Consider the following 50372-nt stretch of genomic DNA (forward strand, 5'->3'; position numbering starts at 1 on the left):
GGCAGTTACGGTAGAGGGTCGTCGAAACATGTTTCTGAAATTCAACATATGTTCCCGGCAAAAATTCAGCTGTGAACATTGTAGAGGAGAGATGTATCCGGCATATTATAAAGGCATACATGGACAAGAATACAAAAAATACAAATTATCGGATTTTCTCTAACGAAGATAGAAAAAAGGACTGGGACGCACTTTGCCCGGTTTTTCTAACAATCAAGCCGTTATATGACCGTTCAAGAGCTGTCGGGTTGTGTCGCGGATCAAGCCGGGCAGCACGCCGAACGAATACGGTTTATAGACGCGTTCGGTCCATTTATGCCCGTCATGGCCATAGACGCCCATGTTGATCGACGGGATATCTAATGATTGGATGGTCTCGAATGGAACCGGGTAGAGCCGCTCCCATTCGGGCATATTTTGCAGCAGCGCATTGAGCTCGCTCTTGGTTTCGTGCAGTGATAAAAAGCTGCCATCCGCCAGATAGGGGAAGAATTTTTTGACGGCAAATGATTCCCCTGTTTTAGCTTCGTGTTGGTGCAGGACCGCTTCAAGTGCCGCCTTAATTTGCCTGTGGCCGGGATCGGAATCCTTCAAGTAGTTGTGCGGCAAAAATGGCGGTGCGAAGAATAGGATGACACGTGCCCGCTTATCGGGATCGAGCTCCTGCAATGCGCCCGTTATACGAAAACTTAACGTCCGTGTGTCGGCATCGGGGTTATCCGCGATGGCTTGCTCGATCACGGACCGGGTGTCAATGCCGCGCTCATGCAGTTCCTCAACGTAGGCGTCATATGTGGTGACATCGATATTCCAGGATAAATCACGTTGCGGCAGGCCGGTTGTGTCTAAAAACGCTTCAAATTGGTCCTTCAAGTATGTCTCAGCTTCACGGCAGGCCTGCTGGGTTTCCTGCACCAATTGGGTCATCACATCGGCCGGTGTGGCTTCGTACAGGAAATAGTTGAAATAGAGATGACTCCCCGGTGCGGTTTGGACATTGTAAAATGGTTTGGTATCCCGCTGATATAAACAGCTTGGCGGGAGGATCAGTTCGCCGGGTACATGTTCTGTCAGCCGGTAGTTGTTATGCAGGCGTTCGGTCAGTTTTGCCGCGATAAAATTGGGGTCAATCCCAGCCAATGTATCGCCGACATGGACTTCCCGGCCGTATATATGGAAGGCAGGCAGCAATTTACCGGCTGTTCCGGTGTAAATATATTTGGTCTCATCCCCGTCAAACATCGGCGTGATGAAGTCATTGTTAATCGCGGCAACATAATCCAGGTTTTTCTCGTCCTGCAGGCGCTTCAGTTCATGCAGCGCACCGGTCATGCCATGGTGTTCGCTTTCTTCATCACCATTGATGACCAGCAGCAGGTTGCCTTCCAGCTCCTCTCTGTTTTCCGAGAAATGAAGCACATTGGATATATGGACGGCGGCACCGCTTTTCATGTCCAAAGCCCCGCGCCCGAACAGCCAGTCACCCGACTGTGCCTCAGCCTGAACGCGAGGGGCGGCATCATACGTGCTGAAAAAGTTGTTTAGGGCATCCGGAGAAAAAGCTTTGTCTTTGATGCGCCCATAATCGTCGACCCCGACTGTGTCAATATGCGCGTGATAAAGCACGGTATTTGCCGCATCCGCATTTCCCGCGACAAACGCAAACACGTTTTGCCGTCCAAGAGGGTCATCCGGTAATGTCTGCAGCCATAAGTGATCCGGGTGTTCTTGAAAATACGGGAATTCAGCCAGGATATGGCGGATGTTCCCGATGATGTCTACTTCCCCTGTGGTGCCATTGACACTTGCTTGCTGGACCAACCCTCGTGTCAGCGCCTCAATACGCTCCGGTTCAGGTAAAGAATGCATGTGCTTTTTCATAACGGTCACCTCCAAACATTACATCGATTCTTTTCGTTGTTGAGTGTGTGGCTGAAAATAATCATCCGTTACCGCTCGGATCTGTTTGCTTAGGAAAACGAGTGCGATCATGTTCGGCACAATCACCATCGCCAGTATCAAATCCAAGAATTGCCAGATGAACTGCAGACCGCCGACAGATCCGATCAGGATGGCAATAGTGTAGATACATTTCATCACGTTTGAAATGCGGGTGCCGAACAGGAATTCCGCTTGTTTGTCACCGTAATACACAAGCACCATGATCGTTGAAATGACAAATAACATTAAGACAATGGAAATGATGGCGCCCGCAGCTGTTTCACCAAACACGGTTGAAAATGCATGGGTCACCATGTTTGCGGCATCATCTGATGTGACATCCTGCCATGCGCCCGATGTGATGACGACAAGGGCCGTTGTCGTACAGACGACCAGTGTATCCACGAATACCTCGAATACACCCCAAAACCCTTGCTTGGCCGGGTGATTGTTCTGGGCGGCTGAATGAACAATCGGAGCCGTTCCCATGCCCGCTTCGTTCGAGTACAGGCCGCGTGCCAATCCCCAGCGAATGGCAGCCGCCACACCGGCACCCGCAAACCCGCCGGCAGCTGAAATCGGTGTGATGGCATGCTGAAAAATTAAGAGCACCGCATTCGGAATATCAGCTACATTATAGGCCAAAACAATCACAGCACCAATGAGATAAATCATCACCATAAACGGGATCAATTTTTCCGTGACCCTTCCAATGACTTTGACACCGCCAAAGATGACAATGGCAACAACCACCATCACCATAAGTCCTGTCAGCATCGGGCTGATGCCGAATGAGCCTTCGATGGATGTGGCAATTGAGTTCGCCTGAACCATGGTGCTCGCAGCAACCTCGATCATCAGCGCGAACGCAAAAAAGGAAGCTGTTTTCTTCCAGCCGAGTCCTTTTCGGATATAATACATCGGTCCGCCCACATACTCACCTTGTGTGTTCTTCTCGCGGTATTTAAGGCCCAGCACCACTTCTGAATATTTCGTCGCCATTCCGATTAAGGCAACGATCCACATCCAAAAGACAGCACCCGGGCCGCCGAGTGCAATCGCTACCGGAACCCCTACGATATTGGCTGCGCCCATTGTGGATGCGAGCGCAGAGGCTGTTGCTTGAAAAGGGGTCACTGTACCGGGAGCATGGTTTTTGGATAACATTTTGCCGAATGTATGCTTCAGGATATGCGGCAAGTGACGGAATTGGAAAAAACCGAGCTGTACCGTTAAAAAAATGCCCCCTCCCATCAGCAGAATAATCATTGGCAGTCCCCAGACAATCTCGGTCAACCTGCTGATGAACGCATTAAGGCTTTCCATGCATAAATCCTCCCAGATATTTATGTAGCGCTTTCATGATTGATGTCAAATAATTACCACGATGCGGAATATATTTCTCATGGTGATAATATATAAAGTTTAAAATGATACGCTTAGTTTGTCAAGATGATTTGATGCCGGGTTTCGGGTGCTTGACGGGGAAATTTACTTTGTCTTGAAAATTTAGTAAAATTGCTTCAGGAGGCATCGGCATGATTCAATCGATTGAACGCGCTATGCAGATTATCGACGTGCTGGCAGCGGACGGGCAAAAAGACACATGGTCAGTTGCCGACTTGTCCGAGCAGACCGGACTGCCGGCCAGCACCATTTACCGAATTATCGAGACATTGACAGCCTATCATCTTGTTGAGCAAGTGCCGGGGAAACGAGCGTATATGCTGGGCAGCAAATGGCTGGAATACGGCATGAAGCTGTTTGACAAACTGGATGTGCGTAATCTCGCAAGGCCGGCATTGGAACAGCTGGCCCGTGATGTGAAGGAAACCGTCTACCTCGATATTCCAAAAGGGCATGAATCCATCATCATCGACCGGGTCGACAGTCCCCGCAATGTGCGCATTGTCGATCCAATCGGCGAACGCATCCCGCTACACATCGGCGCGGCCAACCGCACGATGCTGGCACACATGCATGACAGCCAAATGGAGCAGATTTTCAGCGACTTGTCTCTTGATGAAAACGAAACGGCTGCTGTGAAACAGGCGGCACGAGAGACAAGGCGAAGCGGGTATGCCATCAGCTTTGGTGAAAAAACAAAAGGAACCGTTTCAGTCGGCGCGCCTGTGCTCGGGTATGGCCAAAAAATTCACGGAGCTATCAGTGCGGAGTTTCTGGAATATGATGTGACCGAGGCGCATATCAATTTTATTATTGAGCACGTGAAACAAGCCGCCCATCGTATTTCGGAGCAGCTTGGGCGTGTGTAGAGGCTTGAGCAGGAGCGCATCCAGTGGGTTGCGGGAAGGGGCACAGCTTGAGCGGCGGCGCTTCGAACTTGAGCGAGAGCGGCAGTAACTCGTGCGAGAGGTGCTCGAACTTGAGCGAGAGCGCCGTGAACTCGTGCGAGAGGCGCTGGAACTTGAGCGAGAGCGGCTGCAACTCGTGCGAGAAGTGCTCGAACTTGAGCGAGAACGCCATGAACTCGTGCGGGAAGTGCTCGAACTTGAGCGGGAGCGGCTGAAACTCGTGCGGGAAGGCGCCGAACTTGAGCGAGAGCGCCGCGAACTCGTGCGAGAAGTGCCGGAACTTGAGCGAGAGCGGCAGTAACTCGTGCGAGAGGTGCTCGAACTTGAGCGAGAGCGCCGTGAACTCGTGCGAGAGGCGCTGGAACTTGAGCGAGAGCGCCGTGAACTCGTGCGAGAACCGCTGCAACTCGCGCGGGAAGTGCTGGAACTTGAGCGGCACCGCTCTGAACGCGAGCGAGAACACCTCCAACCCGAGCGGAAATAGACGCAACACAAGGATTGTCCGCCCCGTATGGCATTGCTTTGAAGGATGTTGATTTTCGGCCTAGGCCGAAAATCGTCTATTTGAATTTTTAATGAAAAGAGGCGAATACAATATAACATGCTGACACTTAATGAAATAAATGATGCTTACAGAGAGATAAAGGACGTGGTTCACAGGACGCCTATGCTGACGTCTCGGAGTTTGTCGAAGAAGTGTGCGAATCATATCTATTTAAAAAGTGAACATGTGCAAGTGGCCGGAGCTTTCAAAATTCGTGGTGCGACCAATAAAGTAAAAGCGGCTGCCAAAGAAGGGGCAACGCATGTTATAACGGCATCTTCCGGCAACCATGGCCAGGCAGTTGCATACATCGCCGGCAAGCTGGGGCTGAAGGCGACGATAGTTGTGCCGGAAAATGTCGTGACGAGTAAGGCAGCGGCGATTCATGATTATGGAGCGGATATTATCCACTGTGGCACGACATCGACGGAGCGTCTGAAGAAGGCGAAGGAACTGACGACCGATGAGGAACCTGTATTCATACCGCCATACGATGATCCGCTCGTGATGGCCGGGCAGGGTACCGTGGGTCTTGAGATCCTCGAACAAATTCCGGATGTCGATGCTGTTTATGTCCCGATTGGCGGCGGCGGATTGATTTCCGGTATAGCCACGGCCATCAAAGCGTCGAATCCGGAGATCAAGGTGATTGGCGTGGAGCCTGAGCGGGGCAACGATACATATCTTTCAAAACAACGCGGTGACATAACGGCTATTGAACACGCTGACACAATAGCTGATGGGCTCAGAGCATCACAGCCGGGTGATCTGACATTTCCGGTTATCCAAAAGGACGTTGACGATATCGTACTTGTAAGCGATGATGCTATTCAGGCGGCATTGATTTTTGTGCTGGAGCGGATGAAGCAGCTTATTGAACCCTCTGCTGCCGTGACCGTGGCAGCAGCCATGGCAAACAAGGCAGACATGCGGGAGAAAAATATTTGCTGCGTGATTTCAGGTGGTAATATGGCACTGGATAAATTAGCTGAAATGGTTACAGAAGATGCTTAACTACAGGATCACTGACGCTCGCAACGGTTATGATATAACGATTGAAAATCATGTTATTTCCCGGGAAATAATGTCGAATTGAATCGTTTGATTTTCAAATAATGCCAGTTGGAGTCCGAGAGGCGGGGCGTAAGCAGCATTTGATTGGGTGACGTGTAGTGAAAGGGGAATAGTTTCGGCAATCGCCGAAGATGCCAATTTGAAAGGTGGTGTTTAATGTTGTGCTGAAAGGCGGCATTCGTGCGACAATGCCGTCAAATCGCGCGGTGGCCCGGAAATTTCGCGCAGCGTTCATCTCATAATCGCTCGACAACTACTACATTTCGTGCGATATCCATCTCAAATCGCGCGAGACTCCTACACTATCGCGGAAGGACGACCAACATTCACGCGACACCGCCACGATATCGCGTAATGGAAGCCCGACATGATTAAAATAACTCCCGCGCCCTACCATTGATGCGGCGTCACATAATATAATCCCAACACAATAAAGGAGTGAGAAGTTATGCATTTAACAACAATTAAACATAAAGGGATAGAACAGGCGGCGGTCATTATGGAGAATGGCGTTTTCCCGATTCAGGCCTTGAACGATGCCTACCTTAAACAATGGCCGACTGACGTGATAACAATGCTCGAATCGGATCAGCTGGAAAAATTCGATATTTGGCTGGACGATTTGGGTGAACCGGGCAAAGCACGCGTTACGATTTCGCCGCTTCAGGATGTGGAATATGCGCCGCTTTACCGGTATCCGTCCAAAATTTGGGGGATTGACCTGAATTACGCGGATCAGGCGTCTGACTTAAGCGAAATCGCTCCGGATACAGAACCGGCAAGCTTTATGAAGCCCGATACTACAATTATCGGGCCGGGCGATACGATTCAAATCCCCCATCAATCAAAATGGACGACAGCCGGAGCTGAACTTGGCATCGTGATTGGTGAGGTGTGCAGAGACGTTACTGAAAAGCAGGCGGAAAACGCGATTGCCGGCTATACAACCGTGATAGATATGACAGCGGAGGATATTTTGCAAAAAAATCCACGCTATCTAACAAGGTCGAAAAGTTTTGACACATTTCTCAGCATTGGTCCTCATCTTGTCACACCTGATGAGATTGACAATGTTGACACGTTGACGGTCTCCACCGTGATCAATGATCGTCTGCACCGCAAAAATAGCGTCTCCAATATGACGTTCAGACCCCGAGAGCTCGTGTCGTTTCATTCCAAAATGATGACACTGAAGCCCGGCGATATCATATCAACCGGTACACCCGGTGCCGTCGTGATTCGTGATGGGGACGTTGTAGCGTGTCATATCGATGAGTTTGAACCACTCGTGAATCCGGTGCGCGACTTGAAAAGATAGATTAGGAGGATTTTCGGCAGCTGCCGAAAATCTACTATTTTTGCAGGATTAGCTGGAATTCAAGCAGTGACAAGCGCCGAATCGGGCGGGTAGGAATGGGATAAACTTAATCGAGAACGCCGCGAACTCGTGCGAGAGCGTCGCGAACTCGTACGGGAACGCCGCGAACTCGTGCGAGAGCGTCGTGAACTCGTGCGGGAACGCCTCGAACTCGTGCGAGAACGCCGCGAACTCGTGCGAGAGCGTCGCGAACTCGTGCGAGAGCGTAGCGAACTTGAGCGAGAGCACCGCGAACTCGTGCGAGAGCACCGCGAACTCGTGCGAGAGCACCGCGAACTCGTACGGGAACGCCGCGAACTCGTGCGAGAGCCGTCGCCATTCCCGCCTCATTCACAGCTAACGCTGGCATGTCTTCCGAAAATGTATTAGTCTGATAGAAACGAACAAGGGGAGATGTTCCATGAAAGCTGGTATTATTGGCTGCGGCGCGATTGCGAAGTTTTTGCATGCACCGGAGTATCAGGCGAATCCATGCATTGATACGATTGTTTTTTATGACCGGAATCCCGAGCGGGCGGCTATGTTGGCGGACCTGTTCGATGGCAATACGGTCAGTACGGTAGAGGAATTGCTAACCGATCCTGCCGTTAATATGATTAGCGATTGTTCCTCAAACGAGAACCACCACATATTTACAACGAAGGCGTTACAGCACGGTAAGCATGTGTTGTGCGAGAAACCGATTGCTGTCACTGTGGAGCAGGCGAATGAGATGATCGCAGCGCAAAAAGCGTCCGGTAAAAAGTTGATGGTCAATCATAATCAGCGGTTTTTCCGGGCGCATCAGCAGGCTAAGAAGATTCTCGAGCGTCATGAACTCGGGAAAGTACTGACGTTTCGGACGACTTTTGGCCATGCCGGACCGGAACATTGGGGCACCAATAAAACCAGCTCGACCTGGTTTTTTAAAAAAGACCGCTCCGGACTTGGGGTTGCAGGCGATTTAGGTGTCCATAAATTAGATTTGCTGCATTATTTGCTGGATGATGAAGTGGAACAAGTAAGTGCGTTTACCGATACATTGGATAAAACCGATGAAAACGGGCAACCGATTGGCGTGTGTGACAATGCGGTCGCCAGTCTGAAAACGCGCAAAGGCCGCTTGGGGACTGCTTCTTTTTCCTGGACCTACTATGGCGAAAAGGATGACAGCACTGTTATTTATTGCGAGCATGGTGCGATTAAAATCTATCATCACCCCGACTATCAAATTCAGGTGCTAACAGCTGATCAGGAAACCATCAATTATGAGCTGCAAGAAGGGCAAACAGATCAGCAGGCCGACTCCGGTGTGATCGATGCTTTTATCGACTGTATTCGGCTGGATAAAATGCCGCCTGTAACGGGCGAAGAGGCGCTCACGGCCGTGAAAGCAGTCTTCGCTATCCTTGAAGCAGCTGAGACCGAACGGGTGGTTACACTAACGTGACAGACGCGCCAGCGTGATTTTTAATAACGTCAGAAAGTATAAATCATGGATGACCTTATAAAAAACTCGGCATTCGCTATAAGACGATGCGAATGCCGAGTTTTTCTAAATTAAGCGGATACATGGCTTATGCTGCAGCAGCTAAAAGCAACGCGGGGTGTGTCCGCCCTAAATCCAAAGCTTTTACCACCAAAGTATGATAGAATAATAGTTGCAAAATACTATGAAACGAGGCCATCACATGACGCAAAAATTAATCTTTTTTGATATAGACGGGACATTGCTGGATGATGAGAAGCAGCTGCCGGCATCGACCAAGCAGGCGGTCAGCGATCTGCAGGCGGCCGGGCATTTTGTCGCAATTGCAACGGGCCGCGCGCCGTTTGCCTTTAGGCCGCTGCTTGACGAGTTGAATATTCATACGTACGTCAGTATCAATGGGCAGTATGTCGTGCACAACAATAAAACGATTTATAAAAATCCGCTCAAGCCGGATCATCTTGCGGCGCTGGAGAAATATGCGACAGAGCGCAATCATCCGCTCGTTCATCTCAATCATGATGACTGGTATACGAATACACGCAACCACCCGCACGTTAAAGAAGCGACGGATTCATTGAAACTTGATAGAGAAGTCACGTATCGTCCGGATTTTTACCGGAACGGCGAGGTGTACCAGACGCTGTTATTCTGCACAGAAGAAGACGAGACAGCATATGATCAAACGTTTGATCAACTTGATTTTGTCCGGTGGCACCCGTATTCTGTGGATGTTATGCCGGCCGGCGGTTCGAAAGCGGCGGGCATCGGCAAGCTGATACAGCAGCTGGAGATCCCTGCATCCGATGTCTATGCATTCGGCGACGGCCTGAATGATATTCCAATGCTCAAAACGGTCCAAAACAGCATTGCGATGGGCAACGCCGCAGATGTCGTGAAACAAGCGGCCGGTCGTGTGACAAAGGATGTGCATGATGATGGAATCTGGCATGGGCTGCGCATGGCCGGACTGCTGGCGTGACCGGGCGGGCTATGGGTGGCACTGCCTGATGACCAGTGTTATGTCGCGGAGCGCTCAAATGAATATGTATGAAAAAAGAGGGCCTCATTCATCGACAATGAGATGCCCTCTTTTTGTAACGTCAGAAAGTATAAATTACGGATGACCTTATAAAAAGCTTCGGCATTCGCTATAAGACGAGGCGAATGTAGTTAATCATATTGAAAAGGCATGTTTTATACTACCAACCGGTTGCGCTTTTGCTTTATAATGATGATAGAAAATCCACCGAACTAAGGAGCTGATCACATGAAAGCGTATCAAATTAGGATTGAATTAACCGGTTCGGACCCATTGATCTGGCGGCGGGTTGTCATGCCGGCGGATGCAACCTTTAACAGGCTGCATGACGTGATCCAGACGGTGACCAATTTCCAAGGCGGCTACCCGCACACTTATCACCTGTTTGAATTCGATTTACCTGATGACGCTATCATCGTTACCAATGATGAAGAGGCATATCAGGAGCATCAGCATTTTAAGAAAAACCGGGAAGCTATCAAGGCCAAAATGCGTGATGTGCCGCCGGAGTTTGCATCGATTCAGGAGGCACGGCTGCAGGAGTTGGAAAAGACAGTGCGCAAGCCGGCAGGGATCAAGATTGATACGTACTTGGAGAAATATGGCCAACTCAGCTATATTTATGATTATGGTGATTATTGGCAGTTTCTGGTGACGCTGAAGGCCGTTAAGGACGATTACCATTATGGCTATCCGACGCTTATAGATGGTGCCGGAACAGCGCCGCCGGAAGATGTAGGCGGCCTCCCCGGATATGATGAATTTTTGCGGATTTATCATGATGAGAACCATCCGGACCATGAGCATATGAAAGCATGGGCCAAGGAGCAGATGTTCAGGGAATATGATCCGGAATTCATTAATGAAGAGCTCAAGTCCATTATGTATAAAAAGACAGAGTGGGATCAGATCACATGACGGTGTTGCCGGCGTTTTAAGGCGGTCAAAAGCGAGATGAATGCCTTTAAAGGAGTGATTGACATGACACAGCAAACAGAACGGCTGGCGGAAGCCGATATTCGGGCGATTTTGCGGGCGGCCGATGAACTCATCGCAACCGGCGGACGGACGCTTCTTGCCAAAATCCTAAAGGGGTCGCGTGAGAAAAAGCTGCTGCAGCTGGAGTTGGACCATTGTCCGGTCTATGGTTATTTTAAAGGGACAAAACTTGATGATGTCCTGGTCAAAATCGACTGGATGCTCGATTATGAATTGCTGGATATTCAGTACAGCGGCAAATTACCGATGATTATTTTCACCGAACGCGGATGGGAGATCGAACGTGATCAGAGGGCTGATGAATTTCTGCAAGAATGGAACGACTGGCTGGCAGCCGGGAAGCAAGATCCGGACATGCATTATTTAAAAGACCGCAATCGCGGCATGATCTTGTTATTGCTTGATAAAATAAAAGAAACCGGTAACCCGAAATATATCCCCTATTTACAGGAATGGGAAAAAATTGATTACAGGAAAGTGCGGGCTGCGATTCGGGAAACCATCCAGGCACTCGAATCGGATGAGCCCGCCAATCTGCAGGCCGCCCGCGAACGAAGCGCGTCTATTCAGGAAGCGCTGAAAGGTCTGGAGCCACGGGATGTTTGGCTGAAATGCTGGGTATGTGGTGAACGCTTTTTATTTACAGCCGGCGAACAGCACTTTTTTAAGCAAAAAGGATTTGTGGACCCAAAACGATGCCCGTCGTGTCGGGGAAAACGGGATGATGATATTTGGCTGGAATGATGGAGAGCGATGCGGGTGAATTCCTGTAGGCTTGACCGGCTGGAGCAGAGGGGAGGTTTTCGGCAGCAGCCGAAAACCTTCCTTATTGGTATGGTGGATTTTTGGCTTGTGCCAAAAATCTTCAATGATATGCTTTGGAACGGGGGAGAGTCTCGTCAACTTGAGCGGGGAGCGGGCTTGGATTTGTGCGGGAGCGGGCGAAACTTGAGCGAGAGGGGTTCCAACTCGTGCGAGAAGCGCCCGAACTTGAGCGAGAGCGCCCCGAACTCGTGCGAGAACGCTTCGAACTTGAGCGGGAGCGGCGCCAACTCGTGCGGGAAGTACTCGAACTTGAGCGAGAGCGGCCTCAACTCGTGCGGGAAGTGCTCGAACTTGAGCGACAGCCGCTCGAACTTGAGCGAGAGCACCCCCAACTCGTGCGAGAAGCACCCGAACTTGAGCGAGAACGCTCTCGACTCGTGCGAAAACGCTTTTAATGGTGAGATTTTTAACCTCAAACATCTCCAAATTTAATCGACCAGCCCCTCACACCGGATAAGAGCGGGCTTAATACTTTGTCTAAAAATAGGTATAAAGTATCGTTTCACGTATAGGAAAATAGTACTTTTGTCCTCTTAGTAAAAATTTCTAATTAATTTACAATAATAGGTAACTAAGAAAAACGACTTATTTTATGTAGTGGGGTGAAATGTTTGGCAAACGCTGTCTTCCATCTTGATTCGCAAATTTCCGGCGTACAGTGGACAATCAATTCCATTAATGCTCAGTTGCAGCAGAAACAGGAGAATTTGATCAGGTTGAAAAAAGCACTCTCACAGTTGCTGGATTGCAGTGATGAATTCCACTACCATAAGCGCGTTTGTCTTGAACCATCACTGTCTCAAAATACGTGGAGCGGGAATATGGCAAATGATTTTGATGGTTTCAAACAAAGAGCGTTACAGGGGAGCTATCAATCTATTGAAACGCAAGATTTGCAGACTGTTATTTCCAGAGTGGAAACAGAAATCGAGCAAATCAAACAGGAGATACTTTCTCTGGAACATAATCGATCATCCCAGCAAGTCAGGCTGAGTGATTTACATGATCAAAGACGAAAGGAGCTGCTGAATAATGAGTGACGAAATCAAATTGAAAGATTCACCCGTCCAACAATCTCTGAATGAATTAAAAAATACAGTCGAGGCGATGGAGACCGCTTTTTCCAAGCACACCCTAGGGGACAATTCCATGGACGTGGCGGATAAACTCCAGCAGATGAAACAGCAGCTGGAGAATATCAACGTGTCCTATCAAGCAGTACTTCGGGAAAATACGGAATCGGCAAATCATGTGATTGAAAGCCTGAAGGAAACGGATGAAACGGTAGCCTCTTCTTTCCAAGTATTGAAATAAGGGTATGGCTACCGGAAAGGGGTGAGGCGTCATAAAAGTTTTAGATGTGCAGCAGTTACATAATGACATCGACCAAACGACCTCAGATTTAACCAGGCTGAAGGAGCAGATCAAAAAAATCCAGACAAAGCTAAATGGGTTTGTTGCAATGGACGACGCTTTTAAAGGAAAGGCGGCAACCTCCATCCGGGCTTTTTACCAGGAAAGCCATATGCCATTCCTCGCATTTATGGAAGGGTTCATCACGGATTTTCAGGATGCCTTAGCCAAAATCAAACATTCACTTGCGTCATTGGAGCCTGATGAACAGGGCTATATCCGCGAATCCTTTTTGCAGGAAGACGTCAAACAGGGATTGAAAAAAGCGGAAAATGTTACAATGAGTTTAACAGACGAGGCAAACCATGTGATTTCTTCTATCAGGGATATTGTGCCATTGCCTTCTGTGGATGACGGTGATTTTCTCGATCAGTCACAGCGGGCACGAAAAAAGACAGAACGCACATTGGAAAAACTATACACATTTGATTCTGAAAGCTCCGGGGCGCTTGATAAATCGCAAAATGATCTGGATTTAATGCAAACTTACATCAATAAACTTGGCGGCATGGTTTCCAGTGGGCACATCAGCATTGGGAATTATTCCGTTCAGCAGCTATCCCAGCATGATTTCCACCAAGCACTGATTTCCGGCGTGCGGGACAAAGCGGGTAGCAATATGTTATCTCTGGATGTGCTTATAGGATCCGGAGCCGCAAACCTTTTGTCGCGGTTCATTCCGTATTCGGGTACTTGGGCGAACATGCTGGCAGAGAAGTTTGAGATGAGGACTGCTGAGTACAGCTTCCGCGCATTAAACGTTGTGACAGCCTCTGTAGGCAGCAATATCAGTGAACAGGAATTTGCGACTGTAAAAGGACAGGTCGTGAAGAGTGAAAAAGTGTCCGATTATAAGAATGAATGGTATGGCAACTACCACACGCTGATGGATGGCCGGATTCTGCGGGAATATATGGATCACGAGGGTAATGTGCATTACAAATTCGTTTCGGATATTCCGGAGAGTCGGTTGGAGCCGGTGGAAGAGGAAAATGGATTTATTAATAAGGTAAAAAGCTTCGGTGAAGGAGCTGCAAATGTTGCCAAATCAACAGCTGACTTTCTGTTTTTGGATGATATTAATACGTTAACAGAATCGGAAAGTTCTACCGTCGCTAAGGTCATTGCGGGAACGTCTCTTTTTCCAGCAGGTAAGTTATTGAAACTCAGAAAAGCGGATGATTTATTTAAGGTAAATAGTAAAGGTGAAATACCGGCGAAGAAGGCTGAAGTTAATAAAATTGGCCATAAGAAACGTGGAAGATCTGGTAAACAAAAGAAACTTAAAGAAATATCAAAAGATGACAAAGTCTCCACCTCATTAAAAGGTGAAATTAAGCGAGATATAAATGAAATAGCGTTAGGAAAGAGAAAAAATATTAGGGTACCTAAAGGGTATCAATTAGCACATCGTCGAGGATATGAAGCTAGATGGGGATATGGATATGAGCATAGTGACTTACAAATAATAAAAAGTCATAGGACTCAACATAAACATGACGGATATGGAAAAAAACTAAAATAAAGGAGGTAAATCTATTGAAAAATGAAGAGATTAAAGCAGTAAGCAACTTGCCTGCTCCAAAAAGATATGAATACTTTATAAAAAAAGTTGCTGACTTTGAGGAAGTTTGGGGGTTGTTTGAAGATGGTTGGGCAATCTCTGAAGATGAAAACGGAAGTCCCCTATTTCCTTTTTGGCCAAAAAAAGAATTTGCTAATTTATGTGCAATTCATGAATGGAATGGTTATCGACCTAAAAAGATAGATCTTGAAGAGTTTATAGAGGAATGGTTACCTGGTATGGATGCAGATGGTATTAGGCCTTCTATATTTTGGAATAATACAGATTCAGCTGTTTTAGAAACCCACACTTTAAAATTGGATCTAGAAGAAGAACTAAATAATTATTGACTTCAAAACCTTGATCAGCAATTAGCTGGCCAAGGTTTTATTTTTAATATTACAAATTCTCTTAAAAACCAGGAAAATAACATCGTTTTAAAAGACTGCAGAAGTATTAAAAAATTGGATTAGATATATGGAGCGGCCTTGAAGAAAGAGGTCAAAAAGCAACCGATTCATGGTATGATTTTGGTAACTACTTGACGCTTGGCGCATTTGACTTGGCGAAAAATACGTATAGCGGCTTACAGTATAATGCCGAAAATATGCTGAACTCCCCATCTGATTTTGCCAACTGGCTGACTATGGGTGGCGTTGATATGGTAAATGGCGCCGTCAATCCGGATGAGGCTTTTTCAAAAGCGCACTGGAAGTCAAGTTTCGGTTTATTTTTAACAGGAGCAGGCGCGAAAGGTGTCAGTGTTCCCAAAAGTGCAGGGATACCTAAAACCCATTCGAGAGTAACATCGCCTGGTCAAAAGGGCACCGTACCTGCAACCGAAGCAACCTCGGCGAGTCCGAAGCTCCCCACCCTAATGAATATAAGCGAATGGTACCGCGTGAATGTTCCCGACATCGGCCTTGTGCAGGACGGTATGGGTGGTTATCATTTTGCGGTGAAGAAGGGTGATGGAAGAAGTAGTCGGGTTGATAGTAATTCTAATAGGGGTACAGCAAATAGTAATAAAGTAGAGGTTTCTTATGGAAAGCATATTCAAAGAAATAATAACAAAAAAGTTTTGCAACCAAGTGTAAAATATAAAACTAAAGAAGGGTATTCTTATGAAACGGATGAATTTGGTCGTATTGATGATGTAGAAGCGGAATTACAAATAGGGTCAGGATCGAGAAATCAATATGCACAAAGTAATGTTGGGGAACCGGACAGAATCCGAGGTAATTATCCGGATAGAGATGATGGTGGCCATTTAATTGCAAACCAATTTAACGGATCAGGTGATATCGATAATTTAGTGGCTATGAACTCTCAAATAAATCAATCCGGTGGTAAATGGCATCAATTGGAACAAGAATGGGCATCAGCATTAGAAAAAAATGAAAACGTAAAAGTAAAAATAAAACCTCAATATACTTCGAATTCTACCAGACCTGAGCGTTTTATAGTTGAGTATTCAATTGATAACGGAAGAGCTAAGAAGGTTACAATACAAAATCAAGCAGGAGGTTAGAAAATTATGGAGAAACAGATGGAGCAAATGTATCCGATTATAGCAGAGCATATTATAAGTATGATACCTGACGGAAAATGGCATGAAATTTATTTGTATGCTGAAATATTGGATGATGCTAGAGAAGTGTTCTTTTATTTCAATACGTCTGAGAATGAGGATTTTATTTACTCTCATGATATTCCAGAACAATTTAATGTGAGTGAAACAAGCTATGATGAATTGTTATTGGAATTACAAGCAAAATTTAGTGATTTAAGACAAATATTTATTAACAACGATCAAGAGGCATGGACAAATTTAACTTTAGTACTGAAGTATCCCGGTAAGATAAATATTAATTATAATTATGAAGATGTAATAAACTCTGGTGTAACTCCGACTCAAAGGCAAATGATTTTTGAATATCAACATTTCGGTTTACTACCTAAAAATGAGAAAAATAGACAGATTGTACAAAAATATGTGGATAATAGTGATTAAAGAAAAGAATTGTTAATGAACATTCCTATGCAAATAGATAGGTTTTATATGTAAATAACTATGGTGTATATGATATTGATTTATATTAACCAATATGGAAGAGCGAGTTACCCATAATCGAAAATTAGTTAGTATATAAAAATGGAGGTGAGCAAAGTGGATGTAATAGTCGCGCTTTTACCACTTGTGTTTTGGGCAGTTATTATAGGACTAATTACTTATTTCATCGTTAAAAAGGTTAAAAAGTCTAATGCCAGGCGAGATGCTAAAATTGAAGAGTTAGAAAAGCAAGTAAACAAGGATGAATGATTAATTCGCATTCTCAGCATGATGTCTATCAGGAACTGGTTTCCTGGGTACGGAAAAACCTCACTACCTGCCAAGTATAACAATGGGCCGATGAAGCCCCGATACACCACATTGTCAACGCGAACGATGGATCTGTGAGAGGCGTAGTCACTAATGGCCACGCCTACTCGTCTTTTCGGGGAATGTTGTATTTGGGAGGCGACACTATATGAAAGATGTTGGTTTTCGGCGGCTGCCGAAAACCTTCCTTTCTGTTTTTTGTCTTGTGCCAAAATATCTCAATAAAATGGATGGATCGGGCAGGAGTATTCAACTTGAGCGAGAGGAGGCTCAACTCGTGCGAGAGGGGCCCGAACTTGAGCGAGAAGCGCCCAAACTTGAGCGAGAGGAGGCTCAACTCGTGCGAGAAGCGCTCGAACTTGAGCGGGAGCAGCCGCAACTCGTGCGGGAAGCGCTCGAACTTGAGCGAGAGGGGCCTGAACTCGTGCGAGAGGGGCCCGAACTTGAGCGAGAAGCGCTCGAACTTGAGCGAGAGGTGCCTTAACTCGTGCGACAGCCGCCCCAACTTGAGCGAGAGGGGCCGCAACTCGTGCGAGAACGTCCCGAACTTGAGCGAGAGGTGCCGCAACTCGTGCGACAGCCGCCATGACACGGGCGGCCGTACCAAAACAAAACACCCTCCGCATCACGCCATGGTGAAAAAGCTCCCCTCCCCCAAAACCCCACTATTAAATCATGTCAGCATCTCTTATGACAAATTCGCATTAAGATTAGATTGAATACGTTGCCATTGCGCTGTAGGCTAAAAGTAGGATTAATTCTGCCTTAACGAGCGGCGCAGATTTCTACATGTTTTCATGAAACTCGAGAAAGATAAGTGGGGATCAGCGGCTCGTAAAGGTGTGATTTTGTTCAACTGCCATTCAGGAGAACAGCATCTCACTGAATGAATTTTTACTTATAAAGGATATTATTTGAAAGGAGAAAATTATTATGGCTAAAAAGGGTCTTCGTACGAAGGTTCAGCGCTTTGGCGGATTTTTGAGCGGTATGATTATGCCGAATATCGGCGCTTTTATTGCTTGGGGGATCATTACTGCGTTGTTTATCCCGGATGGCTGGATACCAAATGAGCAGCTGGCGACATTGGTTGATCCGATGATTAATTATCTCTTGCCGCTTTTGATTGGTTATACAGGTGGAACGTTGGTACATGATAAGCGCGGTGGTGTCGTTGGTGCGATTTCCACGATGGGTGTAATTGTCGGTGCTGATATCCCGATGTTCTTAGGCGCCATGGTCATGGGGCCATTGGGCGGTTATCTTATGAAAAAAGTGGATGACGTGTTCCAGGACAAGGTTCGCTCCGGATTTGAAATGCTTTATAACAATTTTTCAGCGGGCATCCTGGGGGCCATTATTGCAGGGATTGCGGTTCGGCTGATCGGTCCGGTCGTTGAGGGTCTGAATAATGTGCTGGCGGCTGGTGTTGAAGCGATAATTAATGCCGGATTGCTGCCGCTTGCCAACATCATCATTGAACCGGCGAAAATTTTATTCTTGAATAACGCGATTAACCACGGGATTCTAAGTCCTATCGGGGTGGAGCAGGCGTCTGAAGCCGGAAAATCTATTCTCTTCCTGCTTGAAGCGAACCCCGGGCCTGGGCTGGGTCTTCTGCTCGCATTTGCTATTTTAGGCAAAGGTACATCGAAAAGTTCAGCGCCCGGTGCGGCAATCATTCAATTTTTGGGTGGCATTCATGAAATTTATTTTCCGTATGTCCTGATGAAGCCGTCATTGCTACTGGCTGTGATCGGCGGGGGCGTAAGCGGTGTGTTCACCTTGTCAATTTTTGATGTCGGTCTGGTGGCACCAGCATCTCCGGGAAGTATTTTTGCTGTACTAGCCATGACGCCGCAGGGCAGTTACTTTGGCGTAGTGGCAGGTGTTATTGTTGGAGCGGTTGTTTCGTTCCTAATCGCGGCGTTTATCTTAAAAACGAGCAAGGCATCTGATGAGGATTTGACCGAGGCAACTGGTAAAATGGAAGAAATGAAAGGCAAAGAGAGTTCGGTAGCGGGTTCTTTGAAACAGGATGAAGCGGGAGAAACGGCCGAAAGCGGTCAATCTAACGAAAGCGGTCAATCATCCGCAGATAGCCAGTCAGCCGAATCGTCGGATGCGAAACCGGCCGGCGGCGATGTCGACAAAATTATTTTCGCCTGCGATGCCGGCATGGGATCCAGTGCGATGGGCGCATCGTTGTTGAAAAACAAATTCAAGAAAGCGGACATTGCGAATATCGATGTGAGCAACACGGCGATCAAAGCGATCCCGGATGATGCGGATATTGTCATTACGCATAAAGATTTAACCAATCAAGCGCGGGAAAAATTGCCGAGCGCCGAGCATATATCGGTGGAAAACTTCTTGAACAGCCCAAAATATGATGAACTGACTGAGCGTCTGAAACAATAATAGCCATACAGGGGATTTTTGGCTTTTGCCAAAAATCTTCAATAAAATGGTTTTGACCCGCGAGTGCTTCATATTGAGTCGTGTGGGAACGCCTTGAACTTGAGCGAGAAGCGCCGCAACTCGTGCGAGAGGGCCTTGAACTTGAGCGAGAGCAGCCTCAACTCGTGCGGGAACGCCTTGAACTTGAGCGAGAAGCGCCCCAACTCGTGCGAGAAGTGCCTCAACTCGTGCGGGAGGGCCTCGAACTTGAGCGAGAGCAGCCCCAACTCGTGCGAGAAGTGCCTCAACTTGTGCGAGAGGGCCTTGAACTTGAGCGAGAAGCGGCGCAACTCGTGCGAGAAGGCCTTGAACTTGAGCGAGAAGCACCCCAACTTGTGCGAGAGGGCCTCGAACTTGAGCGAGAAGCACCGCAACTCGTGCGAGAGGGCCTCGAACTCGTGCGAGAAGCGCCGCAACTCGTGCGAGAAGGCCTCGAACTTGAGCGAGAGCAGCCTCAACTCGTGCGAGAACGGCTCGAACTCGTGCGAGAGCAGCCTCGAACTCGTGCGAGAGCCCTGCGAACTTGTGCGAGGCGGTCAGTGCGTTGTATGCTAAGTCCAAGATTGATTTTACCTTTGCGAGGGGGATGAACCGTTTGTATCTGTCGGGTCGCGAGCGGAAAACGCTTGAGTATTTATTAAAAGCTCAGGAAGCCGTTACGATAAAGACGATCGCTGCAAAGCTTGATGTGAGTGAGCGCACGGTTCACAGGGATTTAAGCACTATTGAGCGCATGTTGTCTGATTATCATTTGGCTTTAAATAAGCAATCGGGTGTGGGTCTCCGGATTTCCGGTGTAGAGGCTGACAAGCAGCAGCTGATGTCGGACATCGCGGGGACATCGTGGTCTGAGTTTACCCCTGAGGAGCGGCAGACGATTGTGCTATCAACGCTTTTGGAGACGGATGAGCCAGTCAAATTGTTCACCCTTGCAGCAAATTTGCGTGTTACCACTGCAACGGTCAGCCATGATTTGGATCAATTGGAAAAAGAGCTTAGCGACTATAAGCTCCAGCTGATCAGGCGAAGGGGCTATGGTGTCAGGATTGAAGGCAAGGAAGCTGATAAGCGTGCAGCCATCAGCAGCCTGATTTCCGAGCATGTCGATACGTCGGAAATGGTGTCATTTTTAAAACAACAAGCTCAGGCGCCCATGAAAAATGCCATATCCGACCGGCTTTTGGGGCTGGTGAATCCCGGCAAATTAAACATCATTGAACAACGCGTGGCACAGGCGCGGAATGAGCTGCGCTATGATTTGGCAGACAGTGCGTATATTGGACTGGTTGTTCACCTGGCGTTAGCGCTGGAGCGGCTGCAAAAAGGCGATACCATTGAATTTGATCACGCTTATCTGCGCGACATGAGCGAAACGAGTGAGTATGCCATCGCCAAAAGGCTGATCCATGACCTTGAAGATGATCTCGAGATGACCATTCCGCATGATGAAATTGGCTATATCACCATGCATTTGATGGGGGCCAAACGACGTGTGGATCAGCATTATGTGATCGAGGATGCGCGTCTTGATGTGGCTTATCAGGCAAAAGAGATCATTGGGTATGTGAGCGATCGTCTGGGCAAAGATTTGAATGATAATGTCACGTTATTGCATGATCTTGTGGCGCATTTGGAGCCGTCCATTTACAGGCTGCAAAAAAGGCTAACGATCAGTAATCCGTTGCTGGACGAGATCATGCGTGATTATCAGGATTTGTTTACGATCATCCAAGAGGCTGTGAACGACGTGTTTCCGGCGCTCGATTTTCCCGATGATGAAATTGCCTTTCTGGTGCTGCATTTTGCGGCTATCCTGCTGCATGATGAAACGGACGTTGATATGCGGGCACTTGTTATCTGTTCAAGCGGCATTGGAACTGCGAAAATGCTGGCTAATAAACTGAAGCAGCAGATCCCCGAGATTAAACAGGTTGCAAATAAGTCCATGTTTGATTTGGATGCGATCGCGGAACAGGACTATGATATCATCGTGTCGACCATACCGCTGAATGAAGCGGCACATGACTATATTCTGACGTCGCCGATGCTAACCAAACCGGAAGCCGATCAGGTAAAGCGGGCAATCCGAAAGCGCAAAGCGGCGGTGCTCCAAAAACCGAATACGCAGGCAAAATCGCGGGGCGCAGCGTCGGACAGCAAGCAGAAATTGGAAGTGACGCAAACTTATACAGCGGCCATCCTTGATGTACTGAACGCACTTGAGGTCAAGCGCATGGCAAAGGAAGCATCCATGGAAAATTTGCTGGTGAGTGCATGCGCACAATTGGCGGAAACGGGTGTCATACGCCATCCGGAAGCTGTTAAGCAGGTATTAGTCGACAGGCAGGATAAGAGCGGACTTGGCATTCCCGGGTCGCACCTTGCACTCTTTCACACACGTTCAGAAGATGTGACACAGCCAAGTTTTACCGTTTGTGCGCTAGATTCGCCGTTGACCGTCAAAAGCATGGACGCATCCGTTATGGAAATGAACACATTACTGCTGATGCTGGCGCCAATGGATGCGGATCCGGAAGTGCTGGAGACACTCAGTTATCTCAGCAGTCTTATGATAGAAGAGGAAAGTATACAAATTCTCGAATCCGGCGAAAGAGACCGGATTGAGGCTTATCTCTCGAGCCGATTTTTTAAATGGCTAACTGAAAATATTATGTAAGGAGTGCATGACACAATGGCAAACGATGTTTTAACCAAAGACAATATCCGCTTGAATCAATCATTGAACAGCAAAGAGGAGGCGGTCCGGTATACCGGCGGGATTCTCGCTGACAATGGCTATGTGCAGGATGCCTATATTGACAAAATGCTCGAGCGCGAGAACGTGACTTCCACATTTATGGGAAACTATGTGGCCATCCCGCACGGCACAGAAGACGCACGAGATCTCGTTCAGGAAACGGGCCTTTCTGTCGTGACTGTGCCTGATGGCGTTGATTTTGACGGTAACACGGTCAAAGTATTGATCGGCATCGCCGGTAAAGAGGATGAACATCTGGAAATTTTATCAAAAATCGCGATTGTCTGTGCTGAGGAAGAAAACATTCAAACAATCGTTGAGGCGACATCAGAGGAAGACATCATCAATCTGTTCGATGAGGTGAACTAAATGCAGGCTGTACATTTTGGTGCCGGCAATATCGGCCGGGGCTTCATCGGCGCATTGCTATACCAGGCGGGCTACCACACCACATTTGTCGATGTGAACGATGCCGTTATCCGCGAATTGAATGACCGCGGGCAGTACGATGTCGTGCTGGCTGCCGAACATAGTGAGACATTAACCGTCAAAAACGTGTCCGGCATCAACAGCGTCACCAATCCGGATGATGTCGTGGCTGCTATTGCAGGCGCCGATGTCATCACCACAGCGGTGGGGCCGAATATTTTACCGGCGATTTCAGAACTGATTGCCAAAGGCTTGCGCGAACGGCTGGAAACCAGCGAGCAGCCGCTGAACATCATGGCATGTGAAAATATGGTCGGCGGCAGTACCGTATTGCGGGAAAATGTGTTGGGCCATTTATCAGAAAGTGACCAGAAGGCATGTGCTGATCTGTTCGGCTTCCCTGACGCGGCGGTGGACCGCATCGTCCCCAATCAGACAAATGCCGATATGCTGCAAGTGTCTGTTGAGCCATACTATGAATGGGTCGTCGAACAAACCGCTATCAAAGGTGTCAAACCATCGATTGATGGCATAACGTATGTGGATGACTTGAAACCGTATATCGAGCGGAAACTGTTCACCGTCAACACCGGCCATGCGGTAACGGCTTATATCGGCCACTCAATGGGATATGCCACGATCTATGAGGCGATGCAGGATGAAGCGATACAAGCAACCATTGAAGGTGCCTTGCAGGAATCGGGCGAGGCGCTTATTCGGACATATGGGTTTGACCGGGAAGCGCACCAGGACTATATTGAAAAAATCATCAAACGCTTTATGAACCCGCATATTTCCGATGAAGTCACTCGCGTCGGCCGCGGCCCGATCCGCAAACTCGGCCCCGGTGATCGCCTAATCCGCCCGGCAAGCCTCTATATCGACTTGACCGGGGAAGCACCGGTGTATTTGGCTAAAACCATTGCGACTGCGTTGTCGTATCGGAATGAAGACGACGAAGAAGCCGTTAAACTACAGGAAATGGTTGCCGAGCAAGGCTATGAAAAGGCGCTCCAATCCATATCCGGCCTGGAAGCAGGACATCCGTTGATAGATGCGGTCATGAACGAAATAGAACCATGATGGGGATTTTCGGCTGTTGCCGAAAATCTTTTCTTTTTTGGGGAGGGAGGCGGAGCGTTTGGCGCGATGGAGGCTGGTTTTCGGCGATAGCGGTGTGGACTTGAGCGGGGGCGCCTTAACTCGTGCGAGAGCGCCTCGAACTCGTGCGAGAAGGCCTCGAACTCGTGCGAGAGCGCCTCAAACTTGAGCGAGAGCGGCCTCAACTCGTGCGAGAGCGCCTCAAACTTGAGCGAGAGCCGCCTCAACTCGTGCGAGAACGCCTCGAACTTGAGCGAGAGCCGCCTTAACTCGTGCGAGAGCGCCTCGAACTTGAGCGAGAGCCGCCTCAACTCGTGCGAGAGCGTCTCGAACTTGAGCGAGAGCCGCCTCAACTCGTGCGAGAGCGTCTCGAACTCGTGCGGGAAGTGCCTCAACTCGTGCGAGAGTGCCTTGAACTCGTGCGAGAACCGCCCGAACTCGTGCGGGAAGTGCCTCAACTCGTGCGAGAGCGCCACGAACTCGTGCGAGAACGCCTTGAACTTGAGCGGGAACAGCTTCAACTCGTGCGAGAACCGCCTCAACTCGTGCGAGAACGCCTCGAACTCGTGCGAGAACGCCTCGAACTCGTGCGAGAGCGCCTCAAACTTGAGCGAGAGCGGCCTCAACTCGTGCGAGAAGATCTTGAACTTATAACACGCGAAAGCTTCCGGCCCAAAAGCAGCAATATAATTTACTAGAAAATTTATTTGCTAATTATTCTCTCGATAAAAAATAGATAATATTTTGTTAAAGTATTGACTTTTCTCTCTTTTCAATATAGAATTTAAACAATTAAAATAAAACTTAAGTTTCATAAAGAAAAACTACGGGAGGTGGAGTGGCTATAGAATACCAAATCAAAAGCGTAGTAAAGACTTTTCAAATATTGGAAGCGCTATCAAATGAATCTATGTATCCGGCGGAATTAGCAAAGGAATTGGACATCAATAAAAGTACAATTCATCGATTCTTAGTTACGCTGAAAGATCTTGGTTATATTGATGTGTCTCAAGATAATTTGATACGTCTCTCGCAATCATTTATTAAACTAGGAACTCGCGCACAAGAGCAATATCAAATTCATGTTGTAGCCCAACCGTATATGAAAAGTTTGGCAAAAAAATTTAAAGAAAGTGCATTTCTAGCCACTTTTGACGGGAGTAATGTTCAATATATAGACAGCGTGGAAAGTTCGCATGCGGTAAGAACAGTTTTTGATCCTGGAAAGAAAGCACCAGCTTATGCAGTAGCCTCGGGAAAATTATTTCTGTCAAATTTAAAGGAAAAAGAATTGGAAGAATATTTACAAGGGCAACAATTAATAGCTCATACAGAAAATACAATAAGTGACGCTGAACATTTAAAGCAAGAATTACAAGAGATTAGGAAAAAAGGTGTCTCATTTGATAATGAAGAATATGAAGTTGGGCTTAAAGGCTTCGCCTGTCCGATCAAAGATAACACTGGGAAGATGGTAGCCGCTTTATGTATTGCTGGTATATCTTCTCGAATAACAAGTAAGCAAAAAGTCAGCGACATAATAAAAAGCATGGTTGAGGATTCTTCAAAGATTTCTGTACAAATGGGCTATCAAAAATTACACAATAAAGCTAAATAGGAGGAAAAAAATGAGGAGATGTCTAGTTGTTTTTTTGTTTGTGTTGGTTTTGGCTTCATTGTCAGCCTGTGGGGGTTCTAGTAGTAATGAGACAAACGCTGAAGGAGAAACATATGAGTTAGATATGTCTGTAACTGTTGGAGAGTCATCAACTTGGTTTAAGGCAGCCGAAAAACTTGCTGAAGATGTGAATGACAAATCAAATGGAAGAATTAGTATAAACGTGTATCCTAATGAACAATTATCGGGAGGGGATTCGGCAACTGCAGTGTCCCAAGTTGCAAATGGGACCCAGGATATGTCCTACAATTCCACCATAATTTATTCAGTTATGGATGAACGTTTTGGTGTGTTGAGTGCTCCATTTCTTTTCCCGGATTTAGATACTGCATTTTCATTACTTGAAGGTGAAGGTGGAGAAATGATCAATGATATTTTGAGAGAAAAAGGCGTAGAACCGCTTGGATTTGGATTGAATGGTTTTCGTCAAGTTACAACCAGTAATAAGCCGATTAAAACTCCTCAAGATCTAGAAGGTTTGAAGATGAGAGTGCCTGGAATTGAAATGTATACGGATTTGTGGAGAGAGTTTGGAGCTAACCCAACTACTATGACATTCTCGGAGGTTTTTTCCTCTTTACAACAAGGTACTATTGATGGCCAAGAAAATCCAGTAGAGGTTATTCATTCGGCTCAATTAAACGAGGTACAAAATTATATGACAATATGGGATTACTCATTTGACCCCTTAGTGTTAGGGATTAATAAAGAGCTGTTTGACTCCATGAGTGAAAAAGATCAGCAAATTATGAAGGAAGCGGCTGCTGCAGCAAATAAATATCAAATTGAAGAAACACGAAAAAGAGAGGAAAAGCAAATTGAAGAATTAAAAGAAAGTGGTATGGAAGTTTATGAGCTTAGTCAAGAAGAGAAAGAACCCTTCAAAGAGGCAATGCAGCCCATTTATGATCAATATAAAAGTGTCTGGGGAGAAGATCTGCTCAATGCTTTTCAACAGTAAATTATTAATGGTCAGTTAGAAGTTAACTGACCATCCTTCATAATTTTTTCTTAGGGGGAGTATTATGAGCAATTTTTTATTGTATGTTGAATACACTATTTTGGCTTTGAGCTTATCCATAATGTCTTTGATTACTTTTGCAAATGTAATATCAAGGTTCATTTTTAATTTTTCAATTTCGTTTACGGAAGAAGTTACTATTAACTTATTTGTGCTTTTAACCTTTGTTGGAGCTTCTCTTGGGATCTATAAACGGGCCCATTTAGGATTTAGTTTAATCTACGAGAAGTTTAATGGAATCAATCGAATAATATTAACTTTGTTTATAGGCAGTCTGATCACCCTTTTCTTTGTCGCAACTGGTTACTATGGCTTTGAAATCGTCCAATCGCAAATGGAAAGAGGTCAAACCACTCCAGCTCTAGGTTGGCCACAATGGATATTTACATTGAGTCTACCAATTGGATGTGTTTTTTGTATTATTCGCTCGATTGAAGTAACAATTAATGATGTTAGAAATATTAGGCATAAAAACGCGAGTGTGAATAGCTCATGACAGAAATATTAATGTTTGTATTGTTCTTTGGCTTAGTGTTACTTAATGTACCTATTGCTTTCTCAATAGGGTTAACTGGTTTAGTTCTTCTCTTTTTAGGAAGGGGACTTGGAGCGATAGAATTAATACCCAGCATTATATATGCCAGCATTTCATCCTTTACATTGCTGGCCATTCCTTTCTTTATATTAGCAGGGGTGATTATGGAATATGCCGGGATATCGAAAAGACTTATCGACTTCGCCAATGTATGTGTTTCCCACCGAAAGAACGGTATAGCTATCGTAACGGTTATGGCTGCTTTGTTTTTTGCGGCTATTTCCGGATCTGGGCCTGCGACAGTAGCAGCTACTGGGGGGATATTAATACCAGCCCTTGTGAAGAATGGCTTTCCTAAACCTCAAGCTGCAGGATTAGTTGCAAGTTCAGGTTCTATAGGTATTATTATTCCACCTAGTATTGCCTTTATAGTATACGCTGTAGTAGCAAGTGATACAATTCCTGTTACAATTAGCAGGATGTTTATAGCCGGTATCATTCCTGGCTTGCTTTTTGCTATAGCTTTAGTAATTGCATCTTATTTTGTCATTAGTAAAAAAACGAAGAGTGAAAAGAATGCTGCTTCAACAATTGAAGAAGGGGTGGAAGAAAAGAATAAAGCAAAAAAGCCTTCTTTTAAAGAAGTAATAAAAGCTTTTTATCAAGCTTTATGGGGTATTTTGATCCCTGTAATTATTATAGGGGGTATATATGGTGGTGTTTTCACACCTACAGAAGCCGCTGTTGTCGCTGTGTTTTACTCGTTATTTGTTGGATTAGCAGTATACCGGGATATGGGACTGAAAGATCTTCCCAAAATTTTTATTGATGCAAGTCTACAAACAGCTGTAATAATGATCATTGTGGGCGCTGCTTCTGTTCTTGCTTATGTCGTCACTACTGAAAATATGGCTCAAAATATTTCAAATGCAATGCTGTCTATTTCGGATAATAAAATTATCATTTTATTAATTGTAACATTAATATTACTCATTATAGGTTGTTTCATTGATGCTATTTCTGCATTATATCTACTTGTACCAATATTATTACCTATTATGCTTGAGGTTGGAGTTGATCCTACAACCTTTGGAGTGTTAATAACTGTGAGTTTAGCTATAGGGTTGATTACTCCGCCTGTTGGTCTTAATTTATTTGTAGCATCAGGGATATCAAATCAATCATTAAAAGATGTTTCTATTGGTGTTTTACCATTTTTAATTGCTTCAATCATTGTTTTATTATTTATTGCATTTGTTCCATCATTGTCCAATTGGCTTCCAAATGTAATGAATATGTAGGTGAAAAAAGTAATTATGAAGGCTTTTTGAAGATTGGAGGAAGGATAAAGTATGAGACTGGAAAATAAAGTTTCAATCGTTACAGGTTCTTCTCGTGGAATTGGTGCAGCTACTGCAGTAGCACTTGCAAAGGAAGGATCTCAAATTGTTCTTGTTGATTTATTAGATTGTGAAGAAACTGCTGAAAGAATTAAAACAGAGAATCCAAAAACTGAAGTGATTATTTATAAAATTAATATTAGGGAGAGAGAGCAAGTTGAAAAAGTCGTAAACGAAACAGTAGCTCACTTTGGAAATCTGGATATTATCATAAATAATGCAGGTACATGTTCCAGACTAAGTTTGGAGCACATGAGTGATGAAATGTGGTTTAGGGATATTAATACAAATTTAAGAGGTGCATTTTTATTTACACAGGCTGCAATTTACCCCCATATGAAAAATCAAGGATCAGGAAAGATCATTAACATAAGCTCTATTTCCGGTATAATGGGAGGCCCAATTTCTGGAGAAAAAGAGTCATCTGGTGAAAGCGGACGTTCAGGTCCTGCCTATGCTGCATCTAAAGGTGGGATCATTGCCTTAACAAAATGGGTAGCGAAAGAAGTTGGGGAATTAGGGATTAACTGTAATAGTATTGCTCCGGGGCCAGTGGAGACTGAAATTACAAAAGGAATGAATTATAAGTTAAATCAGGCTATCCAGAGGATGGGAACGCCACAAGATATTGCAGAAGCAGCGGTTTATTTAGCGTCCCCTGGGGCAGATTATGTTACGGGTGAAGTTTTAAAGGTATGTGGAGGTTCTGCAATTGGGTGAATTATTGAAGGAGGCAAAGGTAATGCGTCAGAGTCACTCTTTCAAAAGTGAAAGTTTTACTATATACGGTTCTCTCTCACAAGGAGTTGACCTAATGGAAGGAATCTTGGAAGAATGCAGAAAACATAATGTGACATCTGGAATGGTTACAAGTATCGGCTCGCTTCAGAAAGCAGGTTATGTGTTATTTAAGTCAGATAACGGTCGACCTAACGGTTATGGAAATGAAATTACTGTGGATAACCCTGTGGAGCTTGTAAATTGTACGGGATTTGTTTGCGAAGATGAAAGTGGCGATTTAGACCTTCATCTCCATGGCATGGTAGTAGAAGAAAGTGGAAAGATTAGTGCTGGACATTTTTTAAAGGGAATGAATCCCACTCTTATTACGGTGGAGTTCTCAATTTCATGTGGTTACGATATTCATGCAAATCGTACATTTAATGAAAATTTGGGGTTTCGCGTAATAGACTTTTCAAAATGAAATAAGGAGGATTTTTAGTGGAAACGCTTGGAAAATTAGCTAAAAAGTCACTTAAACAATATAAAAATCAGCCCGCTGTTAAGGACACAAAAGGTACACTGACTTATGATCAATTAAGAAAAAATGCCTGCAGACTGGCTCATGCTCTACTAGAAGAAGGCTTGCAAAAGGGTGACCGAGTCGCTATTTTAATGTCGAATCGTCGTGAACATGTTGAATTTGATATAGCAGTTGCTCTAACAGGACTTATTAAAGTACCGATTAATTACAGATTACATCCAAAAGAATTGGAATACATTATAAACAATTCACAGGCTTCGATTTTATTTGCTGAAACTGAATTAATAGATTCAGTACAAGTGCCTATCAAAAAAATTGATATGGATTTAGATTATTCGTTTTATACAAAAGGAAAAAGTGACGAATTTCCAAATATAGATGTCAACGGCGATGACTTATATGCCCTTATGTACACATCTGGAACTACTGGCAATCCTAAAGGCGCTATGCTAACACATAAAAATATGATTTCAAGTGCAATATCCCTAAATATGGCATGTGAAATTTCTTATGGAGACATCATTGGTCATGTAGCACCTCTGACACATGGCAGTAACTTCTTATCGCAATGTTCCTTGTTTTACGGATTAAAGCAAGTAATATTTAACAAATTTAGTCCTGAAGAATCTTTAGAGGATATTGAAAAGGAAAAAATATCAGTTATATTCCTAGTTCCCACCTTAGTTAATCTCATGATACATTCTAAAAACTTTGACCCAGAAAAATTAAAAAACATTAAATCTATTAATATGGCTGGTTCCCCGATTGCCGTAGACAAAGTTAATAAAGCTCTCGAATTAATTGGTCCAAAATTTGCAGAAACTTATGGGCTAGTAGAGGCTCCAATGACTATTACAATGATGCCAAAACATGAATTGAAAAACCGACCTAATTCCTGTGGAGCTGCAGGTCCTTTTGTGGAGCTAATGATAGTTGATGAAAATGGAGAGGAAGTTCCAAACGGCGAGATAGGAGAAGTAATATGTAAAGGATCATTGGTAATGAAAGGTTATTGGAAAAATGAAGAGGCGACTAATGATTCGTTTGAAAATGGTTGGTTTTATACAGGAGATTTAGGATGGAAAGACGAAGACGGCTATTTACGACTTGTTGACCGAGCTAAAGATACCATTATCACAGGGGGGCTTAACGTATATCCGCGTGAAGTTGAAGAAGTCCTGAATCAACACTCATTGGTTAAAGAAACCTGTGTATTTGGAGTGCCTGACGAAAAATGGGGAGAGTCTATATGCGCGCATGTAGTTTTAAGTGATCCTTCTCAAAGTGTAAGTAAAGAGCAATTAATTGACTTATGTAAAGAGAATATGGCTAGTTATAAAAAGCCTAAATTTATAGAGATAGTGGAAGAACTCCCTAAAAGTAGTTATGGCAAAATTCTTCGCAAAACGTTGAGAGAAAAATATCAGGTTCAGGGGTGAAATCATGACCAATGTATCAGTGGTGGGAAGAGGCATAACGAAATTTGGCAAGAAGAAAGACTCCATCAAATCAATGTTGATTGATGCGTGTAAAGATGCTCTTGTGGAGGCTGATCGTCCCAGAGTGGATGCTGTGTTTGTCGGTAATTTTGCTTCCGGATCTCTTGCTAATCAAGAAATACTTGGTTCTATTGTAACTAACGAGCTTGGGTTAGGAAATGTTCCGTCAATAAAAATGGAAGGAGCATGTGCCTCAGGCGGGCTTGCTTTTCGACAAGCTTATCAACTGGTGAAAGCAGGTGAATATGATAATGTGCTAGTTGCCGGTGCAGAAAAAATGACGGGATTTGATACGGAAACAGTGACTAAAGCTATTAATCATGCTATGGATAATGAATCTAATGAAAGTGCTTCTGGACTGACCTTTCCCGGCTTTTTTGGCGTATTAGCCAATAGATATATACACGAATATGGAGCTAAAAAAGAACATTTAGCAATGGTGGCGCTAAAAAACCGAGAATATGCCATAAATAATCCAATCGCCCAGTTTACAACGCCAGTTGAATTGGAAGAGATCCTTAATGCAAAACCTATAACTGATCCGTTAGGCTTATTTGACTGCTCACCGATTTCGGATGGAGCTGCAGCGGTGATGATTCAAAGAGGAGCTAATGGTGTTGAGATATTGTCTTCAGGGCAAGCATCCGGGACACCACTAATGCAGGAAGTCGATGATCTTCTCCATATGTCTGCTACCTACTCTTCAGGGAAACGTGCATATGAGGCTGCAGGAATTGGACCGGAAGATGTCGATGTGGTTGAAGTCCATGACTGTTTTTCAATGACAGAAATAATTGCAATTGAAGAATTAGGTTTTTTTGAGAAAGGCAAGGGTTGGGAAGCCTTGGAGAATGGGCTGACAAAACATGGAGGACTTGTACCAGTCAACACGAGTGGAGGACTCTTATCCAAAGGACATCCTATTGGAGCAACAGGAATAGCTCAAATTATACAAATCGTTGATCAGCTTAATGGTAGTGCAGCAAACCAAGTTGAAAATCCTAAAATAGGATTGGCACAAAATCTTGGAGGAACGGGAGCATATTCGACGGTTCATCTACTCCGTAGGAAAGGAGCTTAATTTTGAACATTACAGCGAAATACTGTAAAAATTGTGATCAAATTTTACATGCCGATAAAAACCATTGTGCCTCCTGCTATTCGAAGGAATTAAAGACAAAGGAACTGAACGGGAGTGGAGAAGTATATTCGTATACTAAGATCCATGCTGCTCCCAAAGATTATGCAGATATTGCACCATATTATATTGTCTTAGTTGACCTGAATGAAGGACTGAGAATCACCGGAAGATATACAGGTCAGAGTGTAGAAATAGATCAAAAGGTCCAGGTTGAGGCAGTGAACAAAAACGCTTATATTTTCAAACCAGTTGAAGAATGAATAGAACGAAGGTGAAGAACCAAACGGCTGACCAAAAGATTACTAATTGGTGACTTTGGGTCGGCCCATTTTAATTTTGGATATATAAAGCTTACAAAGCGGAATCAGCCGCCAGAAAATTCATAGAAAGTTAAGAGGTGTTGTTATTGGAAAATATTGATACGGTATTAGGAGCATTTCTGGCAGAACAGCATAATCGGCTGAAGCAAAAGTCTTACCGGGATTATGAAGATGTGATTCATTTTTTTCAGGATTATCTGAATCAATATGCGCCTAACCGTTTGAATGAAGACGAATGGAAAAAATGGGAAGCGCAATTTCATGAGGACGAGGATTGTTATACTAAAATGTTCAGCCCGGAAAAGCTATCATCCGGCAGTTTTGATGAATTTCTGGATTACTTTATGATCCGCAAAGTAATGAGCAGCGTATCATTTATGAAAGCAGCTGTAAAAGTCATGAAGAAATTAAATAAATGGCTATTCGAAAACGGTTATATCAACCAGTCCACGTACCATAATGTACTGGAGTACTTTGATGAAGCTAAAGATCTCCCCGACGTTGAGAAATTGGCTGATTTGTTTCTTGACTATGCTGAAAAAACACCGGATAAACCATTTGAAGAAATTCTGGAAGGTTATTTTTCTATCAAGTCCATCGAACGTGGGCAACTTTGGTTGGATGAAGCAATCGGCAGCAAGCGAGATATCGGCCCTTTACGCGTATCCACTCAAATCTCAAACTTATGCAAAAAGGGATGGGACATCAATGTGGCAATCGGCAAATACCAGGGAGAATGGTACATTTTAGAAAGTGGTAACGTCTACCGTTAGTGCGGAAGTTCCAACAAATGAAGGGGAGGTATGATGGCGGGAACGCCCTTAACTCGTGCGAGAGCAGCCCGAACTTGAGCGAGAACGGCCTCAACTCGTGCCAGAGCCGCCCGAACTTGAGCGAGAAGCGCCGCAACTCGTGCGAGAGCAGCTCAAACTTGAGCGAGAGCCGCCGCAACTCGTGCGAGAAGCGCCCGAACTTGAGCGAGAGTCGTTTGAACTTGAGCGAGAAGCGCCACAACTCGTGCGACAGCGCCCCGAACTTGAGCGAGGGCCGCCGCAACTCGTGCGAGAGTGCCCCGAACTTGAGCGAGAAGCGCTCGAACTCGTGCAAGAGCTGCCTCAACTTGTGCGAGAGCACCCCAAAAGCTATTAACAGTGTTATCTGGCATACGGAGGCAAAAAGAAAGGAGTATTTGAAGAAACATTTTATCAACTAGTAAAAAGGCAGCAATGATACGATTCGGCGGGTGGAAAGTTATTTAGATGTCTTTTTGCATTCTTTGTTTAGTTTACCCTAATTACTTTTCCAGAAGTTGTATCACTTTTTTCCTGTTTTTGCATAAAATTTTCAATAAGTATATATAATATATATACAAAGTGTAAAATGAGGTGATACAATGGAATCAAAGGAACAAAGGGAGGCTGTTTTTATGACAACCGTTCAAAAATGGGGTGGCAGTTTAGGTGTGAGAATACCTAAGCATCTGGCAGACCGGTTTGGTGTCGATCATGGCTCAAAAGTTGAAGTATCAGCAAATAATGAAGGCATATTCATAAAGCCTGTCAAAAAAACGCCAACACTTGAAGAACTCATGAGTCAGATCACAGAAGACAATCAGCATAACGAGATCGATTTCGGTAAACCTGAAGGCAGTGAGGTCTGGTGATTGATGAAAGCATTCCAGACAAAGGTGATCTGATCTTTATCAACTTCAGCCCACAATCGGGAAGTGAACAAGCGGGACATAGACCGGCAATTGTTTTATCACCTAAGCTATTCAACAAAGGAAAATTCGTAGCATTGTGTCCGATCACCAGAAAACATAAGGGATATCCCTTTGAGGTTCTATTGCCGGAAGATTCACCAATAGAGGGGGTTATCCTGACAGATCAAATCAGAACGTTCGATTGGCGATCAAGAGGTTTGACGATAAAAGGACAAGCCCCGGAGGATATATCGCAGAAATGCATCGATCTCATTCATACATTTATATAATACAAAATAGCCACTGGGAGGTGACCATTTATGAGATTATTGGGTGCGATGAAAGGGTTAATCATGTAGACGGGACATTCCACCGGCCGAAGAACGCTATTTAAAGCACTGTATGCACAATCCCTCCCATCGATTATAGCTGAATATTTGTTTATACAAATCGTTCCAGAAAGACGATTTTCGGCTCCGGCCGAAAATCCAACATTGATCAAAACCAAAAAAGCTCTCGACGTTGGGTCGGAAGCTTCTTTACCTATTATATAAAGCTGTTCAGGGAGCAAAAAGGGCTGAAAGTTTCATAAAATTATACAGGCGGGTGAAGGTGGGACGTGTCAAGGCCCTTATTATTCATGTGAGAGGCAGAATGGAATATAATCAAACGTTTGATCAACACTGCTCAAACTTGAGCGACAGCGCCCCGAACTTGAGCGAGAAGCACCTCAACTCGTGCGACAGCACCCTGAACTTGTGCGAGAAGCGCCGCAACTCGTGCGACAGCGCCCCGAACTTGAGCGAGAAGCGCCGCAACTTGTGCGACAGCGCCCCGAACTTGAGCGAGAAGCACCTCAACTCGTGCGAGAGCCGCCCGAACTTGAGCGAGAACGGCCTCAACTCGTGCGAGAGGCACCCGAACTTGAGCGAGAGCCGCCCGAACTTGAGCGAGAACGGCCTCAACTCGTGCGAGAGGCACCCGAACTTGAGCGAGAGGCACCCGAACTTGAGCGAGAGCGTCCGCAACTCGTGCGAGAACAGCTCCAGCTCGTGCGAGAGCGCCCGCAACTCGTGCGAGAACGGCCCCAACTTGAGCGAGAACGCTCCGAACTCGTGCGAGAACAGCTCCAGCTCGTGCGAGAGCGCCCGCAACTCGTGCGAGAACAGCTCCAGCTCGTGCGAGAGCGCCCGCAACTCGTGCGAGAACGGCCCCAACTTGAGCGAGAACGCTCCGAACTCGTGCGAGAGCACCCCTAACGCGTGCAATTACGACGCCGCTAAGGAAGACGATTTTCGGCCCTGGCCGAAAATCCACCATCTACCAATCCATTAAAACCAAAAAGAAGCTCCCGGCTAAAAGCCGGGAGCTATCTTATGCTTGTCCATTAATAAAACCGCTTATAGCCATCAAAGTGCTTGCTCCAATATGGGTTGCTTACATTGGAGATTTCAACGCCGTCTGATCCGGCGTGGATGAAGTCACCGCCGCCGAGATAGATTCCCATATGTGAGATGCCACTCTTATACGTGTTCTCGAAGAATACAAGATCACCGACTTCCGGGTTGTTCACGTATTGAGCGCGGTTGTAGTAGCCTGCGCTCGAGAGGCGCGGGATGTCTTTGCCGGCTTTATTGTGTGTGTACTGGATAAAGCCGCTGCAGTCGAATCCTTTCGGTGTAGATCCGCCCCATACATAACGGGTGCCTTGCTGGCTTTTAGCGGTGCTGATCAGCTCATTCACGTTATAGTCGCCGCTGTTGCTTACTGAGTTGTTACTGCTGCTTGAACCTGATGAGTTTGAATTAGAGCTTGATCCGGACGATCCTTTCGAGCCGTCGATGCTCAGCTTCTGGCCGATCAGAATCAAATCGGATGACAGGTTATTCCAGTTTTTCAGCTGGCGGACGGATACGCCATACTCGCTGCCGAGCGCTGATAGTGAATCGCCGGATTTAACCGTATAAACGGATGATCCGGAATTTGAACTGCTTCCCGAATTTGAGTTGCTGCTGCTGCCTGAATTGGAGCTGCTTGAGTTGTTGCTTGAGCTATTGTTTGAGCTGCCATTTGATACAGTGAATTTGTCTCCTGGATAGATCAAGTGGGAATCCAAATTGTTCCAATCCATTAAATCAGATACGGAAATATTATGTCGTGCTGCGATTCCGCTTAACGTGTCACCACTTTTAACGGTATATGTAGATTTCCCGCTGTTCGAACTGGAACTGCTGTTGGATGAAGAATTGGATGAGTTGCTGGATTTAGACGTTTCGATAACCTGATTCGGATAAATGATATCGCCTGATAGATTGTTGATTGATTTCAGCTGTCCAATGCTCGTGTCATACTCATGTGCGATTTCCCAGAGTGAGTCACCGCTCTTTACTTTATACGAAGCTGCTTCTGCGTCATCAGCTGCGAAGATTGCCGAAGCGATGAAAGCACTAGCCGTTACCGACATGAAAATTTTCTTATTGGCCAATGAAAGATCCTCCTTCATAATTCGTGATGAAATTTGTTCCAATTATACATGATCCTGTAAAAGTTTAATAGATTCTTGCCATACTTGTAATCAACTTGTGGCGAATGTGTAATCTTCTTGTAATATTATGCGGGAAAGGAAAAATATGGGTGGGTTTCTTGTCACATTTATGCGAAAATCCCGGTTTCGGGCTGGAACCATGGGCGCGAAATTCGAAACATGTTCCCGAGCGCACAAACATGGGCGCGAAATCCGAAACATGTTCCCGAGCGCCGAAACATAGGCGCGAAATCCGAAACATGTTCCCGAGCGCACAAACATGGGCGCGAAATCCGAAACATGTTCCCGAGCGCGCAAACATGGGCGCGAAACCAAAAATATCGCCCCGAACCCCGAATCCCGAACCCATACCCGCGCCTCGGATCCCCCAAAATATCGCCCCGAAATCTCGAAATAAGGGATCCACCGCGAACCCCGCAAATCCAGCCATATGCGCAAACCTCATGCACAAACCTCGCAACATGGCCCGCCCCCACACATAAGCACACATAAACTCCGGTTCAACATCCCGTCGTGTTAAACTCGCAACACGGCTGCCCCAGCCAACACCGCCCATAGCACCCACGACCAACCGCGCCACCTCACCAAAACCTCACCGCAACCCCACCGAAACCCCCGCCAAAACACCACTCCATCCCGCTATCCACTCCAATCGTCCAAAAAAACTATCACGATTCCTCAAAATCTATGTTATAATTTTCGTTATGATGTCGAAATCATACATTAGATGATCAGGCAACAATTGAATAGACCGTCGAAACAGGAGGTAACACGTAAATGGAAGAAACGATATCGCTCAAAGAGATCTTTGAGGTCATCAAGAAGCGGCTCTTACTGATTATCAGCCTTATAGTGGCTGCGGCACTCATTGCGGCAGTGGTCAGTTATTTTGTGCTCACGCCGACCTATGAATCCAGCTCGATGTTTGTGGTTAACCAGAAAGAGCAGGAGCAGTCGTCCCAGCAATTCACCACGAACGAAATACAGACAAGCGTCGATTTGATTAATACGTATAATGTGATTATTAAAAGTCCTGCCATTCTGGAACCGGTGATTGACGAGCTCGGTCTGGATTATTCGGTGGGCCAGCTTGAGAGCAACCTTAACGTATCCAGTGCTGAGAATTCACAAGTCGTGACCGTGACAGCAACAAATGCCGATCCCGCACTAGCGACGGACATCGCCAATACAACGGTTAAAACGTTTCAGAAGGAAATCCCGGATATTCTGAATGTCGATAACGTCTCTATTCTGTCTGAAGCAGAACTTAGCGGCAATCCGTCACCGGTCAGCCCGAAACCGCTCCTCAACATTGCCATCGCGGTTGTACTGGGCGGCATGATTGGCGTCGGCCTTGCGTTTCTGCTTGAATATCTGGATAACACCATCACCACCGAAAAGGATCTGGAAGACAAAATCGGTGTACCGGTGCTTGGTGTCATATCACACGTGTCGGATGATGATGTCCAGGTAAACCCGTTCCAATCAGCACCAAAACAGAGCAGAAGGGGAGGTGACTTGGATGGCGCGCAAGAAAAAGTCAACTAAAAACAGTAAAATGCGGCATTTGATCACCAGCTTGAACCCGCGGTCACCGGTGTCCGAGCAGTACCGCACCGTCCGCACGAATATTCAGTTTTCATCAGTGGATGATGTGCTGCAGGTCATCCTGGTCACGTCAGCCGGCCCGGGGGATGGCAAGTCGATGACAACAGCAAATCTGGCGGTTGTATACGCCCAGCAGGGGAAACGCGTGCTCCTGATCGATGCGGATATGCGCAAGCCGACGATGCACTATACCTTCCGTCTCGATAATCTGAAAGGGCTGAGTAATACGTTGGTTGGGGACTCCCCGCTCTCAGATGTGACCGCTCAGACGGATATTGACAATCTTGATGTGATCCCATGCGGCCCGATTCCACCCAACCCGTCGGAGTTATTGGCGTCGGAAAAAATGGCGCGGACTATCGAGGAAGCCCGCAACATGTATGACATTATCCTGTTTGATACGCCGCCGGTTCTGGCTGTGACGGATGCGCAGGTTGTGGCTAACTTGTGTGACGGATCGCTGCTGGTTACCCGCAGCAAACAAACCGAATACGAAGCCGCCCGGAATGCGATTGACGCCCTCCAGACCGGCAATACCAAAATATTGGGCACCATCCTGAACGACCGGACGAAAAAGGAATCCCATTACTATTACTATTACGGCAGTTAAAAGACAACACATCTCCCTCATACACCATGGGGGAGTTGCTTTTGTCGAACAGTGTCAAAAGCAATCGAATCTATGACTTTTGGACATATACTATGACTTATAAGTGACTTTTCGCGGTTCCATATTATGAATGTTCCCTGCTATAATAATGTTGGGCATTTGGTCCTAAGCGTTAAGAGGGGGATACGCGCATGATTGATATACACTGTCATATTTTACCCAGTGTTGATGATGGTTCCAAAACATTGGCAGAAAGCATGGCGATGGCCAAAGAGGCATCCAAACAGGGTATCACCAAAATCGTTGCCACGCCGCATCATAATAATGGGTATTATGAAAACGATGGACCTGACATTATGGAAGCCGTTCATCAATTAAATGCGCAATTAAAATCCGAGAAAATTCCAGTAGACGTGCTCCCGGGCCAGGAACCCAGAATCAATGGGGATATGCTTCGGGACCTGGAAAGCGGCCATGTGATGGCACTGAACCAAACAAGCGGGTATGTGCTGATTGAATGTCCGACATCTCACATTCCGCAATACACGACCCAGCTGCTATTCGATATGCAGATTGCAGGCTATAAACCGATTATTGCGCATCCGGAGCACAATGAAGAATTACGTGTCAATCCGGATAAGCTCTACCGGCTGGTCAAAAACGGCGCGTTGACACAGATAACGGCGGGTAACTTGATCGGTAAAGCCGGTAAAAAGATACAACGGTTTGCCAATCAAATAATCGCTGCCAATTTAACACACTTCATGGCTTCCGACGCGCACAATGTCAAGAAGCGCGGGTTCTACATGCAGGAAGCTATGAATTATCTTAAAAAGCATTACGGCAACAGCACGGCCTATTATTTTACCGAAAACAGTGAACGGCTCCTCTTAGGTCAAACGATTAACAGAGACGCACCGGAGCGAATCCATGTCAAGAAAAAGCGGCTGTTATTCCGTTAAGGTTGGATTAAGGCGCTTCGTTTGCTAAAATGAAAAGTACTTGTTACAAATATGGTCGGGACGTGACGACATGATTGATATTCATTGCCATATTTTGCCGGGGATCGACGATGGCGCACAAACGATTCATGATACGCTGGACATGGCTAAAGCAGCTGCCGGTCAGGGGATTCATCAGATTGTGGCCACACCGCATCACCGCAATGGCCACTATGACAATACCAAACCGGACATTCTGAAATACACCAGTATTTTAAATGATAAACTGGCAGAAGAAGACATACCACTGTCGATCCTGCCGGGCCAGGAAACCCGTCTGCACGGTGACATGGTCGAGGGGCTGGAGCAGGGAGACATCCTGCCGATCAATCACACGACAAAATACGTTTTTGTCGAATTTCCATCCGGGCATATACCGCGCTACGCCAAACAATTACTGTTTGATATTCAGCTGAAGGGTTATATGCCCGTTATTGTGCATCCGGAGCGGAATAAAGAGATCATGGACAATCCGGATAAACTCTATCAAATCGTTGAAAAAGGCGTTCTGTCACAAGTGACGGCGGCAAGCGTCTGCGGCAAATTCGGCAAAAAAATCCAGAAGTTCTCACATCAGCTGATTGAGGCAGGTTTAACACATTTTATCGCATCCGACGCCCATAACACCACAACACGCGGGTTTTACCTGAAGGATGCCTATGATGAATTGCATAAAACACATGGGAACGACACGTTTTACCTGTTCCGGGAAAATCCCGATTTAATGATTGATGGCAAAATGGTGAACCATCTCCCACCCGAACGCGTCAAGAAAAAGTCATTTCTCGGGCTTTTCTAGGTATGCATGTCTATGTATAGGTAGTTTATTATAGTGATGAGAAAAAGAGATTGATATACAATCCAGTGGGTGATAATGCATTGATACATGTTATGCTCGTCGATGCACAGCGGCTGTTCCGTGAAGGTGTCGAAGCTTTAATCAACAATCGAAGCGACATTGCCGTCATAGCTATGGCGGATGACGGCGAACAGGCCATCGCGCTGCTGGAGGAAGCAGTACCGGATGTTATCTTGATGGATATTCATATGCACCGGATGGACGGCATCAGAGCTGCTGCCTATATAAAGGACAAGTATCCGGCTATTAAGATTGTAATGCTGACCGACGCGCAAGATGAAGAACGCATCATCCGGGCCATCAAAGTCGGAGCGGACGGCTTTCTGCTGAAGGACCTGAACCCGGAAAAACTGATTCAATCGATCAAGGATGCCTACAACGGACAGAACGTCTTGTCAGGCGATGTGGCCAGTCTTCTGGTTAACCGCATTAGGGATTTGACGCTTGATAAAAAACAGCTTCTCGGCAAGCGGCTTGATAACCAAGGTATCCGGTTCACCAAACGGGAACTTGATATAGCTTACTTAATGTTCATCGGCCACTCAAACCAGGCGATCGCAGAGCATTTATTCCTCGGGCAGGGCACTGTCAAAAATTATATTAGTGACATATACAGAAAATTGGACATCCGTAACCGCAGACAGGTCGTGTCCTATTTGCTGAAACTGCTGACGTGAGATGCCGTACGTACCACGCGGCGTGACATGCCCATAAGCTGTCGTAACTGTTGTAATGCGTTTGAGGAAAGATTGACAAAACGGTTACAAATGCATGAAACACCCCGAAAACAACGCAACACGTGTTATACTAAAATCTTATTGATGGGATCTATTGGGGATGATATAACCAATCATCTCATATTTAGTTGGCTGTGAATGCAAAAAATGTTTGAATTTGCCGAAAAAAGACCATTTATTCGGCGGGAAATTTGATATAATAAACAAAACCACAACGAAAGGAGTGATTCATGTGACCTATCGAACAAGACTCACACTGCTCGTCCTGCTCGACTCGATCATCGTCAGTACAGCGATCTTCATCGCCTCATGGGTTGTGTATCCGTACACGCAAATCCTGGAACTTGACGCGATTGTGATTAGCGCTATAGCCCTTTTATTATTTCATCATTTATTTGCCGCCATCTACAAGCTGTACAACAAAGTCTGGGCCTATGCGAGTATCGGTGAGCTGCTGGCAATCGTTAAAGCGATCACCCTGTCGATTATAGCGGCGGGTATTGTCCAGTATTTAGCAAATGATTTTTCGCTTTACAGCCGCGCCCTGCTTGTCACCTGGTTATTACATATCACCCTGATTGGCGGATCGCGCTTTATCTGGCGCGTCTTCCGTGACCGCTACATCGCCGGGGATAAAGCGAAAAAACGCACACTGATCGTCGGGGCGGGGGCTGCCGGCTCGATGATCGTCCGTCAGCTGCACAACAGCAATGAGGACAACGCATTGCTGCCGGTTGCGTTTGTTGATGACGACCTGACCAAGCAGCGCATGGAAATATACAATGTGCCGGTGCACGGCCGCATCAAGGATATCCCGTCGGTTGTGGAAAATCACGACATCGAGCATGTGGTAATTGCCATCCCGTCGCTTGCCAATGGTGAGCTGAATGAAATCGTTGACTACTGCAATCAGACAAGCGCCAAAGTACAGATGATCCCGAAAATCGAGGATCTCATGACCGGGAAAGTATCCGTCAGCCATCTGAAAAATGTCGAAGTGGAAGACCTGCTCGGGCGTGACCCGGTTGAACTCGATATCGGCTCCATCTCCGAATACGTCACCGGCAGTACCGTGATGGTCACCGGTGCCGGTGGATCGATCGGATCGGAATTGTGCCGCCAGCTGATGCGCTTCTCACCAAGTCGGATTTTGCTTGTCGGCCACGGCGAATTCAGCATTTATAATATTAATATGGAACTGAAAGGAACATTCGCTGATGCCGATATCGATATCATCCCGATGATCGGCGATGTGCAGGACCGTCACCGTATCTTTGAAATTGTTGAAACCTATCAGCCGGCGATCATCTATCATGCCGCCGCACATAAACATGTGCCGCTCATGGAATACAACCCGCACGAAGCGGTCAAGAATAATGTCGTCGGCACGAAAAATGTCGCCGAAGCAGCCGATACGTTCGGCGCGGAAAAGTTTGTGCTCGTCTCGACTGATAAAGCTGTAAGACCGACCAACGTCATGGGCGCCACCAAGCGGATTGCCGAAATGGTCGTCCAGGACTTGGCGAAACGCAGTAAGACCAAATTCGCCGCTGTCCGGTTCGGCAACGTGCTCGGCAGCCGCGGCAGTGTCATCCCACTGTTCAAAAAGCAAATTGAGCGTGGCGGTCCGCTAACCGTTACGGACCCGGAAATGACCCGTTATTTCATGACGATCCCGGAAGCATCCCGTCTTGTCATCCAGGCCGGGACACTGGCTAAAGGCGGCGAAATCTTCGTCCTCGACATGGGCGAACCGGTGAAAATTGTCGATCTGGCACGCAACCTTATTAAACTATCGGGCTATTCCGAGGATGAAATCGGCATTCAATTCAACGGCAAACGCCCCGGTGAGAAGATGTATGAGGAACTCTTGGGTGAGGATGAAGTGCTGCCAGGGGAAGTGTATGAGAAGATTTATGTGGGACGGACCGTGGAAGTGGATCCAAAATTGTTAATCGATTTTATTGATCAAGTTGCTGAACGTTCACCTAAGGATTTGAAAGATGAATTAATGAAGATTGTATATATGGAACACAATTTAAAAAACGTTATTTTATAGAAATTAATTTGTGTTAGATAGCAGATAAAAAGTGTATCAGTTAAATGGAAAATTTAAAATTTGTAAGTGGTGGAATCAATGGGAATTTACTCGACAATATTGGCTAGTACTTTGGGGTTTATTATTATAATCAATGAGTTAATAAGAACAAAGAAGACAAAACCATTTGATATAATGTCCGGGGTCAATCTTATGTTTTTTCTTAGTTTTGTTGTTACTCCTTTTAGTATATATTTATTTAATATGGAATTTTCAGCTTGGACAAAATTAGTTAATGTTGAAAAATACTTCTCGATTATAGCGATATTCTATGTACTACTTGGATATATATCGATATTATTAGGTACAAAACTATCTGAAAAGTGGTCTTTTGTTAAAAAAATGCCTTCAGAATTTAACCGAGATGATAAGAAGTTAGAGAGATTTGCGCATTTTATTGGATGTATAGGTTTTTTCTTTTTATTCATTTTTATTATCTCGGTCGGTGGAATAGAAGAATTTTTTAATACTAATACTTTATATAGAAGTGGAGAGGTGGATCCTGTCCCACTAGCCTTTACGAGAAATTTAGCAATGTTTATTCCAATATCTTGCCTAATTTTTTATGGCCTACAAAAAACTAGTAATAAATTGATAAATAGATATCAGTTATTTTTTATTATATATTTTATTGCTGCTATACTTCTATATTTTAATAGAGCCAGTAGGATGGGATTATTGGTATTTATTGTCGGTTTCGTTCTTTTAAACGTACTATATTATAGGAAAAGTATTCTCAGATATATGCCAATAATGTTAGTTGTTTTTTTGTTTTTAGTTTTTTATGGAAAACGAATTTTTAACTACTTTGTTGTTGATGATTTTTCTTTAAAAACTCATGGGTTGGAAGTTTCTCAAATAATAGGCGAATTTTCTTTTCCTTTCTTTACATTGACGAACGCAATTGAAAATTCTTTTTTTAATGACATGCCAAGACTATTTATTGACTTTGTCTTGGGTTTAGTTAATTTATTACCTGCTTCAATAGTGCCGTTTTCAGTACCAATGAATGCAACACAATTAAATACCGAGTCTTTCTTGAATATGTCAGGCATTCCCATGGATCTTATTAGCTTAGGATTTTACAGTTTTGGAATAAGTGGAATTATACTTATTTCACTTATTTTTGGCATGCTGATAGGGGGCATTGAAAAAATACTGTCAGATAAAAAAAATTTAGTAGTCATGGTTTTTTATATTCAGTTCATCTTTTTCTTTAGCTTAATAGTTCCATACGCAGGTCCTACAAATCTATTTAAAAGTGACTTTTCGTTATTTGTTTCGTTTATTGTTTTTATTTTTGTTTTCAATAATTCAAGTAATAAAACTTTGAATAATAGTTCAAAGGGACTAAAATGTTAAGATATTTAGTGCACTATACACCGGCCAAAATTGTACCAGGTTTACTTAACTTTTTGGGCTTATTAATATACGCTCGTATATTTACACAAGAGCAATATGGTAGGTATTCCTATGTTATAGCTATCCTCGGGCTAATTCAATCCATTTTGTTCCCTTGGATTAGAATGAGTTGCTCCAGATTTTATCAACAGTATAAAAAAGAAAATCGAGCAGTAGAATTTGAAAATTTTACTTATTTTATTTTTCTTATGGTTAGTATAGTTTTGTCTATAGGTTGGTTAATTTTTATAAGTCTTTATAAAGGTGATTATCAAATTGAGAAACTCTTCATTCTCGGACTCTTTGTAGTTCTTTCTCAGGCCTTGTTTGAACAACTAATGGCTTTGTCGAGAGCAAAACTACTACCCAAGACTTTTGCTTTCAACATGATTTTGAAGGCCATAATAAGAATTACGACAGCTTTGTTTCTTGTATTCTTGTTCAAAGTTAACGAAGAAGCATTATTTATAGCATTAATAATTGCGCATAGTATACCAATTATTATTTATACAAAAAATAATTTCGTTTTTAGGCTGGAGTATTTAAAGTTTAGCAAGTTAATTGCAAAGAAGGTTTTTAATTATGGATTTCCATTAACTTTTACTTTTTTATTAGTATATATTATAAACTCTTCTGATCGTATACTCATCAAGCATTTTCTGAGTGAATCAGCTGTTGGTTTATATTCAATACCATATGAATTTACAACCTTCACATTAACTAACCTATTTATGGTGTGTAGCATGGCTTTCTTTCCTGTTATCGTAAAAGAGCTTGAGCATGATGGCATCCTAAAATCAAGAGAAAGGATAAGTCAATATTCAAGCTTATTATTAGCTGTTACTTTGCCAAGTGCTATCTTTATGATTATGACAGCACCATTTATAGCCGGATTGTTATTAGGTGAAAATTATAGCAGTGAAAATGCTATTTTTATTATCCAACTAATGTCCATTGCAACTCTTTTACAAGGTTTTAAAGCTTACTTTTTTGATTACTCATTTCAACTAGGGCAAAACACATATAAACAAATAATTCCTGTGATTTTTTCAGCGATTGCAAATGTTGTCGCTAACGTGATATTGCTTCCCATTTATGGGGTTATTGGAGCTGTTATAGCAACATTATTTTCATATGTTATAGGGATTATTTTGAGTATAATAATAGGATATAAAATTTTTCCATTAGTTTTGGCAATAAAACAAGTGGTTAAAGTATTGATTTCAAATTTTATTTTATTATTTATAATGATGCTAATACCATTTGATAATATAAATTGGTTAAATCTCATTTTGATATTTATTATTAGTGTTACCAGTTATTTAATACTATTATTAATATTTAATGTAGAAGGTTATAGGAATGCTTTGTATAATTTTTTGAGGAAAAAGGTGTATTAAATGAAAAAGAAAATATTCTTTATTATACCTACTCTGGCAGGTGGAGGAGCTGAAAGAGTATTTGTGAATTTAGTTAAAGAAATCGATAAATCACTTTATGAAGTATCGCTTATTTATCTTTCTATTACTAATAAAGTTTATGAAGTACCTTCAAACGTGCGTGAAGTTGATTTAAAAGTGAAACGTGTAAGACATGCACCTATGAAACTTTTAAAATTTATTAGGAGGGAAAAACCGGATGTAGTTATATCAACATTAGGGCATATGAACCTTCTATTGTTGCTATTAAAATTTTTTTTCCCAAACAAAACGAAATTGGTCACTAGATTAACGCTTATTCCTTCTATGAGTTTAAGCGCCAATCCAATAAACAGATTTATTCAAAAAAAAACGTATATACTTTATAAGTTTTCTGATAAGATAATATGTCAATCTGAATTGATGAAAGATGATTTTATAAAATACGCACATATTTCTCAAGAGAAGGTTATAAAGATATTTAATCCAGTAGATTTTAATGAAATTTTGTATAAGTCAAAAGAAGATACACAATATAATTTTTGCAAAGAGGAAAAAAGTATTTTTTTTGCCGGACGTTTAAATGAAGTGAAAAGAATTCCTCTGATTATCGATGCTTTTAAAGAATATTTATTTAAAAACCCAACTTCAAAGTTATATATTTTAGGAGATGGACCTAAAAAGAGAGAGTTAATAGAATTTGCAGATGATCAGAATTTAAGTGATCATATTAAATTTTTAGGATTTCAAAAAAATATATATAAATGGCTTAAACATGCTGATCTATTTATCATGGCTTCAAGAAGTGAAGGAATGCCAAACGTTCTTATCGAGGCAATTGCTTTAGAAGTGCCCGTGCTCGTTCTTAAGCATCCTGGTGGAACTGAAGATATTATCAAATGCCTAGGACTTCATGATAAATTTGTAGATGATTTAATAATTAACGAAGTCAGCTTTCAGAATTATAAGAAAGATATTCATGATAAATTGGTCAGTAATTTCAGCATAAAAAATATTATAGAACAGTATGAAAATGTATTCCAATCTGTATTAGATAAGGAGTAATTGAACATGATGAATTGGCCAAGTTGGCTAACAACACAAGCGCATATTGGTAGTCAGTATCCGTATTATTCAATAGAAGAAAACCTTCCGAGTTTCAGTTTGAATTTTAATGACGTTTACTTGTCAGTTTCTAATACGGATCTTGATGTACAAGCTGTCATAGAGATATTAATGCGGAGTTATATCATAGGTGATAAATCATTAATAAAGTCCGTGAAACGAACTCCATGGATGGCTGAATATGATGAAGAAAAGAACAACTGGCAATATTATGATATACCACCACATGACAATAAAAAAATGGATCCTAAAGAAGCTGCAATTAAATTGAAAGAAATTTTATATGAAGAAGTGTTGAAATATGTTGGAGAAACTCAGAAAGTAGGAATTCTTTTATCAGGTGGTATGGATAGTAGAATTTTGGCTGGTGTTTTAAGGGAAGCACAACTAAATAGAGACTTTAATGGTCAAGTGATAGCTTATAACTGGGGCATGTTCGACAGTAGAGACGTTTGGTATGCAAAAAAAATTGCCGAGGAATACGATTGGGATTATAAACACTTCTCTTTAAATCCTGAAGTTTTAAAAGAGAACTTTTATCTAGTCCAAAAAGTAGGAGCTGAAACTTTGCCATATAATCTGCATGCCATGGATGCTGTAGCCCAGGATGCAGATAGCGATATTATTTTAGCAGGAAGTTATGGAGACACAATGGGCAGGGCTGAATATAATGGAATTCCTCTTCAAAATGTCCCGCCAGTTGTTCCTGACAAAGCAAATAAGTTAGGTCTACTAAAAGACAGCATAGTGCAGCAATATTATGAAAAAATTGAAAATGAATCAAAATGTTATCGGAATACAATTGACAAACATAAAAGAGAAGAATTCCAGTACCGTGAAACGGAATATCAAAGACATCACGCTAGAAGGTATTTAACAACTGCAATGAGCATTATTGCAATGGAAAAGCCTTTATACCAAGTATTTACTTCGCCTAAAGTTGCAAGATTTTTATGGAGTTTGGATTTACCTATTAGATCGGATGTATTGTATGAAAAATTATTGCCGTTGCTTCCAGGTAATCTATGGAAAATACCATGGGCTCGAACAGGTAAACTGTTTGGATCAAATGATAATAGATCACCAGATTGTGGCAACTCTGCTTCTCATAAATATGGTAAATGGTTAAGAAATGATCTGCGTGGATTTATAGACGAAGAATTAGATTTAAACAAGTTAAGTTCGCTGGGAATATTCAATGAAAAGTCTCTGGAAAAAATATATAAAAATTGGTCAAGTACTCAAACTGACAGTATTGATAAAATCGATACAACTATCAGCTGGTTAACATCATTTTCTATGTTCATTAAGGAATATGATGTAAAACGTAATCATTCATATAGTAAAAATTATAAAGATATACTGAACGATATTACGATATCTCCTAAAATAAAAGCTTACCAGTACTTAAGAAATAAACGGCGTAACTAGAAAAGTGATGTGGTTTAATGAGAAGATTAAAAGTAACCCATATTATAATTGGATTAAACATGGGCGGAGCCGAAACTATGCTTTATAAATTACTTAAGCATACTGATCATGAGAAATTTGATATCCAGGTTATATCAATGATGGGTCAAGGTGTTTATGGACCCAAAATTGAAAAACTAGGTGTTAAAGTCCACTGTTTGAATATGAATAAGAGTATGTCAGCAATAACTGGATTTCTTCGAGCAAAAAAACTTATAAAAGACACAGATGTTATTCAAACATGGATGTACCATGCAGATTTATTCGGATATTTACTAACTAGTTTTTCTAAACAAAAGAAATTAATCTGGGGAATTAGGAGAAATAATTTAGACCTCAGATTAAACAAGAAATCTACAATGTTTATTGCAAAAATTAATTCCAAGTTGTCAGCAAAAGTAGACAAGGTTGTTAGCTGTTCTATTAAAGCAAAAAGAACTCACGAAAACTTTGGTTATACCCCGGAGAACATAGTTGTTATCCCCAATGGATTCGAGGTAGATAATTTTAATCGAATTGATAATGCTAAATATATAGTAAGCAATATGCTTGGTAAAGATAAAGGTGTTCCATATATAACACATGTAGGCCGATGGAATAACTTAAAAGACTATAACAATTTTATTAAAGCTCTTTCAATTATAAATCAAATAGATTCTAACTTTCATGTATTAATGGCTGGTACAAATATTGATGAAAGCAATGAAGAACTAATGCATCTTATAGAGAAATTTAATCTTAATGATAAGATTAGTTTGCTCGGGCGGAGAGATGATATTCCAACTGTTATGTCTGCTGCAGATTTATTTGTTTTATCCTCGATAGATGAGGGGTTCCCAAATGTTGTAGGTGAAGCTATGGCATGTAAAACCCCTTGTGTAGTAACAAATGCTGGGGATTCTGCTTATGTTGTTGGTGAAACAGGGGAGACTGTGCCTATTAAAGATTCTCAAGCCTTGGCTGAAGGGATAGAAAAAATATTAAACATGTCAAATGCTGAGAGAAAAAAATTAGGTGAACAAGCCAGGAATAGGGTTTTAGAAAAGTTTGATATAAAACAAGTAACAAAACAATTTGAAGAATTATATGAAGTGGACGGTGTTTAAAATGAAAAAGATACTACTCGAGTTTCGCACCCCACATACCAAGGGATTCGGGGTGTTTATTAATGCCTGAAACCCTTGTATGACAGTGCTTTTGTCGAAATTCCATTTTCGCCCTCTAAGCGACATTATCGCCGTCAAAT

General features: G+C 43.9%; 52 protein-coding genes. 41 read left to right on the forward strand and 11 right to left on the reverse strand.

The features are described from left to right. Nucleotides 1-213: 213 nt before the first annotated feature. Together IEW67_RS08405 and IEW67_RS08410 are read right to left on the reverse strand one after the other, a co-directional pair. Nucleotides 214-1881 carry a M20/M25/M40 family metallo-hydrolase gene (locus IEW67_RS08405; RefSeq protein ID WP_188632623.1) on the reverse strand — a complete coding sequence of 556 codons (1668 nt, stop codon included), beginning with the start codon at nt 1879-1881 and terminating at the stop codon, nt 214-216. Between the two features lie 18 nt (nt 1882-1899). Beyond that, the gene (locus tag IEW67_RS08410; protein ID WP_188632624.1) at nt 1900-3267 is read right to left on the reverse strand and encodes an alanine/glycine:cation symporter family protein; all 1368 of its coding nucleotides are present in this window, start codon (nt 3265-3267) and stop codon (nt 1900-1902) included. A 212-nt stretch (nt 3268-3479) separates the two neighbouring features. Here IEW67_RS08410 and IEW67_RS08415 point away from each other — a divergent pair, with 212 nt between their 5' ends. Further along, a complete protein-coding gene (locus IEW67_RS08415; protein WP_188632625.1) occupies nt 3480-4217 on the forward strand; it encodes an IclR family transcriptional regulator in 738 nt (245 codons plus the stop codon). Here IEW67_RS08415 and IEW67_RS08420 read toward each other — a convergent pair. Then, entirely contained in the window at nt 4159-4749 is a 591-nt protein-coding gene (locus IEW67_RS08420; protein WP_188632626.1) for a hypothetical protein, read from the reverse strand. The genes IEW67_RS08415 and IEW67_RS08420 overlap by 59 nt on opposite strands. 108 nt (nt 4750-4857) lie before the next feature. Here IEW67_RS08420 and IEW67_RS08425 point away from each other — a divergent pair, with 108 nt between their 5' ends. Both IEW67_RS08425 and IEW67_RS08430 read left to right on the forward strand, forming a co-directional pair. Beyond that, nucleotides 4858-5814, forward strand: coding sequence for a threonine ammonia-lyase (locus IEW67_RS08425; protein WP_188632627.1), 957 nt, complete (start codon nt 4858-4860; stop codon nt 5812-5814). Nucleotides 5815-6322: 508 nt separating this feature from the next. Then, entirely contained in the window at nt 6323-7192 is an 870-nt protein-coding gene (locus tag IEW67_RS08430; RefSeq protein ID WP_188632628.1) for a fumarylacetoacetate hydrolase family protein, read from the forward strand. A 48-nt stretch (nt 7193-7240) separates the two neighbouring features. Here the strand turns inward: IEW67_RS08430 and IEW67_RS08435 are convergent, their stop codons facing one another. Next, complete coding sequence (locus IEW67_RS08435; protein WP_188632629.1) at nt 7241-7582, reverse strand: hypothetical protein; 342 nt, start codon at nt 7580-7582, stop codon at nt 7241-7243. Between the two features lie 70 nt (nt 7583-7652). On the opposite strand from IEW67_RS08435, the gene IEW67_RS08440 reads away from it, so the two are divergent. From IEW67_RS08440 to IEW67_RS08455, 4 genes are all read left to right on the forward strand, one after another. Further along, entirely contained in the window at nt 7653-8681 is a 1029-nt protein-coding gene (locus IEW67_RS08440) for a Gfo/Idh/MocA family protein (protein ID WP_188632630.1), read from the forward strand. 241 nt (nt 8682-8922) lie between these two features. Beyond that, nucleotides 8923-9702, forward strand: a complete 780-nt coding sequence (locus IEW67_RS08445; protein ID WP_188632631.1) for a Cof-type HAD-IIB family hydrolase — start codon at nt 8923-8925, stop codon at nt 9700-9702. Between the two features lie 288 nt (nt 9703-9990). After that, nucleotides 9991-10680 (forward strand): plasmid pRiA4b ORF-3 family protein, encoded by a 690-nt coding sequence (locus IEW67_RS08450; RefSeq protein ID WP_188632632.1) that lies wholly within the window; start codon nt 9991-9993, stop codon nt 10678-10680. A gap of 63 nt (nt 10681-10743) precedes the next feature. Next, complete coding sequence (locus IEW67_RS08455) at nt 10744-11505, forward strand: RQC-minor-1 family DNA-binding protein (RefSeq protein WP_188632633.1); 762 nt, start codon at nt 10744-10746, stop codon at nt 11503-11505. Nucleotides 11506-11660: 155 nt separating this feature from the next. On the opposite strand, the gene IEW67_RS08460 is transcribed toward IEW67_RS08455, so the two are convergent. Further along, nucleotides 11661-12002: a hypothetical protein gene (locus tag IEW67_RS08460; RefSeq protein WP_188632634.1), complete on the reverse strand. Its 342-nt coding sequence runs from the start codon at nt 12000-12002 to the stop codon at nt 11661-11663. 195 nt (nt 12003-12197) lie between these two features. On the opposite strand from IEW67_RS08460, the gene IEW67_RS08465 reads away from it, so the two are divergent. From IEW67_RS08465 to IEW67_RS08495, 7 genes are all read left to right on the forward strand, one after another. Further along, complete coding sequence (locus IEW67_RS08465; RefSeq protein WP_188632635.1) at nt 12198-12626, forward strand: YwqH-like family protein; 429 nt, start codon at nt 12198-12200, stop codon at nt 12624-12626. Further along, nucleotides 12619-12900, forward strand: coding sequence for a DUF5344 family protein (locus IEW67_RS08470; protein WP_188632636.1), 282 nt, complete (start codon nt 12619-12621; stop codon nt 12898-12900). Before IEW67_RS08465 ends, IEW67_RS08470 begins: the two co-directional genes overlap by 8 nt. A 46-nt stretch (nt 12901-12946) precedes the next feature. Next, nucleotides 12947-14524, forward strand: a complete 1578-nt coding sequence (locus IEW67_RS08475; protein ID WP_188632637.1) for a T7SS effector LXG polymorphic toxin — start codon at nt 12947-12949, stop codon at nt 14522-14524. 14 nt (nt 14525-14538) lie between these two features. After that, nucleotides 14539-14913: a DUF2750 domain-containing protein gene (locus IEW67_RS08480; protein WP_188632638.1), complete on the forward strand. Its 375-nt coding sequence runs from the start codon at nt 14539-14541 to the stop codon at nt 14911-14913. A 212-nt stretch (nt 14914-15125) separates the two neighbouring features. Continuing rightward, on the forward strand, nt 15126-16094 hold the full coding sequence (locus IEW67_RS08485; protein ID WP_229671715.1) for a DNA/RNA non-specific endonuclease: 969 nt from the start codon (nt 15126-15128) through the stop codon (nt 16092-16094). 6 nt (nt 16095-16100) lie between these two features. Further along, nucleotides 16101-16577, forward strand: a complete 477-nt coding sequence (locus IEW67_RS08490; RefSeq protein WP_188632639.1) for an antitoxin YezG family protein — start codon at nt 16101-16103, stop codon at nt 16575-16577. A gap of 156 nt (nt 16578-16733) precedes the next feature. Next, complete coding sequence (locus IEW67_RS08495; RefSeq protein ID WP_188632640.1) at nt 16734-16886, forward strand: hypothetical protein; 153 nt, start codon at nt 16734-16736, stop codon at nt 16884-16886. A gap of 163 nt (nt 16887-17049) precedes the next feature. Here IEW67_RS08495 and IEW67_RS08500 read toward each other — a convergent pair whose 3' ends face one another. After that, on the reverse strand, nt 17050-17553 hold the full coding sequence (locus IEW67_RS08500; RefSeq protein ID WP_188632641.1) for a hypothetical protein: 504 nt from the start codon (nt 17551-17553) through the stop codon (nt 17050-17052). A gap of 326 nt (nt 17554-17879) precedes the next feature. On the opposite strand from IEW67_RS08500, the gene IEW67_RS08505 reads away from it, so the two are divergent. Beyond that, nucleotides 17880-19367 carry a PTS mannitol transporter subunit IIBC gene (locus IEW67_RS08505; RefSeq protein ID WP_188632642.1) on the forward strand — a complete coding sequence of 496 codons (1488 nt, stop codon included), beginning with the start codon at nt 17880-17882 and terminating at the stop codon, nt 19365-19367. Nucleotides 19368-19435: 68 nt separating this feature from the next. Here the strand turns inward: IEW67_RS08505 and IEW67_RS08510 are convergent, their stop codons facing one another. After that, the gene (locus IEW67_RS08510; protein WP_188632643.1) at nt 19436-19864 is read right to left on the reverse strand and encodes a hypothetical protein; all 429 of its coding nucleotides are present in this window, start codon (nt 19862-19864) and stop codon (nt 19436-19438) included. A 128-nt stretch (nt 19865-19992) separates the two neighbouring features. Here IEW67_RS08510 and IEW67_RS08515 point away from each other — a divergent pair, with 128 nt between their 5' ends. Genes IEW67_RS08515 through IEW67_RS08525 form a run of 3 tightly spaced genes read left to right on the forward strand, consistent with a single transcriptional unit; the run spans nt 19993 to nt 23676 of the window. Continuing rightward, a complete protein-coding gene (locus IEW67_RS08515; protein ID WP_229671716.1) occupies nt 19993-22083 on the forward strand; it encodes a BglG family transcription antiterminator in 2091 nt (696 codons plus the stop codon). A 15-nt stretch (nt 22084-22098) separates the two neighbouring features. Next, nucleotides 22099-22533, forward strand: a complete 435-nt coding sequence (locus IEW67_RS08520; RefSeq protein WP_188632645.1) for a PTS mannitol transporter subunit IIA — start codon at nt 22099-22101, stop codon at nt 22531-22533. Beyond that, the gene (locus IEW67_RS08525) at nt 22534-23676 is read left to right on the forward strand and encodes a mannitol-1-phosphate 5-dehydrogenase (RefSeq protein WP_188632646.1); all 1143 of its coding nucleotides are present in this window, start codon (nt 22534-22536) and stop codon (nt 23674-23676) included. Here the strand turns inward: IEW67_RS08525 and IEW67_RS08530 are convergent. Further along, nucleotides 23592-24320, reverse strand: a complete 729-nt coding sequence (locus tag IEW67_RS08530; protein ID WP_188632647.1) for a hypothetical protein — start codon at nt 24318-24320, stop codon at nt 23592-23594. The two genes, IEW67_RS08525 and IEW67_RS08530, sit on opposite strands and share 85 nt — an antisense overlap. Nucleotides 24321-24532: 212 nt before the next feature. On the opposite strand from IEW67_RS08530, the gene IEW67_RS08535 reads away from it, so the two are divergent. From IEW67_RS08535 to IEW67_RS08580, 10 genes are all read left to right on the forward strand, one after another. Next, nucleotides 24533-25312: an IclR family transcriptional regulator gene (locus tag IEW67_RS08535; RefSeq protein WP_188632648.1), complete on the forward strand. Its 780-nt coding sequence runs from the start codon at nt 24533-24535 to the stop codon at nt 25310-25312. A 10-nt stretch (nt 25313-25322) separates the two neighbouring features. Then, nucleotides 25323-26333 (forward strand): DctP family TRAP transporter solute-binding subunit, encoded by a 1011-nt coding sequence (locus IEW67_RS08540; protein ID WP_188632649.1) that lies wholly within the window; start codon nt 25323-25325, stop codon nt 26331-26333. A gap of 64 nt (nt 26334-26397) precedes the next feature. Continuing rightward, the gene (locus IEW67_RS08545; RefSeq protein WP_188632650.1) at nt 26398-26889 is read left to right on the forward strand and encodes a TRAP transporter small permease; all 492 of its coding nucleotides are present in this window, start codon (nt 26398-26400) and stop codon (nt 26887-26889) included. Then, complete coding sequence (locus IEW67_RS08550; RefSeq protein ID WP_188632651.1) at nt 26886-28229, forward strand: TRAP transporter large permease; 1344 nt, start codon at nt 26886-26888, stop codon at nt 28227-28229. Before IEW67_RS08545 ends, IEW67_RS08550 begins: the two co-directional genes overlap by 4 nt. A 51-nt stretch (nt 28230-28280) precedes the next feature. Beyond that, the gene (locus IEW67_RS08555; protein ID WP_188632652.1) at nt 28281-29048 is read left to right on the forward strand and encodes an SDR family NAD(P)-dependent oxidoreductase; all 768 of its coding nucleotides are present in this window, start codon (nt 28281-28283) and stop codon (nt 29046-29048) included. Continuing rightward, nucleotides 29041-29532 (forward strand): PPC domain-containing DNA-binding protein, encoded by a 492-nt coding sequence (locus IEW67_RS08560; RefSeq protein WP_188632653.1) that lies wholly within the window; start codon nt 29041-29043, stop codon nt 29530-29532. The genes IEW67_RS08555 and IEW67_RS08560 overlap by 8 nt, the downstream gene beginning before the upstream one ends. Nucleotides 29533-29549: 17 nt before the next feature. After that, nucleotides 29550-31031 carry a class I adenylate-forming enzyme family protein gene (locus IEW67_RS08565; protein WP_188632654.1) on the forward strand — a complete coding sequence of 494 codons (1482 nt, stop codon included), beginning with the start codon at nt 29550-29552 and terminating at the stop codon, nt 31029-31031. A gap of 4 nt (nt 31032-31035) precedes the next feature. Further along, the gene (locus IEW67_RS08570; protein WP_188632655.1) at nt 31036-32172 is read left to right on the forward strand and encodes a thiolase C-terminal domain-containing protein; all 1137 of its coding nucleotides are present in this window, start codon (nt 31036-31038) and stop codon (nt 32170-32172) included. 2 nt (nt 32173-32174) lie between these two features. Then, nucleotides 32175-32492: a Zn-ribbon domain-containing OB-fold protein gene (locus tag IEW67_RS08575; protein WP_188632656.1), complete on the forward strand. Its 318-nt coding sequence runs from the start codon at nt 32175-32177 to the stop codon at nt 32490-32492. A 146-nt stretch (nt 32493-32638) separates the two neighbouring features. Then, entirely contained in the window at nt 32639-33325 is a 687-nt protein-coding gene (locus tag IEW67_RS08580) for a hypothetical protein (RefSeq protein WP_188632657.1), read from the forward strand. Here the strand turns inward: IEW67_RS08580 and IEW67_RS08585 are convergent. Then, a complete protein-coding gene (locus IEW67_RS08585) occupies nt 33258-33671 on the reverse strand; it encodes a hypothetical protein (protein ID WP_188632658.1) in 414 nt (137 codons plus the stop codon). The two genes, IEW67_RS08580 and IEW67_RS08585, sit on opposite strands and share 68 nt — an antisense overlap. Before the next feature lie 274 nt (nt 33672-33945). Between IEW67_RS08585 and IEW67_RS08590 the strand changes: the two genes are divergently transcribed. Next, nucleotides 33946-34215, forward strand: a complete 270-nt coding sequence (locus IEW67_RS08590; RefSeq protein WP_229671717.1) for an AbrB/MazE/SpoVT family DNA-binding domain-containing protein — start codon at nt 33946-33948, stop codon at nt 34213-34215. Further along, the gene (locus tag IEW67_RS08595; RefSeq protein WP_188632659.1) at nt 34212-34544 is read left to right on the forward strand and encodes a type II toxin-antitoxin system PemK/MazF family toxin; all 333 of its coding nucleotides are present in this window, start codon (nt 34212-34214) and stop codon (nt 34542-34544) included. Before IEW67_RS08590 ends, IEW67_RS08595 begins: the two co-directional genes overlap by 4 nt. Before the next feature lie 387 nt (nt 34545-34931). On the opposite strand, the gene IEW67_RS08600 is transcribed toward IEW67_RS08595, so the two are convergent. After that, the gene (locus IEW67_RS08600) at nt 34932-35522 is read right to left on the reverse strand and encodes a hypothetical protein (protein ID WP_188632660.1); all 591 of its coding nucleotides are present in this window, start codon (nt 35520-35522) and stop codon (nt 34932-34934) included. Nucleotides 35523-35641: 119 nt separating this feature from the next. Further along, on the reverse strand, nt 35642-36739 hold the full coding sequence (locus IEW67_RS08605) for a C40 family peptidase (RefSeq protein ID WP_188632661.1): 1098 nt from the start codon (nt 36737-36739) through the stop codon (nt 35642-35644). 837 nt (nt 36740-37576) lie between these two features. On the opposite strand from IEW67_RS08605, the gene IEW67_RS08610 reads away from it, so the two are divergent. The 11 genes from IEW67_RS08610 (at nt 37577) to IEW67_RS08660 (ending at nt 50232) form a co-directional block, all read left to right on the forward strand. Next, the gene (locus tag IEW67_RS08610; protein ID WP_188632662.1) at nt 37577-38347 is read left to right on the forward strand and encodes a YveK family protein; all 771 of its coding nucleotides are present in this window, start codon (nt 37577-37579) and stop codon (nt 38345-38347) included. Next, on the forward strand, nt 38322-39017 hold the full coding sequence (locus tag IEW67_RS08615; protein WP_188632663.1) for a CpsD/CapB family tyrosine-protein kinase: 696 nt from the start codon (nt 38322-38324) through the stop codon (nt 39015-39017). The genes IEW67_RS08610 and IEW67_RS08615 overlap by 26 nt, the downstream gene beginning before the upstream one ends. A gap of 191 nt (nt 39018-39208) precedes the next feature. Then, nucleotides 39209-39979, forward strand: coding sequence for a tyrosine-protein phosphatase (locus IEW67_RS08620; RefSeq protein ID WP_188632664.1), 771 nt, complete (start codon nt 39209-39211; stop codon nt 39977-39979). 70 nt (nt 39980-40049) lie between these two features. Further along, nucleotides 40050-40817, forward strand: a complete 768-nt coding sequence (locus IEW67_RS08625; RefSeq protein WP_188632665.1) for a tyrosine-protein phosphatase — start codon at nt 40050-40052, stop codon at nt 40815-40817. Between the two features lie 50 nt (nt 40818-40867). Continuing rightward, a complete protein-coding gene (locus tag IEW67_RS08630) occupies nt 40868-41554 on the forward strand; it encodes a response regulator (RefSeq protein WP_229671718.1) in 687 nt (228 codons plus the stop codon). A 292-nt stretch (nt 41555-41846) separates the two neighbouring features. Next, the gene (locus IEW67_RS08635) at nt 41847-43673 is read left to right on the forward strand and encodes a polysaccharide biosynthesis protein (protein ID WP_188632666.1); all 1827 of its coding nucleotides are present in this window, start codon (nt 41847-41849) and stop codon (nt 43671-43673) included. 78 nt (nt 43674-43751) lie between these two features. Continuing rightward, entirely contained in the window at nt 43752-45074 is a 1323-nt protein-coding gene (locus IEW67_RS08640; RefSeq protein WP_188632667.1) for an O-antigen polymerase, read from the forward strand. After that, on the forward strand, nt 45068-46513 hold the full coding sequence (locus IEW67_RS08645) for an oligosaccharide flippase family protein (RefSeq protein WP_188632668.1): 1446 nt from the start codon (nt 45068-45070) through the stop codon (nt 46511-46513). The genes IEW67_RS08640 and IEW67_RS08645 overlap by 7 nt, the downstream gene beginning before the upstream one ends. Further along, nucleotides 46514-47596, forward strand: a complete 1083-nt coding sequence (locus tag IEW67_RS08650) for a glycosyltransferase (protein WP_188632669.1) — start codon at nt 46514-46516, stop codon at nt 47594-47596. Between the two features lie 6 nt (nt 47597-47602). Continuing rightward, complete coding sequence (locus IEW67_RS08655; RefSeq protein WP_188632670.1) at nt 47603-49087, forward strand: asparagine synthase-related protein; 1485 nt, start codon at nt 47603-47605, stop codon at nt 49085-49087. A gap of 17 nt (nt 49088-49104) precedes the next feature. Beyond that, nucleotides 49105-50232, forward strand: a complete 1128-nt coding sequence (locus IEW67_RS08660; RefSeq protein WP_188632671.1) for a glycosyltransferase family 4 protein — start codon at nt 49105-49107, stop codon at nt 50230-50232. Nucleotides 50233-50372: the final 140 nt, after the last annotated feature.

The sequence above is a fragment of the Lentibacillus kapialis genome (genome assembly GCF_014646635.1).
In the GTDB taxonomy this organism is placed as follows: domain Bacteria; phylum Bacillota; class Bacilli; order Bacillales; family Amphibacillaceae; genus Lentibacillus; species Lentibacillus kapialis.

What these genes read in the sequence shown, in the direction of transcription:
- IEW67_RS08625 (WP_188632665.1), top strand. Translation starts at nt 40,050, where the DNA reads ATGATTGATATTCATTGCCATATTTTGCCGGGGATCGACGATGGCGCA.
- IEW67_RS08550 (WP_188632651.1), top strand. Translation starts at nt 26,886, where the DNA reads ATGACAGAAATATTAATGTTTGTATTGTTCTTTGGCTTAGTGTTACTT.
- IEW67_RS08615 (WP_188632663.1), top strand. Translation starts at nt 38,322, where the DNA reads ATGGCGCGCAAGAAAAAGTCAACTAAAAACAGTAAAATGCGGCATTTG.
- IEW67_RS08620 (WP_188632664.1), top strand. Translation starts at nt 39,209, where the DNA reads ATGATTGATATACACTGTCATATTTTACCCAGTGTTGATGATGGTTCC.
- IEW67_RS08440 (WP_188632630.1), top strand. Translation starts at nt 7,653, where the DNA reads ATGAAAGCTGGTATTATTGGCTGCGGCGCGATTGCGAAGTTTTTGCAT.
- IEW67_RS08450 (WP_188632632.1), top strand. Translation starts at nt 9,991, where the DNA reads ATGAAAGCGTATCAAATTAGGATTGAATTAACCGGTTCGGACCCATTG.
- IEW67_RS08545 (WP_188632650.1), top strand. Translation starts at nt 26,398, where the DNA reads ATGAGCAATTTTTTATTGTATGTTGAATACACTATTTTGGCTTTGAGC.
- IEW67_RS08655 (WP_188632670.1), top strand. Translation starts at nt 47,603, where the DNA reads ATGATGAATTGGCCAAGTTGGCTAACAACACAAGCGCATATTGGTAGT.
- IEW67_RS08650 (WP_188632669.1), top strand. Translation starts at nt 46,514, where the DNA reads ATGAAAAAGAAAATATTCTTTATTATACCTACTCTGGCAGGTGGAGGA.
- IEW67_RS08490 (WP_188632639.1), top strand. Translation starts at nt 16,101, where the DNA reads ATGGAGAAACAGATGGAGCAAATGTATCCGATTATAGCAGAGCATATT.
- IEW67_RS08645 (WP_188632668.1), top strand. Translation starts at nt 45,068, where the DNA reads ATGTTAAGATATTTAGTGCACTATACACCGGCCAAAATTGTACCAGGT.
- IEW67_RS08455 (WP_188632633.1), top strand. Translation starts at nt 10,744, where the DNA reads ATGACACAGCAAACAGAACGGCTGGCGGAAGCCGATATTCGGGCGATT.
- IEW67_RS08430 (WP_188632628.1), top strand. Translation starts at nt 6,323, where the DNA reads ATGCATTTAACAACAATTAAACATAAAGGGATAGAACAGGCGGCGGTC.
- IEW67_RS08425 (WP_188632627.1), top strand. Translation starts at nt 4,858, where the DNA reads ATGCTGACACTTAATGAAATAAATGATGCTTACAGAGAGATAAAGGAC.
- IEW67_RS08435 (WP_188632629.1), bottom strand. Translation starts at nt 7,582, where the DNA reads ATGAGGCGGGAATGGCGACGGCTCTCGCACGAGTTCGCGGCGTTCCCG.
- IEW67_RS08415 (WP_188632625.1), top strand. Translation starts at nt 3,480, where the DNA reads ATGATTCAATCGATTGAACGCGCTATGCAGATTATCGACGTGCTGGCA.
- IEW67_RS08520 (WP_188632645.1), top strand. Translation starts at nt 22,099, where the DNA reads ATGGCAAACGATGTTTTAACCAAAGACAATATCCGCTTGAATCAATCA.
- IEW67_RS08405 (WP_188632623.1), bottom strand. Translation starts at nt 1,881, where the DNA reads ATGAAAAAGCACATGCATTCTTTACCTGAACCGGAGCGTATTGAGGCG.
- IEW67_RS08590 (WP_229671717.1), top strand. Translation starts at nt 33,946, where the DNA reads ATGGAATCAAAGGAACAAAGGGAGGCTGTTTTTATGACAACCGTTCAA.
- IEW67_RS08470 (WP_188632636.1), top strand. Translation starts at nt 12,619, where the DNA reads ATGAGTGACGAAATCAAATTGAAAGATTCACCCGTCCAACAATCTCTG.
- IEW67_RS08610 (WP_188632662.1), top strand. Translation starts at nt 37,577, where the DNA reads ATGGAAGAAACGATATCGCTCAAAGAGATCTTTGAGGTCATCAAGAAG.
- IEW67_RS08660 (WP_188632671.1), top strand. Translation starts at nt 49,105, where the DNA reads ATGAGAAGATTAAAAGTAACCCATATTATAATTGGATTAAACATGGGC.
- IEW67_RS08515 (WP_229671716.1), top strand. Translation starts at nt 19,993, where the DNA reads ATGAACCGTTTGTATCTGTCGGGTCGCGAGCGGAAAACGCTTGAGTAT.
- IEW67_RS08555 (WP_188632652.1), top strand. Translation starts at nt 28,281, where the DNA reads ATGAGACTGGAAAATAAAGTTTCAATCGTTACAGGTTCTTCTCGTGGA.
- IEW67_RS08540 (WP_188632649.1), top strand. Translation starts at nt 25,323, where the DNA reads ATGAGGAGATGTCTAGTTGTTTTTTTGTTTGTGTTGGTTTTGGCTTCA.
- IEW67_RS08570 (WP_188632655.1), top strand. Translation starts at nt 31,036, where the DNA reads ATGACCAATGTATCAGTGGTGGGAAGAGGCATAACGAAATTTGGCAAG.
- IEW67_RS08445 (WP_188632631.1), top strand. Translation starts at nt 8,923, where the DNA reads ATGACGCAAAAATTAATCTTTTTTGATATAGACGGGACATTGCTGGAT.
- IEW67_RS08505 (WP_188632642.1), top strand. Translation starts at nt 17,880, where the DNA reads ATGGCTAAAAAGGGTCTTCGTACGAAGGTTCAGCGCTTTGGCGGATTT.
- IEW67_RS08525 (WP_188632646.1), top strand. Translation starts at nt 22,534, where the DNA reads ATGCAGGCTGTACATTTTGGTGCCGGCAATATCGGCCGGGGCTTCATC.
- IEW67_RS08640 (WP_188632667.1), top strand. Translation starts at nt 43,752, where the DNA reads ATGGGAATTTACTCGACAATATTGGCTAGTACTTTGGGGTTTATTATT.
- IEW67_RS08410 (WP_188632624.1), bottom strand. Translation starts at nt 3,267, where the DNA reads ATGGAAAGCCTTAATGCGTTCATCAGCAGGTTGACCGAGATTGTCTGG.